Raw genomic sequence first — 57,671 nt, forward strand, 5'->3', positions numbered from 1 at the left:
TTTGCAGCATGTTGTAGAAGTCGGTCAAACCGCCACGCACACCAGCGGCATCCTGGATGCCTTCCAGATAACGCAGGTTCAGACCAGCGCCCGCAACCTTCAGGCCTTCGAGGTCAGCCGTTGTGTTCACTTCGCTCGAGCAGAACATCTGGTAGCTGTCGAGCACAACACCGGTCGCCAGATAGACCTGGTTTTGCGCCTCAAATTCGTTCTGCATTGCAGGGAATTCGCGGGCGATTTCGTCAACCGCCTGCGCAACCGCGCGCGCATCAGAGGATACAAATGGCGTTGCGCCAGCCAGGCCCTGGCTGGGCAGTTTCGAGGAATGGAAGATCGTGGTGACAATCCCGATATCACCAAGGCCCAGCTGCACACCTTCCAGCACACCCCGCGGCTTGACGATAGAGCCACCGTAGTTTTCCTGCCAGTTCATTTCGTAATTACCGGTCTCGGCCAACCGGCGATCAACTTCTGGAATAAAAAAGTCGGTAAATTCGCGGACCCACAAAGCGCGGTCAGGATAGCCATCAATCACGACGGCCGAGATGCTTTCTTGCGCAGCTACCGGCACAGCCGTCAACGTGGCAAGTGTCGCCCCCATCAGGGTGCGTTTTGTCCAATTTTTCATGTTTTCTCCTCCCAAAGAATGAGGCCTCCCGCCTCTTTGATGTCGTTTATTCGGTCTTGACCCAATCCACTGTCAGCTCGGTTCCAGCAGCCTCGAACAATTTTGCGATGGCGCAATATTTGGCCGTCTCGCGTCCCACTTCATCCAGTTCCTCTTGGCTGGCTGCGGTGGCACATTTGACGGTTAGGGTGATTGCCGGGAACGGCACGTCGATCTCTTCCTCCATGAGAACGCCGCGACGATCGAATTTGGCATTTGCGTCAATGGTGACCTCGCCCAGATCAACACCCAAGCGCTTTGCGTTCTTATGCCCAATCACATTGGTGCAGGCGATCAGGGCGGTCATCGCTGTTTCGGTCGGGGTTGGGCCTAAATTGGTGCCGCCCCGCTCCAGCGGTTCGTCGATGACCACATTCAGATCCCGCACAGGGATTTCGGTACGTGCGTGGGTTGGGCATGTGGCCGTCGTCCGATAAGTGACAACGGTTTTCATCTTAACAGCCATACCGTTACTCCTTACGCAAAACTGCATACCTTTTCGAAGGGAAAACGCGGCAGTTTCTGGAACAATGCTGTTTCGTCAGCATATCCAATATTGCACAGAAAGTTTGACTTGAGGCTAGTGCCTGCAAAAAACTCTTCATCGACAATCGCGTTCGAAAAGCCCGACATTGCACCCACATCAAGGCCAAGGGCCCGTGCGGCGATCATGAAATAGGCCCCTTGCAGGGTTCCATTTCTGTAGGCGGTGTCTTCGCAATAGGCGGGGTTGCCATCAAAAAGATGCCTGCGGTCATCATGCGGAAACAAAAACGGCAATTCATGCCAGAAATTCATATCATGCGCGATGATCGCAGTGACCGGAGCGCCCATCATCTTGCCCACATTTTGCGGTTTCAGCGATTTTGCCAGCCGTTCTTTGCCCTCAGGTGTTTTGACGAACACAAACCGGGCTGGCAGCGTATTCATGCTAGTCGGGCCGTTGATCGTGATCTCATACAGCTCTTCCAGCAAACCATCTGGGATCGGTTTGTCTGTCCAAGCATAATGAGACCGCGCATCACGCAGGATCAGATCAATCGCGTCGTCGGACAAACGTCCGATCCGGCTGCGCAAATCACGGTGATCCTGCTGCGCCTTGGCGCGAAGGGCATCCAGCTCTTCTCCGGTGGGCGCGTTCATTCGGCCGCCACCGCTGCAGGCATGTCCTTTTCATCAACAATCGGATTGGCACAAATGCCGATACCTTCGATTTCAATCTCGACGACTTCCCCCGGCACCAGCCAGCGTGGGTTGGGTTTTTTGGCGTGACCTACGCCGGGGGGGTGCCCATCGCGATCAAATCGCCGGGTTCGAGTGTGGTATATTCCGAAATCGTGGCAATCGTCTGGGCCACAGACCAAATCATATTGCCGGTGTTCGATGATTGCAGAATTTCGTCGCCAACGCGGCTTTCAATTTTCAACCCGCTGGCACCTGCTGGCACCTCATCAGGCGTTACGACAACCGGGCCAATGGCACCTGTGTTGTCAAAGTTCTTGCCGGGGGTCCATTGATGCGTCTTACGCTGGTAGTCGCGGACCGATCCATCGTTGAATACGGTATAACCAAAGACATGATCCAAAGCGTCCGCTTCGGAAATATGCCGGCCGCCTTTTCCGACGATGAACATCAACTCGGCTTCATAATCCAGCTTTTCAGAACAAGATGGGCGCACCAAAGGGGCGTCAGCTGCCATGATTGAGTTCTTCCCGCGCATGAATAGCGCCGGATAATCAGGAATATCGTAACCGCCCTCTTTGATGTGGTCTGTATAATTCAGACCAAGACAGATGATCGTGCCCGGGTTGGCCACAGGCAAAGCCGGCCTGATCGATGCAAGGTCAACGCGCGGCGCATCCTTCATCTGGGCCGCAGTCGATTCGAGCAACTCAGGCGCGTTGATAAGCCCCATAAGATCATCGCCAATCGCCGGGTTTAACTGCGTCAAATTACACGCCTTTTCACCCTCAATCGCGAAGACTGCTGTGCCGCTTTCTGTTTTGCCTACCAAATATTTCACGTTGGTCATCCTTGTCAGTTCAATATTTTTCTGCCTAGAATAATGCTCAATGTCAATAAATATCGATATTTTATATGGGGCGGAAATATGGTTGCTTGGGCCGACTACAAATCAGATGCGAAATCGCGTGGTGCCTTGGCGCTCGAACTTTATGCAGTGCAAAGTACCCCAGCCGGCGCCCCTGAAGATGTCAAAGCAGCTTTGCCTGATCACCTGGCCTATCAAGCCCAGATTGAAGCATCGGGCCATCTGGCTTTTGCTGGCCCCATGTCCGACGAGACGGGTGATCACATGCAAGGGATGGGATTGATCATTTACCGCGCCGACAGCCTTGCGGCCGCCCGCGCCCTTGCTGAAAATGACCCAATGCACAAAAGCGGCGCCCGTAGTTTCACACTGCGCCGTTGGATGATAAACGAAGGATCATTGAACTTATCGGTCGGCTTGTCGACAAAATCTGTAAATCTCAGCTAACCCATGCAAAGGTAGGCGCCATGAATATGATTGACGATACCGCCGTTAAGGAAACGTCCGCCACGCGGTCGGCCTATCTTTCCCTGCGTGATATGATCCTGACCGGGGCATTGCCTGCCGGTCAGAAGCTGAAAATCGAGCAATTGCGCAGCCTGCTCAACACGGGCGCATCGCCGGTACGCGAAGCGCTGAGCCTTCTGACATCCGATATGCTGGTCGAACGCATTGACCAACGTGGCTTTCGCGCCGCCCCCGCCAATCGTGCCAATTTCGATGAAATCCTGGCCTTGCGCTGCAATCTGGAAGGTCTGGCCCTGCGCCAATCTATCGAAAACGCGGATGCCGCTTGGGAAGAACGTTTAGTTGTCACCCATCACCACATGAAAAAGGCCGTCGGTCAGGATGTGGCCGTGTTCGAAGAGGCCCACAAGACCTTCCATATGGCTCTTCTGGCCAATAGCGGCTCGCCGATGCTCGAAAAGTTTTGCGCTCAGCTATATGATCTGAACATCCGCTACCGCTATCTGGCGGCACGCAGCAGTAACTATCCTGGGCGCGACGTGTCCGCCGAACATGAGGATATCCTGGACGCTGCTGTACAACGCGATGCGGACCGGGCCTGTGATAGCTTGCTGCGTCACTACCGGTTAACGGGTGAATATCTATCGCGCGAGCTGGCTATTTAGCACCCTATTTGCCGATTTAAATAGACTCTTTTAAAAAATATCGATATTTATTGAATCGCAGACCGATACGAAGGTGATTTTGATGCGACGCAATCGCTTCCTCGGAGATATCTTATCCCAGCTGTTTGACCGGCGCGGCTTGATGCGCGGCAAAGACGACACGCGCGACATTTTCGCCTTATGCGGCGCGCTTTTGTCATCGGAAGGCGAAGTATCGGGGCTGCGGCTGGCCTCAACGGTACTGGCCCGCTATGCCACGCTGGATGAAGAAGAAAAAACCGCGTTTTTCCGCTATCTGAACACAGAGCTGGAAATCGACGCAGCGCATATTGCCGATCTGGCAAACAATTACGCCGAAACCCCGACGCCAGAGCTGTTCAAATCACTTTGCCAAGCCGCCGAGCCGAAACGGCAAGAGCTGCTGCGCCGTCTTAATCAACCGGTTGGCGCCACGGCCGAACTGGTTGCGATGCGGGTCGATCTGTTGAAACGCCTGAAGGCGAACCCGGATTTGGCACGGACAAATATTGATTTCGTGCATCTTCTGCGCAGCTGGTTCAATCGCGGCTTTTTGGTGCTGCAACAGATCAGCTGGGACACCCCTGCGCGTATCCTCGACAAAATCGTTGCCTATGAGGCGGTACATGAAATTAACGATTGGGATGATCTGCGCCGCAGGCTTTATCCGCCTGATCGCCGCTGTTTTGCGTTTTTTCACCCCGCTATGCCTGATGAGCCATTGATTTTTGTCGAGGTCGCGCTGACCGAAACAATCCCCGGATCAATCGATCATGTTTTATCGGAAGAACGTGAACCATTGGATGCCGATCAGGCGAAGGTTGCGGTATTCTATTCGATCTCAAATTGTCAAAAAGGGCTTACCGGGATCAGCTTTGGTAATCTGTTGATCAAGCAAGTTGTGAGCGAACTTTCCCTCGAATGCCCCGAATTGGAAAGCTTCGTGACGCTGTCGCCTATTCCCGGGCTGAGGCGTTGGCTGGAAACACAAGTGGACGATCCAGACTTAGGTGGCGCAGCGCAAGCGGCGCTCGATGGCGCGCTGCCCCCAGAAGATTTACGCGCGATCACTGCCCGCTATTTGGTGCAAGCCAAGCGTGGGGACGGGTTGCCGAAAGACCCGGTTGCCCGTTTCCATCTGGGCAACGGCGCGGAAATACACGATCTGCATGCAGGGGCGGACACATCGCCCAAGGGCATCGCGCAATCGGCTGGCGCGATGGTAAATTACCTTTACAATCTGGGGCAGACGGAACGTAATCACGAAGCCTTTGCAACAGAGGCAACCGTGACAGCCTCGCGGGCCGTGCAGGCCCTTTCGACGGCCCAAATACAAACAAAGACCAAGGAACCGACGGCGTGACCAATACACTTTATGATGCGCTCATTGCACCGCATGCCGATAATGAACAAACCTTTCTTGATTGTGATGATGGAAGCACGCTGAGCTATGGCGGCTTTGTCCGCCGCGTCGCGCAGCTTGCACATGTTGTGACAAATGCAGGGGTTCAGCCCGGTGATCGGATCCTGGTTCAGGCCCCAAAGGTCGCGGATGTTATCGCCCTGTATGGCGCTGCCATTCAAACCGGCGCGGTCTATTTGCCTCTGAATACGGCTTATACCGAAGCCGAGCTAAGCTATTTCGCCGGTGATGCCGCACCCCGCCTGATTGTTTGCGATGCCAAAGACGCGGACCAGTTCAAAGACAAATTTGATGCCGCGATTCTGACCATCGGTAGCGACGGCACCGGCAGCCTGGCCACGCAAGCCGATGACGCCCCCGATCGCTTTGACACAGCTGACCGCGACCCCAACGATCTTGCGGCACTCCTTTATACATCTGGGACAACGGGCCGCTCAAAGGGGGCGATGCTGTCGCATAAGAACCTGCTTTCTAATGCGCGGTCGCTGACCGATCTATGGGCGATTACAGACCAAGACCGGCTGGTCCACGCCCTACCGATCTTTCATACGCATGGACTTTTCGTCGCGATGAATACCAGCCTACTCGCAGGTGCCAGCGTTCGGTTCATGGCTGCATTTTCAGTCGATGAGGTGATCGCCCAGCTGCCGAAATCAACCACGCTGATGGGTGTGCCTACCTTCTACACACGCCTGCTGAACGATGAGCGCCTGACAAAGACACTTTGCGCCAATATGCGTTTGTTTGTGTCCGGCTCTGCGCCGCTTTTGGCCGAAACGCATACAGCATTCGAAGGCAAAACAGGGCACCGTATTCTTGAGCGTTACGGGATGACCGAAACCAACATGATCACCTCCAACCCCTACGACGGGGACAGGCTTGCCGGTACTGTCGGCTACCCCTTGCCGGGCACAGAAGTGATTATCACGGACCCCGATACTGGCAAGTCGCAGCCAGCCGGTGAAGTTGGAATGATCGAAGTGCGCGGGGACAATGTATTTCAGGGCTATCTGAATATGCCCGAAAAGACCCGCGAAGAGCTGCGCGAAAACGGGTTCTTTATCACTGGCGATCTGGGTGTTGCGGCAGAAGACGGACGGATCAGCATTGTCGGCCGCCAAAAAGACCTGATCATCTCCGGTGGATACAACATCTATCCCAAGGAAATCGAAGACGCGATCAACGATGTTGCGGGTGTGCTGGAAAGCGCCGTGTTCGGTGTCAAACATGATGATTTCGGCGAAAGCGTCTGTGCAGCGATCATTCCCGAAGCTGGGGCAACGCTTGATGACCAAGCGATTGCCGGACAGATTGAACCACTTCTGGCGCGGTTCAAACATCCCCGCCGCTACATCTTTCGCGAAGCGCTTCCCAGAAACACCATGGGTAAGGTCCAGAAAAACATCCTGCGCGAAGAATATGGAAGCTGACGCTAGGTAAGCTCAGCCCAAAATTGAAAATAGCCCCAAACAGTTATTTTTTATGCAAAATATGGCATGCAGCAAGCAACTGTTTCCAAAATGTTGCTTGCATCACGGGTTTGTGTTACTCAGACCCTAAGAAGACATTTTAGGATTCCGTTCGGTTTTTCGAGCAGGGGGCATTTTCAACCCCGTCATATTTAAACTACAGGCCACGTTTTTTTTCCGGTCGCCTAAGAAATGTCCGCAATAAATATTCTTCGCTGACTTTCGTCGGCATGTGTCATTGACCTGTTCGATCTGTCAGCCCGCATTTTCCGTGGCCAAACGCCCATCTCGTTTGGTCCGCCTGACAGATGGAAGGTCAAAATTATGTTCGATACCCCCGGTGTTTTCATCCGCGAAATCCCCAGCGGCTCAAGGCCCATTGCCGGTGTGGCCACATCCAATACCGCCTTTGTCGGAACTTTTGCCCGCGGGCCTGTGAACCGCGCCACCCGCATCACCTCATTTGGAGAGTTTGAGCGCATTTTCGGAGGGTTGCACCCGTTATCCGAAACATCCTATGCCATCCGCGCCTATTTCCTGAACGGCGGTTCTGTCGCTTTCGTCGTCCGGGTGACAGCAGGGGCGGCAGCGCTCGCGACCTGCGCCATCGGCGTCGATATCGACTTTAACGCCACCTCGGAGGGGGCATGGGCGAACAATGTCCGTATTGGGGTCGCCCATGGCGGGGCGGGAACAAGTTACACAATTCTGGTGCGTGAATATGATGATGCGGGCACCGCTATTCTGCGCGAAGAGGCCCATATCGACGTCTCGATCACACCGGGGTCGCCCCGCTTTGTCGAGGATGTCCTGACCGAGAACAGCGAATTGCTGACAGCCACCCAGAACAATGAGGCGCTTCCTGCGCCCACGCAAATAAACGGGGCTGATGCGGCAACGCTGGACGATCTTCTAGAGGGTGTCGCAACCGATTTTACAGCCATGGGCAGCGACATATCAGGCGCAGATGGCACCATGGAAGGCGATGGTGCGTGGGCTGCTGCGGCATCCGCCGCCCTTCGCGGAAACGAGGGCGCCACACCGCCCACCGGCATCTACGCATTGAACCAGATTGTCCCCCAGGTGTTTAACCTGCTCTGCCTGCCAGGGGCCGCCAATTTCAACGATCCGGGCCATGCCGCAACGGTTGCCATCTACCAAGAGGCTTACACATACTGCCGCAACAACTTTGCCTTTCTGCTGGTTGATCCTGCGCCCGACGTGAATCGCGGTAATATCCAAACATACCTGACCGAACTTGGCGCAGCCGCTGGCCCAAATGCGGCGCTTTATTATCCACGTGTCACGGGTGCCGATCCATTAAATGCCCTGGTGCCTCGGGTCACGGGGCCGTCGGGCATAGCCGCCGGACTGATCGCCCGTACTGATGGTGCGCGCGGTGTCTGGAAAGCCCCCGCTGGGACCGAGGCCCGTGTCTCTGGCGCGACCCCAACCGATGTGATGACCGACCGCCAGCAAGGTCCGCTGAATACCTCTGGTGTCAATGTGATCCGCACATTCCCGGTTTACAATTCAGTCGTTTGGGGCGCCCGCACGCTGGACGGGGCGGATGCCCGCGCGAGCGAATGGCGTTATGTCAACGTGCGGCGCCTTGCACTGTTTATCGAAAATTCGCTGCAACGCGGCCTGCAATGGGTCGTGTTTGAGCCCAATGACGAACCGCTCTGGGCCAATGTGCGCATGAATGTAAATGGATTCATGAACCAGCTGCACAGGCAAGGCGCGTTTCAAGGGGCCTCGGCCCGCGATGCCTATCTGGTGAAATGCGACAGCGAGACGACGACCCAGGCAGATATCAATTTAGGTATCTTGAACGTCTATGTGGGCTTTGCGCCCGTCCGTCCGGCCGAATTCGTCGTAATCCGCATTCAACAGCGTTTCCCGAACGCTGCTTAAGAACGAAGGAATTTTCTGATGGCACAATTTACAGTCAACGCCAGCCGCTTTGATCCGTACAAGAACTTTAAGTTTCGCCTTAAATGGGATGGTCGCTATGTCGCTGGGGTATCCAAGGTCAGCCCACTGAAACGGACCACCGAAATCGTCGAGCATCGCGAAGGCGGCGACCCATCCACCCCCCGCAAAAGTCCCGGCCGCACCATGTTTGAAGGTATTACCCTTGAACGTGGCGTCACCCATGATGCGGAATTTGAACAATGGGCCAACAAGATATGGAATTTTGGGGCCGGATTAGGCGCTGAAGTATCTTTGGCCGATTTCCGCAAAGATGTTATCCTGGATTTCTACAATGAGGCCGGTCAGTTGGCGATTTCCTACCGGATCTTCCGCTGTTGGGTATCTGAATATCAGGCAATGCCCGAACTGGATGCCAATGCCAACGCGGTCGCAATACAGTCCATCAAACTGGAATGCGAAGGATGGGAGCGCGACTATGACGTAGTCGAACCCGCCGAAGTCCAATTCCTCGAACCGGCAAGCTGATGGCGACCGGACCTATCGGGTCCGTCATTCTGGGCCTTTATGAACAGGGGATGACGGCAAGCCCGGCGCAGCGTGCGGCGTTGCTCGCACAGGCTGGCGGGGAAAAGGCGAATGCCACCCTTGGTGATGCTGACCGGGCGGCATGGCGGATACTGACGCGCTATTTTGGCCCCGCCCAGGATGCCGTGCTGACCTGCCCGTCTTGCGGCGCAGAGGTTGAGTTCACCCTGCCAGCTAATTTCTCCCCACCAGAGGCCGAAACCGAAGCGGACCTTACTATTCAGTACAAGGGGGCGGCTATCACACTCCGGTTGCCCCGCCTGTCAGATTTGCAAAACGGCCCCTTTGATCCGCGCAAACTGGCACCCGATGCGCATTGGACCGATCCAGATTTTCGCAAAGCCGCCGAGGCTGCCCTGATGGCCGCTGATCCAGCCTTGAAATGCGATTTGGCCCTGTCCTGCGCGGCTTGCGATACGGATCAAACCCAGGTTCTTGACGTGACCGGTTTTGTCTGGGCCCGCATTGAACAAGCTGCCCGTGCGCTGGTGCGCGATGTCGCAAAACTCGCCCGCTTTTATGGCTGGTCCGAGGCCGAGATCACCGCCATGACGCCTGTCCGCCGTGCCATTTACCTGCGGGAGATGGATGAATGAGCGATCTGTTTGAAAATCTGTCCAACCGGTTTTCCCCCGGGAGGCAACCCATAATCCGTCCGCGTCCACAATCCCGGTTTGAAGGGGATGAAGGTCAGGACGGTCTGCAAGAACAAAATGGTTTTGAGACCGCGAGGGCCCGCAACACGCCACATCCACAGCGCGCCGAGCGGCCAGATGACGCGGTACCAGCGCCTGCTACGCGCAACAGACCCGATCCCAAACAAAGCCCCGCGCCTACGATCTCAAAGCCTGAAGAAACAAGAACCTCGAATGACACCACTCAGGAAACGCCTCCCGAAGGGTCCGAACTCCCGATGGAGGCGCCAAAGAACAAATCCGCGCCAAAGCCACGCAAGCTGGAACAGCCTGACAATCCGCGACAAGATATCCCTGATGCCCGCGAAATCGTCCGCGACGTCAGCACAGATCGCGAAACAATCTCAGAAATTCATCGTGAGGTTATCCATACCGGCGATAAGCCTGAACCCAAAGGGCTGCCAACGATCCAGACGAAGCAGGCAGCGCTACCGTCAACTGAAGTTCCTCTGCAGGTTACGAACGCAGCGCAGACCGAGCCCAGCACCATCGTCCGCATCGGCAAAGTTGAGATCCGCCAACCCGCGCCGCCGGCACTGCCCCCGTCGCCCCCAACGCCGCCCCGCGCAGCAGAACACGCCAACATGCGGCGTGCTTCCGGAGGCGGGGCACGACAATCCAGCAGCAGTGGATTGACGGATTACCTTGGCTGGAAAAGGCGGTAACGGATGTCAAACGCGCTTGCTCTTGCCGCCGTTTCTGCAGTCATCATGGACCTGCTGAATGATGGTTTGGCCAATGCGAACCTTAGTGCAATGGCACCGATTACCGTCACAGCACAGCCACCCGATCAGCTGTCGGGCGACGGGATCGCCGATATCAATCGGCTGAACCTCTATCTGTGGAATGTGACGCGCAATATGGGCTGGGCCAATGAACGGCTTCCGGCGCGCAACAGCGAAGGGGCCCGACTTGATAGCCCGTTCCTGGCCCTTGATCTTCAATTTGTTCTCACCGCGACCGGCGATGCTGACCTGAATGCCGAAGTGCTGCTGGGCTATGGGATGCAAATCCTGCACGAAACACCTGTTCTGACACGCGCTGCGATCCGCACCGCTTTGGGCGGCACCACGCCCCCGGTTGATGCAACGCTTCTTCCCCCTGCGTTTCAAGCAATCCTTGGCTCTGATCTGGCCGATCAATTTGAACAAATCCGGATCACACCGGCCCAGCCTGATCACGAACACCCGATGCAGCTTGAAGGGTTGTCGAACCTATGGTCAGCCTTCTCGGCACCGTTACGCACCTCGGCAATGTACACGGCGTCTTGCGTCCTGATCGAAAGCCGCACGCCGGTCCGTTCTGCCCTGCCCGTGTTAACGCTTGGGGGCAGAACAGCCCAATTGCGCAGCCCAACAATCACGGCCGCGTCCCGTCTGACCGGTGCTGCGGGCAGTATGCGGGATTTGACCGGCGCAATTGATCCTGGCGCATGGATCGCCATCGAAGGCAGCGCATTGGCCGCCGAATTGATGCGGGTGCGGTTGGGCGACCGTATTCTCGCAATCCTGCCCACCAACGCGGCCAATTCCCGTGTGGACCTTCAATTGCCCAATGACATACGCGCCGGTTTGACCCTGCTGCAAATCGAACATCTGTTCACGCCCGAAGGCGGCGGCGCGAACAGGCTTTGGGAGATGTCAAACGCCTGGCCTCTTGTCATCAGCCCTCAATTGGCGGGGCATGGCGTCAATGGCGCGCAAAACGGTGGCCTTTTTGATGGCAGCGTGACCGCAACGCTATCCCACCCTGTTGGTCCAGATCAGATTGCCGCGCTACTTTTCAACCCGCTTGCAGGCAGCATCAATGATGCTTTCTCGGTCAAATGCCGCCCCCGCGACGCGGAAGGCACAGAAGTCACTGCGGATTTGTCAGCTATCCCGGCAGACAACTACCTGATCCGCGTCGAAATAGGCGGCGCAGCATCCGCCTTAACCATGGGCCCTACCGGATTTGATGGACCAGTCGTGGATCTGGCCCCATGACACAAGAGGCCCGCATCCCGCCCGCTGCCCTGCAAGCCCGCGCATTGGATATCGCGGGTGAACGGGTGCGCTGGTTGCTGTCGGGCCAAACCGGAACACCGCCAGATCTTGATGCTGGGCTGGCAACTTTGGCGGCGATTGGCCCGGTTGGGCTGCATGAACTGTGCACGCGTTTCGGGCTATCGGGCATCGCCCGAGACGTCTTTCTGCTTGCCGCCGCACCCGAGCTTGGCGCGGAAACCGCCCATGCCATTGCCAGCCATCCGCTTTCGTTGAAATCATGTGCAACACCGGCGATGGCGACCCAATTGCTGGGGCCGGAAAGCATCGCCGCCTTGGCGCCAAATGCACTGCTTTCGCAAGCGGCGCTGATCACCCTTTCGACAGGCACTGGGCTTGCGCATCGTAGTCTGTCGATCGACCCGGGACTTGTGCAATTCTTGCATGGCGTACCGGCGCTGGGTGCAGTTTTGGCACATGCACTGACCCCAAAGTCAATTGATTTCCCACTCGGCAACGACGAGGCTGCACGCCTTGCCACAGCGCTAAGCACCGCACATGGCGACCCAGAGCGTCCCATCATTCACCTCAATTTACCCGATAGGCTAAGCGCCGAAAATCTTGGCGCGGCAGCGATAGCGCATCTGGGACTGACCCCATTCGTTTTTGATCACGACGCAACAGACTTGCCCGCCGCACGGGTGGCCGCAGAGCTGAACCGGGACCTTGTCCTGCTCAATGGCGGACTGATCCTGACGGCATCAGATGCTTCCCCCTTGGCCGACCTGATCACAGCCCCCTGCCTGATTTGGGGAAACCCTGCGCCCATGACCCGCCGCCCATTGGCCGAGTTTGCGACCAAACCGAGCGCCACAGAATTAGCCCCGGGGCTGTCGCTTAGCCCGACACAGACGCGTAACGCCCAAGTCACCTATCGCTTGGGGCTTGCTCCCAGCTTGACAGCGACCGCGCGGGAACGGGCGGCACGGGCGCTTGATGGACTGGCACAACCCATTGCCCCGCAAGCACGCTGGGATGACCTGATTTTACCAGAGGCGCAAATGGAGCAATTGCGCCAACTTGCCGCATATCAGACCCATCAAAAACAAGTGCTGAGTGATTGGGGTTTTCGTGCCCAATCCGCACGGGGTCTCGGGCTTGCCGCACTTTTTGCAGGCCCATCCGGCACGGGGAAAACCATGGCGGCTGAACTGGTTGCGGCCGCTCTTGGTCAAAATGGTGAGGACGCCGCGCTTTACCGGGTCGATCTGTCGGCTATCGTGTCCAAATATATTGGCGAGACCGAAAAGAACATTGCGCGCATCTTTGATGCGGCCGAAAATTCGGGGGCCGTTCTGCTGTTTGACGAGGGCGAGGCGCTTTTTGGCAAACGTACGACAGATGTCAAAGACAGTATGGACAGGCACGCCAACACCGAAACGGCCTATCTGTTGCAGCGGCTGGAATGCTACACTGGCTGCGCCATCGTCACGACCAATCTGCGACAAACCGTGGATGAGGCGTTCTTGCGCCGCTTCCGGGTTGTCATGGACTTTCCCTTTCCAGACGCAGCCCATCGCGAACAGATTTGGCGGGTCATCTTTCCGGCTGAAACCCCGCTTGAGGGGATCAACTACGCGGCCCTATCAAAACTCGCCATCTCGGGCGGTTTTATCAGATCCATCGCGTTATCGGCAGCCTTCATGGCAGCGGGTGACAGGACGGCCATCACCATGGCTCACCTGTCGCGCGCCGCCCGGTCAGAGCTTGGCAAACTCGGCAAACCGCTTCCCGAAAATCAGTTGCGGGGGTGGGCATGAGCGCAGTGATCGAAATCGACACACTGGTCCTGGAGGGTATGGCCGACGATGAGGCCCGCCGTGCCGCAGCCGCGTTTGAGCGGCAATTGCAAGACCTCTTGAACACACACGGCCTGCCCTTGGGAAAAACGGCTGCCGACATCAACAAGATTGATCTGGGCGCCCTGCCCGTCACCATGACGGCCCCCGAAGCACGCGGCGCCGAGCTTGCCCGCGCCCTATTCGCGGAGCTGCATAAATGACTGCGCGCCTCCGTAAAACCACCCTGCCGCCCAAAGCCGAAGGCAAATCGCCCAAGAAGCGCTGGAAAGTGCATGTCAACGAACCCATTGGCGATTTAAGCAGCGCCAATGATGCGGAGCGTGCCAATGCGCAACCGCATATCGGTGTTGCCGATTTGGAATTGGCAGCTTTGGATCGCAGCCCGCTTCCGTGGCGCACCGAATTGGAACGGCATTTCCAGCGCCCGCTCCCCTATCTGACCGCTTATCAGGGGCCCGAAATCGACGCCGCCCTCGCCCATGATAACGCGGCAGCTGCGGTCAAGGGGGATGCGGTACTGTTACCGCAGGACGCCAGTAAGCCGCTGGTCGCCCACGAAGTTGCGCATATTCTGCAGCAGGACGGCACAAGCGCGCAAAGTGATCCCGGACAGGCCGAAATCGAAGCCTACCGCGCCGAAACCCGGGTGGCCCAGGGCGAAGATGTCCCTAGCTGCCATGCATCACTACCAAGTGGCGCGGTGGCGCTGCGCAGCACGGACGCGCTGCAAGAACAAGACCTTGTGCAAGGCAGCGACCGCGAAGCGGCAGCGCAATTTGCCGAAGGGACAAATGAACAATCGGCAGACACACAGCCCGCAGCAGAAGACACCGGCGAACAAACCGGTGGCGACAGCGCCGAAAGCGTGCTTGGCGATGTAGCTGCCGGTGAACCGCTACCCGAAGAACCCGTGCCGACCTTTGAACCACCGCCAATGCCCGCGCTTGAGATCGATGAAGAAGGGGCGGAGGCCGCGCAAGCCGAGGCGGAAGAGGCGCTGGCAGGTGCACAAGAGGCGGACGGGCTTGTCGGTGCCTTCAAGGACGCGCCGCCCTCGGTCAAAGCACTGCATCACGATCAGCTGGATGGCGAAATCGGCGAGATGGCCGCGCAAGACCAATCCGATTTCGAAGCTGAGATGCCCGAATTTCCTGCCGAGATGTCCGGCACCGACGACCTCGCTGAACCTGAGGCTGTACAACCCCCCGACGCCGCAGAGGTACAGCTGGAAGAGGGCACTCCGGCGCCTGCCCCCGACCCTGAACTCGACCCAACCCCCGACCCCGGCACACCGGATTTAAATGCCGCGATCGATGATTTCTTGGCCAATTTCTTTTCCTTTGGGGATGCGGGCAGTCTGGGGCAGACATTTAACCGGGTCTCGACATCGGACGAGGATGTCGAGACAAGCGCAGGCGCACGCCCCGACGTGCCGCTGGAAGGTGAAACCGATCCACAACGGGTTGACGACCAAGACACCGCGGCGCGCGATGACGCCAGAGCCCGCAGGGTCGAAGCGACCCAAGCGGTCACTGAGGGACCGGGCCCTGAGCAGGTTGAACTGCAGGAATTGCGCGAAGACTTCGCGATGGAGGCGCACGAACAGCCCAGCATTGATCAAGCCGAAGGGCCGGTCGAAGGGGCCGCCGGATTTCGCGACAAGGGGCTTGATGGCGAGGTTACCGCGCTTTTTGACGCCCATCACAACGATGACATGGCCGCATCTTTGGAAGAGGCCGAAACCGAAGTCTCAGGCGCGGTCGAAACACGCGATACAGACCGTGACACCGCGCTGGCGGATGCCGAAGCTGAACGCACCAGATTAAATGAAGAAGCGGATGCAGACCAACGCGACGAAGTCATCAGCCGGCGGCAGGAGGTTCAAAATGCGCGCCAACAAGCGGTAGATGACCAACAAACCCGCGTGGACGAGATGGAAACGCAGGCCGATCTGGATCGGCGAGAGGCAGAAGATACGATTGAAACAGAAGTCTCCGATGCCGAAGCGCAGGTCGAAACTGATTTCAGTGAAGCCGAAGAAGACGCTCAGGCAGAGGTGGATGAGGGCGAGCGTGACGCCGAGGCGGAGCGCGAACGCCAAGAACGTGAAAGCGAAAACCAAAGTTGGTGGGACCGGGCATCAAGTTGGGTCGCCGATCAGTTCGACAAGCTGACCAAGTTCATCAATGACGTCTTTGATGCGGTCCGCTCGGCTGTGAAAGATATCATCGATGCCGTCAAAGAAGCCGCCATCGCACTGATTGATGCGGCTGTCTCGGCGATCACCGCGGCGATTGAGGCGTTGGGCGAAGCATTGCAAGCGGCAGTGAACGCCTTGCTGGCCGAACATTTCCCAGAACTCGCCGAGGCCTTGAACGAAGCGATCGACAGCGCAGTCGATGCCGCAACCGAATTTGTCGAAGCTGTCGGCGAAGGGCTGAAAACGGCCGTATCGGCACTGCTCGATGCGCTGGCGGCCGGGATAGACGCCATTCTTGCCGCGTATCAGGCCGCAATCAATGCCGCCCTTGCCATCGCCCGCGCTGCACTGACCGGTGACTGGGGCGAGCTGGCGAAGCTGATCCTCGAGCCGATTTTATACGCGCTTGGGATCGAGCCTGCTGCCTTTTATCAAATGATTGAACGGGCGATGGAAGCGCTCGACATCATTATCGACGATCCGATCGGGTTCCTGTCCAATCTGATCGATACGGTGGTTGGCGGCATTCGGCAATTTGGCGGCAATATTGTTACCCATCTGCAAGCCGGGATCATCGGCTGGCTGACCGGCGCATTAGGCGGCGATATCCAAATCCCCGAACGGTTTGATCTGATGGGCGTGCTGGATTTGGCCAGGCAAATCCTCGGGCTGACGGTCGACATGATCCGGCGCGTCGCGGTTCGGGTGCTGGGCGAAGAGGCGGTCGAACGGATCGAATTCGTAATGGGCTATGTGGTTGAACTGGTCACGGGCGGTTTCTCGGCCCTTTGGGAACGGATCATGGCGGATCTATCTGCGCTGAAAGACCTGGTGCTTGACGGGATCAAATCCTTCCTGATGGAACGGATTGTCATGGCCGCAATCACCTGGCTAGCTAGTATGTTCTCGCCCGTGGGTGCATTGGTCAAACTGGTGATGACAATCTGGAACTTTATGATGTTCCTCAAAGACCAATTGGCCCGGATCATTCAGGTGGTCCAGACCGTGGTCAACACGATGTGGGAAATCGCAACAGGCGTTCTGCAACCGGCCATCGACGGGGTCGAAGGTGTGTTGGGGCGGCTCTTGCCGATTGTAATAGACCTTCTGGCCCGGCTGTTGGGCCTTGGCAATGTGGCCGGGCGGGTCCGAGAGATCATAGGCGATGTAAGGCAACGAATCGAAGACGCGTTAGTGAACTTGATCAACCGCGTGCTGTCGGCATTCACCGGCGGACGTATGGGTGGCGGCGGGGCGACAGATAGCGACGAACAAGCCACCGGCGATGGTGATCTAATGACACCAATTCCAGTGCGCGGCGGCGGCGAAAACCACACGCTGCATATCGAAGACCAGGGCGAAACGGTGGTTCCCATGATCCATTCGACACCGCAGACACTGGAAAGTTGGCTGGACAGTCGGACAGGTGCCCCGTTTGAGGAACTCGCCACGGCGCGAAACTGGCGCGGCGCGGTCAAGACAAACAAGAAAACCGCGTTGGAAGGTTTGGTTGCCCGCGCGCAAGAGGAAGAGGCCCAATTGGACCGTGCGGCCGAGGCGGCGGAAGACGCCCAAAACGCCGATCCGGCCACCGCAAATGACGAAATTCAGGCCACTCAAACCGAAGGTGAGCAAACCAAACGTGCGTTAGAGGAGGTCTTGGAATTCTTTGGCATTGATACTGATCAAAGCCTGGCTGACTTCTTTGATGAGGCGATCACCGCCGATTACGGGGCGGGCTCAGACATTCGCAGCCGTTTGCGCAGTACCGTTCTAAACCAACTGGACAAGCCCCGTTACATGACCATGGACTGGGCCGCCGCAAAAGCGCAACTGCCCTCGGATGGGGCACTGCCGGGGACCTGGACCCGCCCGGCCTCGTCAAGCGCTATCCTGATGGCCCTGCATCAAGAAACCTTCGAGACGCGGGTAAAAGAGATCGTCGTCGCCCATGTCGAAAGCGTTGATAGCGACACATACGACCAGCAAAAGGATAACTTCTTTTCGCGCTATCTGGCAGCAGACCTGAACCAGAGCGCAGCGGCCCAGGCAATCATCCGCGCCATTTTGAACAAGGAGGATGGCACCGCAATCGCAAATGGGCAGCAGACAATCATTCAGGAAGCCGCTGATCGCAAGTTTTCCAACTTGCTCGAATGGGATTACAAATTCAATGACGTGACTGGCCAATTCTACAAAAATACGCTGGTCCCAAAGGCGGCTTCGATGCTGTCCGATCCATTTGGTGACTATTTCGAAAGCGACGAAGAAAACGCAGCAGGCAGCGGCGCCGGCCAATCCAAGCGACTTGATTTCTTTCTCAGCGATAGCAAACGCGCATCAAAAAACAGATCGCGCCTGGCAGATTCAGTGCGCGGTGCGGCGCCAGGAAACCATGAGTGGATCCCTTCCAGCAAAGCGGCATCCATCATTTCCGCAACCGCCAGCCAATTGGGCACGTCAGGCGAGGCGGATGCTTTGCAAGGTTTGGCGAAACTGCTCAAATTCCAGCATGAGGTCCGCACACCAACGTCGCATCTGATCTTCAAGCCAAACGCGCCACTCAGCCAGTTGGGTAGAACAGTCAAATTCTACTCAAAGGCCCACGCAGAAAGCGGCATCGCGCTTGCGGATATGTCGCCCGACCAGCGCCGCGAATATTATCCGGCCAATGGCCCCCAGCCTGAAGATGATATCATTGTATTACAGGCACATGCCGGGGGGCTTGATGCTGGGAAAGTCGAAAACGGAACCCGCTCGCGCGGAGAAAGGCTGCAATGGGCCAGTCCGGAATGGCACACCAAATTGGCAGATGCAGTCTCCCAGCCAATCGATGACAATATCGCCTCAAACGCGGATGGTGGCACGATCAAGACAGCGATCATGGGCTACTACCGCGATACGATCTGGCAAGGTGCGACCCAGCTTGGCGGCAGCCATCGGTTCAATCTTTATTACACTTCCTCGGACAGTCAGTGGCGCGATTATGAGGCGCTGAAAACCTACGCCTCAGGCAAATACACCGAGGCGGAAAGCGCGCTGGAAACCGATATGAACAAGGTGTTTTGATGACAGGTTATTCCCGCTCTCCCAAACTTCTCAAAGGTGCGATTGTGGCGTTCCGCCCGCCGGTGCCCTTGCCTGTCGTGATCCCGTTTCAGTTCAATCCCGAAAGCATGTCACGCAGCGTGGAAATGCGCGCTGCCGAGGGGGAAGGCGGCACCCAAAGCGCCCGTCTGTCCGGCCCACCATCGGAAACCTACAAGGTCGAAACTGTGTTGGATGCCGCTGATGATCTGGAAACTGCCGATAGCATTGTCGCGGAAACCGGGCTGCATCCCCGTCTGGCCGCGCTAGAGACCCTGCTTTACCCGCAATCGGCCACCGTGATTGCAAATGCGATCATGATGAATATCGGCACTATCGAAATCCTGCCGGTGAAAAGCCCTTTCTGCATCTTCATCTGGGGCAAAACTCGTATTCTTCCGGTCAAGCTATCGGCCTTATCGATCACCGAAGAGGCTTATGACCCCAACCTCAACCCAATCCGCGCAAAGGTCGGCATGGATCTGAACGTGCTGTCCTATGCGGATCTGCGCGTCTCGCATCCGGGCTATGCGATGTTCATGGCCCATCAGGTGGTCAAGGAATCCATGGCGCTTATCGGGCAAGCCAATTCGCTTGGCGCTGTCTTGGGCGGCGATGTGAGCATTTTATAAGGAAACCCGCATGTTTGATAAAGATAGCCGTTACGCGAACCTTCCACTTAAGACGTTCACCGACGCCGCAGGCCGGGATATCGCCTATGTTGCGCGCCGGATCATTCCGCAAGGCAAGACCCCAATTGCGCAGGTCAAAACACAGCCCGGGGACAGGCTTGATCTGATTGCCCATCGGGCGATCGGGGCCGCACCGCAATTCTGGCGGATTGCCGATGCCAATCCCACACCAGATGAGCTGAGCACATTGACCGAACCAGCGGGTCGCAAGCTGAACCTCACCTTGATTGACCCGGAGTAAGCAAGATGCTCGACCAGCTGCTTGGCGCACATTTCAATCTGATGATCGGTCAGGGTCTACCCCGGCCCGCGCCGGCTGCTGTGATGGAACAATTCGCCTCGGCTGAAATTGCAGCATCAGATCGCGAACGTTCAGGCTTTGAGCTGGTCTTCGAAGCCGGGCGATCGGGCACAGTTGCAGGCGTCTTCCCCATCATGACCGAGCCTGGCCTGCAGGCTGGATCACGGGTCGTGATAACCGCCACCATCGGCATTCGTCCTCATGTCTTGATGGATGGGATCATCGAGCAGGCCGAATTCACCCCGGCCGAAGCAGACAGCCCCGCCACATTGAAAGTGCGCGGCAAGGATATGGGCTTTGTGATGGACCGAGAAGAGGTCGAAGCCCAGCACCCCGCCCAGGGCCCCGGTGAAATCGCGATGCTGGTCCTCGCAAAATATGCCCAATATGGAATCCTGCCCACAGTTATCCCGCCCACCACAGCAGAAAGGCCAAACCCGATTGACCGGGTGCCAATGCAGCGCGCCACTGACTTTGCCTATCTGACAGAGCTCGCCGCCGCCCATGATGCGATCTTCACCTTGATCCCAGGGCCCGCGCCGCTGACCTCAACCGCATATTGGGGACCACAGCCGCGCATTGGGCTTCCGCAACCGGCGATCACGACGGATATGGGCCCTGAAACAAATGTCTCAGGCCTGAATATCGAAAACGCCGAGGCCGAAGCCGCCTCTGTGTCTGGTCAGGTGCAGGACCGGCAATCAGGCCAAACCATCCCCGTCCAATCCGTGGTACCGCTCAGGCCACCGCTCGCGGCACGCCCAGCGCTTGCCAATGCCAGTACCGCCCGCCGCAACCTATTCCAGACAAATGGCGCCCCAACCGCTGCCCAAGCGATGGGTGAGGCGCAGGCCCAATCGGATGCATCGCTCGATACGGTTACGGTCACCGGTGATCTTGATACCTCAGTCTACGGGGGCATTTTGAAGCCGCGCGGTCTGGTCGGGCTTAGGGGCGCCGGGTTCGCGCATGACGGGCTGTATTACGTGCAAAGCGTGATCCAGAAAATCTCGCGCGGCACATGGACCCAATCATTCACACTCAACAGAGAAGGGGTCGGCACAACAACGCCGGTCGTGCTGCCATGAACGATATGTCATCGCAAACAAAGGCTTACGGCAAATACCGTGGGACGGTCGTGAACAACATAGATCCCAATCAGATGGGACGGCTACAGGTGCAGGTCCCTGCGATCTACGGCACCAACACGCTGAACTGGGCCATGCCATCGGTCCCTTATGCGGGCGCAAGCGAAGGGTTCTATATGATCCCGCCCATTGGGGCGAATATCTGGGTCGAGTTTGAAGGCGGCGCGATTGACGTGCCCATCTGGTCTGGATGCTTTTGGGGACAAGGCGAATGCCCTTCGCAAGCGCCGATGACCAAGATGATCAAAACCCCAGTCGCCACCCTGACCCTGGACGAGCTGAATGCAGCCGCCCCCGTCGTGCTCGAGACGGTCACTGGAAACAAGATCACGATCACAGCCCAAGGGATCACGCTGGAAGGGGCAACAGGCGCAAAAATCGAAATGACCGGACCACAAGTCAGCGTCAATTCCGGCGCGTTAGAGGTGATCTGATGTCCTTTCTGCTGCATCAAGGGGCGCAGGTGCTCTGCACACATGGGGGTCAAGCCACACCAACGGTGGCGTCAACCCGGGTGATGCTTGGGGGGCAACCGGCCACCAGCCTGCCAAATACTTACATGATTGCAGGCTGCCCCTTTAGCACGCCCGACGGGCCGAAGCCCTGTACGCAAGTCCAATGGACAAGCCCCGCGACGCGGGTTCGGATTGAGGGCAGCCCGGCGCTCTTGTCCACATCGCAGGGGATCACGATCGGACCGCTGGGCACGCAAGGCACACCGATGGCGGTGATGCAGCAATCACGCGTGCGCGGACAATGAAAAGGGGGGCAAAATGGGATATCTGACGCATCCTTATGGACCAGACGGGTCAGGGCGCAGCGGGACGACCGAAGATCGTCACATCCGGGTCCGCAACCTTTTGATGGCCGTCTTGTTTACCGCGCCAGGCGAACGGCTGATGCGACCGGAATTCGGATCAGGCGTGCCGGACATGCTGTTTGACGGCAATTCCGAAGCGCTTGAGACGGCCGCCGATTTCCTCATCCGTTCGGCCGTGCAGCGGTATCTGTCGGATGTGCTGGTTCTGGATGACCTGCGGATCAACCGCGACGAGGGCGTGCTGGAAATCACGGTGACTTACGCGCTTGTCGGCGATGAAGAACGCACAACTGAGACCTTCGTCAGGGGGGCGGCATAACATGGCGCTTCGCACACGCAGTTTTCTGGACGAACGGCGCGAAATGCTGGCCGCGTCACCTGCCGCCGTAAACGGGATCGCCGGAATTGAGATCACAGGTGCTGCGGCCATTTTGCGTTTCGTCAAAGACACACCTGGCGCAGGCGGCGTTCCCAATGTCGCGCTTGGACCGTCCGATTTTCAGGTCATTGGGGGCGATCGCATTCGCGGTGTGGCCGTTGAAACGATCACGCCCAACGGCGATGATCTGTTGCTGACCTTCTCGCGCGAGGGGGATTTTTCGACCTATACTTTGGTGATCGATCCCGCCCTACCCGGCTATGATCCAATACTGCGCGAAATCCCATTCCGGTTCCGGGTGCATTGCGACACGGATCTTGATTGCGAAGCTGATCCAGACTTGCCGCCAGCTCCGCCCCCAGAACCACGGCTTGATTATCTCGCGCGTGATTATGAAAGCTACCGGGCGATGATGCTGGACCGGCTTGCGGTCACCACGCCCACGATGACCGAACGGCATCCGGCATCGCTTGAAATGACCATTGTCGAGTGGATGGCGGCCTTGGGCGATGAGCTTAGCTACAAGCTCGATAAAGTTGCGACCGAGTATTCCCTTGAAACCGCGCGGCTGCGCCAGTCTGCGGCCCGCCATGCCCAGCTGATCGGGTACGCGATGCATAACGGTGCGTCGGCCCGTGTGCTGGCGCAGGTCAATGTCAGTACCGCCTTTGCCCCCTCGGCCAGCGACCTGACATTCGTGACAAATATGCCCAGCCTTGGTGCGCCCGTCGTGGCCCAGACCCGGCTGGCAGAGGCACATGCCAATGGCGCGCTGATCTTTGAGCCCAAGCACGACATGACCCTAACCCCGGCCCATAACAGGATCGCGCTGCATCATTGGGGTGACCCCGATGCGATCCTCGCTGAAGGCGCGACCGAGGCATGGTTGCGCGACCCCGATCAGGTTCTCACTCTGTCTGCAGGCGATTTGCTGATCCTCGTCGAAGAACGTGATCCAGCAACAGGCCAGGCCGCGGATGCCGACCCGACCCACCGGCAAGCAGTGCGGCTTATCGCAGACCCTGAAACAGTTGAAGACCCGCTTGAGATCGTGGATGGCAGCCCGCTGCGCGTGCACCGGATTACGTGGGCGGCCAATGACGCGCTTGGGTTTTCACTCTGTGTGGGTGCACGCGCCGCAGGGCAAGAACTGGCCCATATATTGGGTAATATCGTCGTGGCCGATCATGGATACACCCTGGAAAACAACGAGCCATTGGGCATAGCACCCCTGCGCACGGATCCGGAACTGGTCGCCGATCCGGCGCTTCCCGGTCCACCCAAGTCACTGGCGGCATTGGATCGTGCCCGCCCCTTTGCACCTAGGCTGCAACATAAAGACCTGACATTCTCAGCCGGTCCTTTCACGCCCGGCGATCCCACACTGCCTGCGTCGCAAATCACAGCGATCGATCCAGGCCAGACCCGGGCCGATATTTACCTCAGTTCGACGCTTGAACCTGATCGTTGGGCGGCGCGGCGCGATCTATTGGAAGACGGACCAAACGCGCTGGTCTTCGTGCCCGAGGTGACTGCAGACGGGACGACAACGCTGCGCTTTGGACGCAGCCACGGTGATATATCGTCAACCCATGGAAAAACCCCGGTGGCCGGGGATGAATTTGCAGCGCATTACCGGATCGGGACCGGGCCCAGCGGTAACATTGGCGCCGGGGCTTTAGCACATATCGCCGCCTCGCCGCTGGCGATTGGCAACGTGATCTCAGTGACCAATCCACTGCCCGCCGCGGGTGGCACGGGGCGGGAAACGATTGCGGAAGTACGGCAGCGCGCACCGGTCAGTTTTCACAAACAGCAGCGGGCCGTCACGCTGGCAGATTATGAAAACCTGCTGAACGCGCACCCCGAAGTGCAACGCGCCCATGCGCGCAAACGTTGGCTGGGTGGCTGGTCCGCAATCTTCCTGTCCGTCGACCGCATTGGCAGCATGGATGTGGATGACGCGTTCAAGGAAATGCTGCTAAACTACATCGAGCCGCAACGCATGATGGGGCATGATGTGACCATCGACGCACCGATCTATGTGCCGCTCACGGTGGCGCTGAAGGCCTGCGTTGCAGATGATCACTTTGCCGAAGATGTCGAAGACGCGCTGCAAGAGGCATTTTCGACAGGATATCAACGCAACGGCGAAAAGGCCTTTTTTCACCCCGACAATGTCACCTTCTCATCGCGTATTTATCTGTCCCATATCTATCGGCAGGCAATGGCAATACCCGGCGTGCGGGACATTCATGTGCTGGATTTTCGGCGCGCGGCGGCAAATGCAACACAGGCCATCGACGAAGGCCTTCTGACATTCGGACCCCGAGAAATCCCTGTGTTGGCCAATGACCCCAACTACCCCGATCAGGGCAGACTGACGATCACGGCGGAGGGCGGCAGATGACAGATACAGCACGCAAACCAACCCCTACTGCAATTGAAAACAGGCCGGGGCTTGATCAAATCGCCGTGCGTATCGGCACGCAGTCACAGTTTTATACAGCAATGAAGCGCGGGCTGGCGGATGCCAACCGGCCAGGGCTGGCAGGGTTGGGCGCGCAGGCACATGGGGACATCACGCTTGGCTTTCTTGATGCTTGGGCCTCGGTTCTGGATACCATAACCTTTTATGGCGAGCGTAACGCGAATGAGGCCTATCTGCGCACAGCAACCGAACGTGAAAGCCTCCGGGCCCATGCGCGATTAATCGGTTACGAACTCGCCCCGGCCAAAGCGGCAGCTGCATATATGGCCTTTATCGCCGAAGACAAAGACGCGCCAGATGCGCCGCTCGAATATGATGCTGGTCTGCAGGTCCGTTCGATCCCCCGCGATGGCGAGCTGCCCCAAATCTTTGAAACGGTCGAACCACTGGTGGCCCATCACAGATGGAACGCGCTGCAGCCGCGCATGTTTGACGACCAGGAACTGGATGCAAACAGCACATCTGTCCGGCTGACGGCAGATGCCGCAATACTCAAGCCCGGCGATCCGATCATGTTCCTGGAAGATGAGGTGCCGCAGGCCTTCACCGACGGATCGCAGGACGGGTTCCTGCGCAATGTCATAGGGATCACAGTTTTGGATAATGGGGACCGGCTGGCTGCGCTATCGCAAAACCCAACCGCACCGGCCCCCGTGATGTTCGTGATGATGGCACCTATTCTATCTTGGAATACAAGCACGGCCCTCACCACCTCCACATTGACGCTTGCCTTGGGGGCCGGTGGATGGTCGACCTCGGCGCTGACCACAGCGACCACGTCCAACAATATCTCAATCGCGTCGCTGACGACGGCCATCGGCACAATCGCCAGCACCAGCGCACCGCAGCCGATCCTGCCAGCCCTGATGCAGGTACGCGCGGGCTGTTTCGGAAATATCGCTGTGACGCAACCCAGCCCCTTGGCACTTGAAGAAACACCGCCCGCCGATCAAACCGCTGAACCGCCCGGGGCGATTACTGAAACCCGTGGACATGTCGACGATGATTTGCCCCCCCAAAACCGGGTGTTTGTCTATCTGGATCGCGAATATCCAGAGATCGTACCTGGGTCCTACGCGCTGGTCCGAGATTCCGGTAAAGAAGGCATATCAGAGATTTATGCCGCGACCGCGATCTCGGTTGAGGCATACGGGATGTCCGCCAAGGTCACCCGATTGACGCTGGACGCAACACTGACCGGCCCTGATGGCGGTGTAGCTACATCCGTTTTCAAAACACGGAGGACCTCAGTCTTTGCCGCGCCAAAACGACTTGATCTGGCACCTTTGCCGGTGTCAGGAGATGTGGGCGCTGCCAATGACATCACCGATGCGGACCAATTGCTACTTGGCACTGCCGAGCCTGCGCTGCTTCCCGGCAAAACCATCGCACTGACTGGCGAACGGGCCGATCTGGCCGGGGTCATGCAATCAGAATTGCTGACAATCGCAGATAACACCGTGCAAAACGGCATTGCTCTTTTGACATTCACCCGGCAACCCGCATTCACTTATGCGCGCGAGACGGTCACGCTGAATGCCAATGTGGCCGAGGCCACGCATGGTGAAACGGTCACCGAAATTCTGGGGGATGGGGACGCCACCCAAGCCTTTGCCACCTATCCGCTGAAAGCCGCGCCGCTCACCCATGTGGCGGGCAAAACAAGCTCAGGCATGGTCCCGGCGCTTGAGGTGCGCGTGCATGGGGTGCTTTGGGATCTGGTTGACGACTTCCGCGCCAGTGGCAGCGAAGACCGGCATTACATCCTTCGGATCACCGAGGATGGAACAGCCCTGATCATCTTTGGCGACGGCATCAACGGGCAGCGCCCGGCAACCGGACAAGACAACATCGAAGCGGTTTACCGTAAGGGGGCGGGCATGAACGGGATGCTTGAAGCTGGGCAATTGTCATTGCTCGCCAGCAAACCGGCCGGGCTGAAATCGGTCTGGAACCCGCTGGCACCTGCGGGGGCCGCCGATGCCGAAGCGCTGGAAGATGCGCGGGTCAACGCGCCGCTCAAGGTACTGACGCTCGGGCGGGCCGTTTCATTGCGTGATTATGAGGATTTTGCGCGCGGCTTTGCAGCCATCGCCAAAGCCCGCGCCGATTGGACATTTGACGGCTTTGCCAAACCGATCTTTGTGACGGTCGCCGGACAAGCAGGGGCCATCTTGCCCGAAGACGGGGATGACATGACCAACCTGCGCGACGCGCTTGCCGCTGCAGGTGAGGCGGATCTGCGGGTCACCGTGCGCAACTATTCTCCCGCCGGTTTTGTGGTGAAAGCAGGGCTGTACATCAACGAAAGATATCTGGCCGAGGACGTCATCGCAGCGGGGCTTGCGGCACTTGAGGCGGCGTTTAGCTTTGCCGCGCGGAACCTTGGGCAGGGAACCAGCCGGGCGCAAGTCATCGCCGTTTTGCAAGATGTCGACGGGGTCGACGGCGTTGATCTTGATGCACTTTACCGCAGCGGCCAGCCAGAAACGCTTGAAGACATGCTTGGCTCGGCCCGCCCGCAACCGTCACTTGATGGCACAATCCCCGCCCCGGCAGAACTGCTGACGATTGATATAACCGCAACATGGCTGGAGCAAAAAGGATGACCCATCTATCCACCGACCGCCTGTTTGAACTTCTCCCTGCTTTCCTGCGTATCGCCGATGCCGAGGCGGGCAGACAACACAGACCCGCGGGCGATCCACGCGAGATCGAAGATTTCGGGCCACTGCGCACATTGGCCTCGCTCATCGCGCGCGAAGCACAGATCGTCGATGAAGGGCTTGATGATCATTATGACAACGCGTTTATCGAAACCTGCGCGCCTTGGGTAATCCCCTATCTGGGTGAACTTTTGGGCGTGCGGGGTCTGGCAGACATCCCGGAAGGCATCGACATGCGTGCGCGGGTGGCGAATACACTGGAGCTGCGGGCACGCAAAGGCACGCTTGGCGCATTGGAACAGGCAGCCTCGGACAGTTCAGGCTGGCCCGTGCACGCGGTTGCTTTCTGGAAATTGCTGGCCCATGCCCAGACCATGCGCCTGCCGCATCTGTCCATGGGGCGCAGTATCGACATGCGCGCCAAACCCGATCTGGCACGGCTGGGCACCGCTTTTGAACAAAGCGCCCGCAACATCGAGGTACGGCGTATCAATACGCATGGCGGGCGCTGGAACCTTGGCAATATTGGGCTTTACCTTTGGCGACTGCGCCCTGCACCAATCACTCAACACCGGGTTTTGCCGGTCACCGGGCGACGGGATTTCAGATTTCATCCGCTGGGATGTGACGCGCAGCTATTCACCCGCACAGACCCAAGCATCGGGCTTGACCACCCTGCCGCCATCTTGCGATCCGTCATGGCCGAGGATCCAACCCTTTACGTCGGTGACGGCAAATCAATGCGGATTTGGGTTGGGGGAACTGAAGTTGATCCAACGACGGTCAGGGCCGCAAATTTGGGCAGCCGCAGCGCACCAGGCGCACCAGAACCGGACTGGACCCGGACCGGCGGCATTGCCGGGCTGACTTTGATTGATCCAGAATTGGGCCGATTGGTGATTGATCCTGATTTGGCAGGACCAGTGGATGTGTCATGCCAGTTTGCCCAAGCGCTTGAGCTGGGGGGCGGCGAACATGACCGGGCAGCAACCATCGGCACGCTGGCGGCACCAACCACCATTGCCCCATCCAATGAAATAACCGCCGTGATCAATGGGGCTGACGGCGCCGGAGACTTCGCATTGGCGCGCTCAACCCATTACCGGGCCAACGGAACCGTAACGGTGCCGGCGGGCGAGACATTGCGACTTGTCGCGCAAAACGGTGCCTTCCCCACGGTCACCATCGGGGCGGGCGGGCTAGAATTTGCCTTGGGCGCAGGGGCCAGCGTACAGCTGAACGGGCTACGTTTCACCCGCGATGGAATCACCGTCACCGGCAGCGGTGCTGCGCTCAGCATCACGGATTGCACCTTTGTGCCCGGTCATGCGCTGGATACCAGCGGCGTCGCAACAGATCCTGGCGCCACATCGCTTGATTGCCAAATGGTCGGGGCTGCCTTGCGCATCGACCGGACGATCAGCGGGCCGATCATTGTCGCCGAAGACATGGATGTAAGGCTTGGCGAATGCATTCTCGATGCAGGTGATGCTGCGGCGATGGCGTTCTCAACCGCAACAGGGGCAGAGCGGGTAAATGTCAGCTTTGACCGATGCACCATTTATGGGCGCGTACAGACATCAGCCTTTGCCGATGGGGCGCGGGTACGGCCCACCGGCTTTGGCGTGGCAATCGGAACGGATGAACGGCTTGCGACCTCAGATACGCTTTTCGTTGGGCAAAATGCGCCAGCGGTTGCAGCCCTTTACAGGCAAGTCGGATGTATCCGCTTTTCCTATGTGCCGCCCGACGCTCAGGTGCCCCGGCTCTACCGATGCGTCCGCGATCCAGCACCGGTGCTGGAGGCAACGCGCTACAGCGATCCAGCCTATATGACGCTGGCCGCATGCAGTGACGAAGCGATCCTGCGGGGGGCCGAAAACAGCGACCAGATGGGCGCCTATAACCGCGCGGCGTGGGGTGCGCGCGCAGATAACATCCGGCGCTCGATCGACGATTTTCTGCGCTTTGGGCACGCCGCAGGCAGCTTCCATGAGACATAATGCAACATTGATTTGATAAGGAGGGGACAAAAATGAAAGGCGATTTTTCACGCTGGACCGCCCCGAACGGGGCACATCAGAATTACAAAGGCGTGCTCATGCAGCAGGGTCGGCCGCAAACGGATGCCGATTGGAACGAACAGGTGCTGCTCACTCTGGACCGGGCTGAAACGGCTTTGGCCGATGTCATTGGCCCAACCGGCACAGCCAAAGGGGGTGGTGGCTTTGCAATCACCAGCGGTCCGGGTGGTTTTGGGGTCGGCGCCGGGCGGTATTATTTAGATGGCGCCTTGGTCGAGAACCCAGAGGATACAACCTATGACGATCAAGGCGGCGATGTCGCAGTCCCGCCGCTGTCCGATGCGGGCGGCAGCGGCACGCAGGTGATCGTCTATCTTGAAGCAAACCACCAACACGTGACGGCACGCGATGACAGCAGATTGGCCGATCCGGCCCTTGGTGGGATTGATACGGCCACCAGGATCAAAGCGGGTTGGCGTGTCGGTGTCGATCCGGTTGATCTCACCGCTGCCCAGCGCGATGATTTGATTGCCGCGGTCAGTTGCGGCGCGCCGCCAGCGCTACCGGGATGGGCGGCATCGACAGGGGCAATGACGGCGCGGACCCTGCCCGCCGGAAATCTGCCCCCCAATAGCGATTGCGAAATCCCGCCAGAGGCAGGCTATCTATCGCAAGAAAACCAGCTTTACCGGGTGCAAATCATCCGGGGCGGCAACCGCGCCCAAGCGCGCTTTGTCTGGTCACGTGAAAACGGGTCGGTACTGGCCGGGCTGACGCGCAACATCGATGGCGATTTCATGCTGCAAGGCGATCGGGATGACGAAGCGCTTGGCTTTAAAACCGGTGACTGGGTCGAAATTTACGATGCGGCAGACAGCTACAATATGCGATCTGGCAATCTGCACCGGATCACCATTGCCGGGGACACGGTGACTTTTGCTCCCGCAATCGCCGATTTTAACGCCCTTGTCCGCCCGCGCGTGCGGCGCTGGGATCACGCGGGCAATACGAACCTTGGGCTGACATTGCTGACCACACCGACCGAGCTAGAGCGCGGGATTGAGGTGAGCTTTACAAACGGCACGTACCGCGAAGGCGATTTTTGGGTGTTTGAAGCGCGGGCCGCGACCGGCAATATTGTCTGGCCGCAATATCCCATGGCAGACCCTACGGCCCCGGTTCCACCAATGGGCTGGGGGCAAAGGCGCGCAGCCTTGGCGCTTGGCGTGATCCAAAATGGATCGCTGGACAACATCATTGATCTACGGGCGGAATTTCCATCGCTGACCTGCTTGCAGGCCGAAGATATCGGCTTTGACGACAGCCTCTGCCAAATGGGCGCTGAAACGGTGCAAGAGGCGATCGAAAACCTTTGCCAGCGCAGCTCATCGGGGCTTTGCACCATCGTGGTCAGCACTGCTGCCGAGTTGGTAGGCGCCGTTGAAAAACTGCCCGCCGGGCGTTCAGTGCGGATCTGCCTACGCGCAGGACAATTCCAGTTGCCGCAGACCTTGGTATTTGACCGACTAAGCCATGTGACGATCATGGGCACAGGGCCGCAAACCATTGTCAGCGTCGCAAGGGGCGAAGCGGCTTTCGCCTTTGTTGATTGCGCCTCGGTCCGCGTGGTGGATTTGTCTTTGAATGGCGGGCCAACCGGATTTTCGGAGCAATTGGTGACACAAAACCGGCTTGGGGCCATCAGTACAATCGATTGCGGGGATGCGAGTTTCGAACGGCTACGACTGCGCTGCAGATCAGGGCGCGACCGGCAGGCAGCTTGTATCTCAACACGCAATAGCGCGCCGCGCGCGCAGGTACTGGTGCGCGATTGCCGCATGCAAGTCGGGCAAAGCCAGATTGGGGTTCAGATTATTGGCGCGCGCCGGGCGCTGGTCCAGGACAATCTGATCGGACCAACGCCCGCCCCAGCTGCGGCTGTCCGGGCCCGGTTCGCCAATGATCCCGTGCTTGTGGCACGATTGCGCAAATCGTTGATCAGTTTCACACCGCGCCCTGGTCAGGGCAAAACTGTGCAGCTCTATAACCACTTCGGTGAGCCAATGACCCAGCTTTCACTTGCAGAGCTGCACGCGCCCAAACAACAGGTCACCATCAGTGGCGGGCGGCAATCGGCAAATATCGACGCCCAGGCCGATGCGCTTGTAACGCAAAGGTTGAACCGCGCATTGGCCGCAAACAGCCAGTCCCGTATGGGAACCGACCAAGAAGTACGACAGCATGTCATCAACGTGATGGAAGAGGCCATTCGCGGAACAAGCGGGCGGGCCCAGATTGGACCAAGCCAAACCCGGCTTGTAACACTCAATCTGGCAACAACCCCTTATCTTGCACAAGGCATCACGATCGCAGGGGCTTCTGTGGATGAGGCACAAGTCACCGGCAACCGGATTGATGGGGCGCTTGACGGTATCCGCATTGCTGCCAGCTCTGACGCTGATCCAGTGCCCGCAGACTGGGTGGTCGTTCAACCGCCGAACATTGTGCAGAACGCGCGGGTGTCAGGCAATGTCATCGGGGTACAGCCCTTGGCCGATACTGTAGATGCACATGGGATTTTTCTGGGGCATGTCGAAAGCGCTTCGGTCGGCGAAAACATCATTTCGGGGGCCGCGCAAAGCACGCCAAATGATAATCCCATGCCGCATTTCGGGCTTTATCAGCACGGGTATCGCGGAACACGGCTGACAATCAGCGAAAATTCGGCACGGCGGCTCTATCATGGGTTTGCTGTTGTACCGGCCATCGACCCGCAAGATGGCCTGGGTGTGTACAGGCTGCGTGACAACGGCGCACGCAGTTGCGTCAGGCCTTATGTTGTCGCCGTAAACGTGCAGGTGATTTGAGAAAATCGTGGCACCGCGGGGCAAAATATGCTATGAATAAGCTGACTCGACCCGGTTTGTGATCGTCTGTGGTATCCTCGCCTGAAAACGAGGAAATTGGGCCCTTCGACTGGCAGAGAGAGTTCGGATAAGGCGCGGTTAATCCCGCGCCTTTACCCATTTCAACCCCATATTTTCATATCTAAAACGATTACTTTGGTGCAAATTGGCGCTTCTTTTCATCATTTTTAACATTTGAATTTGCTTTTTGTCGCGCGTTAAGAAAGTGTTCGCGGAAACAAAATCCGTGCGACTCTGGGAAGCCGGTAAAGAGTGGAGAGCGGCCTTGAGCGAGACCAAAATCAAGAACATGGAAGAATTTGCGGCTGTCAGCGGCATCTCGCGCCCAACTGTGTCCAAATACTTCCATGACCCGCAAAGCGTTCGTGTTTCGACCCGGAACCGGATCGAAGCGGCGCTCGAACGGTATGATTATCGGCCTAACATCTACGCGATGAACCAAAACCGGAAACTGACCAAAAGCATTGGGATCGTGGTCCCGTTTTTGGGTGATCCGTTCTTCGCAGAAATCGCGCGGAACCTCGAGCAGCGCTGCATCACAGCCGGTTATCACCCCACATTGTTCAGCTCACATGGGCAGCCGGTGCTTGAAACACATATTCTGGACAACCTTCTTTCGCTGAAACCGGCCGGGGTGCTGATGGCACCGCTGGGGCGCAATTCGAACAAGGACGCGATCAAGAAATTCTGCGCCCAGGTGCCCACTGTTTTGTTCGACAGCGACATCCAGGATGTCGGGCTAGCCTTTATCGGGTCGGACAACCCGCAATTCTCGATGCATATCGTGGATTATCTTTGCCGGACCGGCAGCGCACCCTGCTTTTTCGAGATGAAGAACCCATCAAACCCCAACGCCAACAAACGGCGGCAGGGCTATCTGCGCGCAATGAAGCAACTTGGACATGAACCGCATGTGGTTTCGGTCGAAGGCAGCGGGTGGGATTTTGAGGAAATCGGGCGGCAAGGGGGACATGCGGCGCTGGTGACGAATCAGTTCATCACCGACACTGTCCTGTGCAGCAATGACCGGCTGGCCATTGGGCTCCTAACGGCCTGTTATGAGACAGGGATTCGGGTCGGTCGACAGAAGGGAAGTGCGATTCGAATCGCCGGACAGGACGACCATCCTTTCTCGCGTTTTACCTGCCCGCCACTGACGACGATCGCGCAGGACTATGATGCGATCTCCAGAAAGGCGGTTGATACCTTGTTTGCAGCCGTCGATGGGGCAGACGAGGCCCGCAAAACAACGCTATTTGATGGTAAGCTGATCATGCGCGATTCGGCCTAACCGACCCAATCTTTACGCGCGTAAAATAGTGGTTGACGGCGCATCTTTTTTTCCACTAGCGTTGTTCCACCACATCCAACCAGGGAGGATCCGGATGTCTTTCAAGCGCAATTTACGCGCAGCGACGGCTATGTCGCTGATTACTGCGACCTCAGCATTTGCTCAGGACACAACAATCACCATCGCTACTGTGAACAACGGCGACATGATCCGCATGCAGGGTTACACCGACCAGTTCACTGCCGAAACAGGCATTGGCGTTGAGTGGGTAACACTCGAAGAAAACGTTCTGCGTCAGCGTGTTACAACTGACATCACCACAAATGGTGGTCAGTTCGACATCATGACAATCGGCATGTACGAAACCCCAATCTGGGGCGCAAATGGCTGGCTCGTCCCACTGGACGATCTGTCCGCCGAGTATGACGTTGACGACATCCTGCCAGCAATGGCCGGTGGTCTGAGCCACGAAGGTACGCTCTATGCGGCACCATTCTACGGCGAATCGTCCATGATCATGTATCGCACAGACCTGATGGAAGCCGCTGGCATGGAAATGCCTGACGCGCCAACATGGGACTTTATCCGCGATGCCGCTGCTGCGATGACTGATCGCGACGCCGACATCAACGGTATCTGCCTGCGCGGTAAGGCCGGTTGGGGTGAAGGCGGTGCTTTCATCACAGCGATGTCCAACTCTTTCGGTGCACGCTGGTTCGACGAAGGCTGGAACGCCACCTTTGACGGCGAAGCATGGGCGAACACACTGACATTCTTCAAAGGCATGATGGACGAAAGCGGCCCTGCCGGTTACGCCACCAATGGCTTTAACGAGAACCTGTCTCTGTTCAACCAAGGCAAATGCGGCATGTGGATTGACGCGACTGTTGCGGCATCTTTCGTAACAGGCGACGATTCAACTGTTGCAGACAGCGTTGGCTTCGCACTGGCACCCGATAACGGTCTGGGCAAGCGTTCCAACTGGCTCTGGGCTTGGGCACTGGGTATCCCAGCGGGTACCGCTCAAGAAGCTGAAGCCAAGCAATTCATCGAGTGGGCCACATCGAAAGAGTACATCGAACTGGTTGCTGAAAACGAAGGTTGGGCAAACGTACCTCCGGGCGCACGTACATCGCTGTACGAAAACCCGAACTACCAATCTGTGCCTTTCGCTCAGATGACACTGGACTCGATCCTGTCAGCTGATCCGAACGACTCAACAGTTGAGCCAAGCCCATATGTTGGTGTTCAGTTCGCTGCGATCCCAGAATTCGCAGGTATCGCAACTGAAGTAAGCCAAGAGTTCTCAGCAGCTTACGCGGGTCAGCAGACTGTCGAAGAAGCACTGGAGAAAGCTCAGGCGATCACCAATGAAGCAATGGAAGCAGCTGGCTACCGTTAAGCCCTGCTCAAATCCCGAGAGGGCGGCCGAAGCGCCGCTCTCTCACCCCCTTCTATCAATTTTGTTCAAATGCTGTATCGTGGCAGAACTGCAATTACGCAGTCTGTGAGCGGAGGAGATGCATCCAATGGCTACCAAGGCTTCCAGATCTGCGGCCCGGTTGATGATGGCCCCGGCAGTTATACTGCTCTTGGGCTGGATGCTGGTCCCGCTGATCATGACATTGTGGTTCTCGTTCCGAACCTACCTTCCACTGCGTGGCGGTGACCAAGGCTGGACGGGTTTCGACAATTACGTTCGTTTTGTAACGTCCAGTTCATTTTGGCCCGCCGTCCAGACGACCTTGATTATCGTGCTCAGCGTTTTGATCATCACGGTAGTGATCGGTGTTCTTTTGGCGATGCTGCTTGACCAGCCCATGTGGGGGCAAGGCGTGGTGCGCATCCTTGTGATCGCCCCATTCTTCGTGATGCCAACCGTGTCGGCGCTGGTGTGGAAGAACATGTTCATGGACCCCGTAAACGGTCTGTTTGCACATCTTTGGCGTTTCTTCGGGGCCGAGCCGGTCAGTTGGCTGTCAGACGCAGCAATGCCGTCTGTCATTATGATCGTCAGCTGGCAATGGCTGCCCTTTGCAACGCTTATTCTACTGACCGCGATCCAATCGCTTGATAGCGAACAGCTGGAAGCGGCTGAAATGGATGGCGCGCCCAAGCTAAAGCAGTTTTTCTATATCATCCTGCCGCATCTGGGCCGGGCAATCACCATCGTGATCCTGATCCAGACGATCTTCCTTTTGGCCGTCTTCGCCGAGATTTTCGTCACCACTGGTGGTGCCTTCGGAACGCGGACCTTGTCCTATCTGATCTTCCAGCGTGTGTTGGAAAGCCAGAATATCGGCCTGGGCTCAGCCGGTGGTGTCTATGCCATCATCCTTGCAAACATTGTTGCGATCTTCCTGATGCGGATCGTCGGCAAAAATCTGGATAATTGATCATGGCCCGTGCTGTTACATCCCGCCGTAAACTGATCAACACCACTGCCGCTTGGGCAGTGGGGCTGCTGATCTTCTTTCCAATCCTCTGGACGATCCTGACCAGCTTCAAGACCGAGGGGCAGGCCATCGCCAGCCCACCGATCTTCCTTGGCTTTGACTGGACACTGGAGAACTATCAAACCGTGATGGAGCGGTCGAATTACGCCCGCTTTTTGTGGAATTCGGTCATCATCGCGGGTGGCTCTACCATTATCGGGTTGATCATCGCGGTGCCGGCGGCCTGGTCGATGGCCTTTGTGCCGTCGCGCCGGACCAAAGATATCCTGCTTTGGATGCTGTCGACCAAAATGCTGCCTGCCGTGGGCGTGCTCTATCCAATCTACCTATTGTTCATCAAAATGGGTTTGCTTGATAGCCGGGCCGGACTGGTCATCGTGATGATGCTGATCAACCTGCCGATCATCATCTGGATGCTGTACACCTATTTCCGGGAAATTCCGGGTGAAATCCTAGAGGCCGCCCGGATGGACGGTGCAACCCTCAAGGAAGAGGTGCTTTATATCCTCACACCTATGGCCATTCCTGGCATCGCATCCACCATGCTGCTGAACTTCATCTTGGCCTGGAACGAAGCCTTCTGGACGCTGAACCTGACGGCTGTGAATGCGGCCCCGCTGACGGCCTTCATCGCCAGCTACTCCAGTCCCGAAGGTCTGTTCTTTGCCAAGCTCAGCGCAGCTTCGACCATGGCGATTGCGCCGATCCTCATCCTTGGCTGGTTTAGCCAGAAACAACTTGTCCGCGGCCTAACATTTGGCGCGGTGAAATAAGGAACCTGACTGATGGGACAAATTCAACTGAAACAGGTCACCAAAAGCTTCGGCGACGTGCAGGTTATTCCACCGCTGGATCTGACAATTGGCGACGGGGAATTCACGGTATTCGTCGGGCCTTCTGGCTGCGGGAAATCAACGCTGTTACGCCTGATCGCCGGGCTTGAGGATATCACAAGCGGGCATATCGAAATCGATGGTCAGGATGCGACAACTCTGGTGCCCGCCAAACGCGGTCTAGCCATGGTGTTCCAATCCTATGCGCTCTACCCGCATATGACGGTACGCAAGAACATCGCCTTCCCGTTGAAAATGGCCAAGATGGACCAGGACGAGATTGACCGCCGGGTGAATGCCGCCGCTGAGGTGCTGAACCTTGCGGATTATATCGACCGGCGGCCCGGTCAGCTCTCGGGTGGTCAGCGGCAACGTGTGGCCATTGGGCGGGCAATCGTGCGCGAACCTTCCGCATTCTTGTTTGACGAACCATTGTCGAACCTTGATGCGGCGTTGCGTGTGGGCATGCGTTTGGAAATCTCCGAGCTGCATGAACGCCTGAAAACGACAATGATCTACGTGACACACGATCAGGTCGAAGCCATGACCATGGCCGACAAGATCGTTGTGCTGCGTGCCGGTAATATCGAACAGGTCGGCTCTCCGCTCGAGCTTTATCACAAGCCGCGCAACCTGTTTGTGGCGGGCTTTATCGGATCGCCAAAGATGAACCTGATCGACGGTCAGGAAGCTGCGAAACATGACGCGCATACAATCGGCATCCGGCCAGAACATATCGATGTGGTCGAAAGCGACGGTCAGTGGCAAGGCACAGTCGGCGTCGCCGAGCATCTGGGCTCTGATACGTTCCTGCACGTGCATAACACAGGCTTTGGCGAGATGATGACAGTCCGGGCAACAGGTGATGTTGCACTGCGCCATGGGGATACAATCCACCTGAACCCACGCACCGATCAGATGCACCGTTTTGACGCGCAGGGTTTGCGGATTGAATGACGCGGCTTGCCGGGAAAACCGCGCTGATTACAGGCGCGGCGCGCGGGATTGGCCTGGCATTTGCTGAGGCCTACGCGCGCGAGGGGGCGATGGTCGCCCTCGCCGATATTGATATTGATCAGGCCCAGCAAGCAGCACGCCAGATCAATGAAACGATCGGGGACCAGGCCATTGCAATCGCGATGGATGTCACAGATCAAGACAGTATCGACACCGGCTTTGCACACGCGATCAAGTCCTTTGGGCAGATCGACATTCTGATCAACAACGCCGCGATATTCAATGCAGCCCCGATCACCGAGATCAGCCGCAATGACTATGTTCAGGTCTTCGACATCAACGTGGCAGGCACGCTTTTCACGTTGCAGGCCGCCGTGAAACACATGATCGGACAAGGGATAAAAGGGCGGATCATCAATATGGCATCGCAAGCCGGCCGGCGGGGCGAGCCTCTGGTGGCTGTCTATTGTGCCAGCAAGGCAGCCGTCATTTCGCTGACGCAATCGGCAGCGCTGAACCTGATCGAACATGGGATCAACGTGAATGCCATCGCACCGGGTGTGGTTGATGGCGAACATTGGGATGGGGTCGATGCCTTCTTCGCGAAATACGAAGGCAAAGCTCCCGGCCAAAAGAAGAAAGAAGTTGGCGATGCTGTCCCTTACGGGCGCATGGGCACCGCCGAGGATTTAACAGGCATGGCCGTTTTTCTAGCCAGCGATGACGCAAGCTACGTGGTGGGACAAACCTATAACGTCGATGGCGGCAATTGGCTGAGCTGACAATGATAAAGTACAGGACCGCAGTACAATGAAACTCTCAAATGCGACCTTGTCGGACCTGCCTAAGGGCGTTTCGGTGCCGACCTATGACCGGTCCGCGCTGACGCCGGGCATCGTGCATATTGGGCTGGGAAATTTCCACAGGGCCCATCAGGCGTGGTATCTACACAGGCTGATGCAAGACGGCAAAGCCCATGATTGGGCAATCATTGGCGCAGGGGTGCGCGCGGGCGATGGCGTCATGCGCGAAAAGCTCTTGGCGCAAGACTGCCTGACCACATTGATTGAGCTTGATCCAAATGGATCCAGCACCGAAATCGTTGGCTCTATGATCGACTTTCTGCCAGTGGCCGACGACAACGCCCCCCTGATCGCGGCAATGTCAGATCCGCAAATCCGGATCGTGGCCCTGACAGTAACCGAAGGGGGCTATTTCAAAGACGCAGCCGGGAACCTGAATACCGACGACCCCGATATTCAACATGACGCGGCCAATCCCGACAAACCACGCACCGCATTCGGGGCGATAGTGGCAGCGCTCAAGGCGCGGCGGGATGCGGGCCATGCGCCTTTTACCGGGCAGTGCTGTGACAACCTGCAACATAATGGCGATATCCTGCGGCAAACGGTGGTCGGACTGGCCCGACTCAGCGATCCGGCATTGGCCGATTGGATTGACGCAAACGGTGCCTTCCCCAATGCAATGGTTGATTGCATCGTACCTGCGACAGGCCCGAATGAGCTTCAGCTGGCGCAAGATATTGGCATTGATGACAGCGCGCCTGTCACACACGAAAACTTTCGGCAATGGGTCATCGAAGACACGTTTTGCGCCGGACGCCCCCCTGGGAAGATGCCGGTGCGACGCTGACCCAATCGGTTGAGACCTACGAGGCGATGAAGATCAAGATGCTCAACGCTGGGCATCAATTGCTGGCCAATGCGGGCGAATTGCTGAACGTACCAACCATTGCGGCCTGTATGTCGAACACGCAAATCGCCGGGTTCTTTCGCAAGGTGCAACTGGAAGAGATCGTGCCTTATGTCGATGCTGTCCCCGAACGGACGCCGACTGAATACCTTGATCTGATCACAGGGCGCTTTGCCAACCCTGAAATTCACGACACCACGCGGCGTGTGGCCTTTGACGGGGCATCCCGGCATCCCGGCTTTGTATTGCCGATCCTGCGCAATGCGCTTGCGGCTGGCGGCTCAATCGAAGGGCTGGCCCTGACCGAGGCGCTTTGGGCACGGATGTGCGCAGGCACCCGCGAAGATGGATCAGTGATTGAGGCAAATGACCCCTATTGGGATGATCTGGTAGCCGTGGCGACCAAGGCCAAATCCGATCCGAAACACTGGTTAGAGCAGCGACAAATCTATGACACGCTGGCAGATGAACCTCGTTTTGCCGCAGCTTTTGATAAATGGCTTCGGCATCTGTGGGACAATGGCACGCAAAGCACGCTCGAACATTACGCCGCCAGTTAGGGTATAGGCCATATTCACGGGCAATTCACCGCATCATCCAACCGTGCAATGCCTAAAACCGCTTGACCTTTGAGGCCATGGAAGGTTGAACAGCCAACAGATTTTCAAAAGCATGTGGGCGGTTTCAGATGGACGACCAGAATAAGAACCTCATCCTTGCAGCGGTGCTCAGCTTCGCCGTGCTGATGGTATGGTCAATAATCGCGCCGCCCCCAGAGCCGATTGATCCGGTCTCAGACCTGACCGAGGCAGAACTGGTCCCATCGGCCGATGCCCCCGTGGCCACCACAGAGACCCCGACACAAAGCGCAGAGCCCGCAGCAGAAGCCCCGCGGATTGCAATCGAAAGCGAGACGCTCAGCGGGTCGCTGTCACTGGCAGGCGGGCGGATTGATGATCTGTCACTGAACAACTACCGCGAAACGCTGGATGAAAGCGCCGAAACCGTCCGGCTCATGCGGCCCGCTGGCGAAATTGATGCCTATATCGCGCTATTTGGCTGGACAGGCGATGTGGGCGTCGCGCCAAACGACACGACCATCTGGACATTGGCCGAAGGCGACGTGCTGACCCCGGACACGCCCGTGACGTTGGAATGGGACAACGAGCAAGGGCAGATTTTCCAAACGAAAATCTCGATGGATGAAGAGTTTATGTTCAGCTTTGAACAAACGCTCATCAATAACGGGACCGAAGCGATCGCATCCCGGCCCTACGGGATTATTCGGCGCTATACCGAACCAAATGACCTTAGAAACTTCTTCATCCTGCACGAAGGTCTTGTGCGGATGACAGACGGAGAGCTGGCCGAGATCGGCTATGACGAGGTTGTGGAACTTGGCCCGAACAATGACGAAGCCAAGATCGACGCAACCGAAGGCGGCTGGATTGGCTGGACGGATCACTATTGGATGACCACCTTGATCCCGGATCAATCGGCACCATTCCAAACCAATATCCGCTATGTGGAAAACCGGGACATCTATCAGGCCGAGGCCGTGATGCCGGCGCAAACCGTCGAGGCCAACGCGACCGCAACGGTAACAACCCGGTTCTTTGCCGGTGCCAAGGAATGGGAAGCGATCCGGCACTACGAACAAGAAGAGGGCGTTGGCGGGTTCCTCGATAGTATCGACTGGGGTTGGTTCTTCTTCCTGACAAAACCAATTTTTGGATTGCTGCACTACTTGAACCTGGCAATCGGCAATATGGGTTGGTCCATCTTGGCTCTGACCGTAATCCTGAAAATCATCGTGCTGCCGCTGGCATATAAATCCTACGTGTCCATGGCACGGATGAAAGAGCTGCAGCCCGAGATGGAAAAACTCAAAGAGCGGACGGGCGATGACCGTCAGGCTATGCAGCAAGGGATGATGAAGCTATACAAGGATAACAAGGTAAACCCGGCCGCAGGCTGTTTGCCAATCCTGTTGCAAATCCCGATCTTCTTCTCGCTGTATAAAGTGATCTTCGTGACCATCGAATTGCGGCATGCGCCGTGGATCGGGTGGATCAAAGATCTCAGCGCGCCAGATCCATCATCTATCATCAACCTCTTTGGCTTGCTTCCCTGGGGCTCACCCGAACCGGGATCGATCCTGGCGATTTTGATGATCGGCATTCTGCCCATCCTGCTCGGTGTGTCGATGTGGTTGCAACAAAAGCTGAACCCAGCCCCAACTGATCCAACACAGCAAATGATCTTTGCCTGGATGCCATGGGTGTTCATGTTCATGCTCGGCTCATTCGCGTCAGGGCTGGTGCTCTACTGGATCGCGAACAACGTGATCACGTTTACACAGCAATATTTGATCATGCGCAGCCACGGGTCCAAGCCCGATGTATTTGGCAACATCAAAAGCAGCTTCCGCCGGAAAAAGGCAGAAGAGGCCGACCAGAAAGAGGGCAAGTAGATGTGCACTGTCGCCGCTTTGTGGCGGCACCCCATCAAAAGCCATGGGCGCGAGGCGCTGGACACGGTCACACTGATCGCAGGGCAGACAATGCCCTGGGATCGACATTGGGCCGTAACCCACGACCGGTCCAAATTCGACGCGCAAAACCCCGCTTGGGTCACCTGCCGGAACTTCATGATCGGGGTCAGTACACCCGGGCTGGCAGGGCTCTGGGCCACGCTGGACACCGACAGCAAAACGGTCACATTGCAGCATCAAAGCTTGGGTTCGCTGACCTTCCAGCCTGATAATCCTGCGGGTGCGGCACGGTTTGTGGAATGGGTGCAGCCGCTTTGCCCGCCAGACAAATTCCAGCCAACCGGGATAGTCTCGGTTCAGGACCGGGGGATGACGGACAGCAAATATCCAACCGTCTCAATCATGAACCTTGCCAGCCACGCAGCCGTCGCTGAACAGCTAGGCAAACCGCTAGAATACGAACGGTGGCGTGGCAACATCTGGCTGGACGGGCTGGACGCTTGGGAAGAAAACAACTGGATCGGCAAAGACATCCGCATCGGCGACGCACTGCTTCGGATTCATGAGCCGATTGAACGCTGCATGCACACTGCTGCAAACCCCCATACCGGCGAGCGGGACACCGACACGCTGGGCGCATTGCGGGGCGGTTGGGGACACCAGAATTTCGGGGTCAATGCTGAAGTCATCGAAGGCGGACAAGTCACGCTGCAGAACAAGGGACAGGTGCTGTAAATGGAACTGCGTTTTCCCGAAGTTGAAACACCCGATGATGCGGCGCTTGAAAAGGGTCGGCTACTCTTTGCGGGCGAAACCGAGTTTCTTAAGGGCGTTGTTGCCATGGATGGTCTGCCACCTGCAGACCGAACCGAGATTTGTTTTGCCGGGCGTTCAAATGTCGGAAAATCCTCACTGATCAACGCACTGACAGGGCGCAAGGGGCTGGCGCGGGCGTCAAACACGCCCGGACGGACGCAAGAAATCAACTTCTTTACTGCTGGCGATATCTACGTGGTCGACCTGCCCGGCTATGGGTTTGCCAATGCGCCTGTCGCTGTGGTCGAAAAATGGCAACGGCTGCTCAAGCAATATTTGCAAGGGCGGCCGAACCTCAGACGGGTCTTTGTGCTGATCGACGCGCGGCACGGGGCCAAGGCCGTCGACGAAGAAATCATGTCCCTGTTGGACAGCGCGGCTGTGACTTTTCAGGTTGTAATGACCAAGGTGGACAAGCTCAAAGGCGGGGCACTGGAAGACGCGCTGCAAAAGACCCGGACCGCACTTGCCAAACATCCTGCAGCCTTCCCCGAATTGATCCTGACCTCTTCGGAAAAAGGGAATGGGATCGCGACATTACGGGCCGTCATCGCGGGCATCTCATGAAAACAAGGACCAAAGACATGAATAGCGATTGGGTTGCAACCGCCGCCACGCTTTCACAGGCCCTGCCCTATATGCAGCGCTATGCCGGGGCGACCATCGTCATCAAGCTTGGCGGGCACGCCATGGGCAGCGATGAGGCCATGCGCAGCTTTGCCCGGGATGTGGTGTTGATGCGGCAGGTCGGGCTGAACCCGGTGATCGTGCATGGGGGTGGGCCCATGATCAACGACATGCTGGCCAAGCTGGATATCCAATCGGAATTTGTGAACGGCAAACGGGTCACAGATCAGGCCACGATGGATGTTGTGGAAATGGTTCTGTCCGGCACGGTCAATAACCGGCTGGTCCAGGCGATTTGTGATGAAGGCGGCAAGGCGGTCGGGTTGTCTGGCAAAGATGCAAACCTGATCATATGCGATCAAACGGATGCGGCGCTTGGGTTCGTGGGCACCCCCGCCGAGGTGGACCCGACGATCCTCAAGGACCTGCATAGCGCTCATGCGATCCCGGTCATTGCGCCGCTGGGGATGGGCCGAAAGGGCGAGACATTTAACATCAACGGCGATACAGCCGCCGGGGCGATTGCGGGGGCGCTGAAGGCAGACCGGCTGCTATTGCTGACGGATGTGGCCGGGGTGAAGGACAAGGATGGCAATGTGCTGACCGAAATCGCACCTGCGCGGATCGGGGATCTGATCACTGATGGCACCATCGCAGGCGGCATGATCCCCAAGACGGAAACGGCGCTTACTGCGCTGAATGCCGGTGTGCGGGCGGTCGTGATCCTTGATGGACGGGCACCTAACGCGTGCCTGCTCGAACTCTTTACCGATCACGGCGCAGGTTCGCTGATCCGCGAACCACGGGGCTGATCCGAAGGCCTGCAATATGCTATCAAACGCCTATTCTAGAATAGGAGTTTGTCATGAAAGCACTTTTGGTAGGCGTGTTTGGTCTTGGGCTCTGTGCCACATCTGCACACGCGATTGACCCTTGCATGGTCGGCGTTTGGGAGGCCGATGGCCACGACATCGCACATGTTATGGCCGAACAAATGGGCGGTACCGCGACCTATCTTAGCGGTACGACATCGCTTGAGATTGACCAATTCGGGAATATGACGCTGCTGGTGGATGATCTGGTGATCGAGACAAAGATGCCTGACATACCGGCGATCCAGGTCACGATTTCCGGATATTCCGAAGGGGCGATGAATGCCGATGATGGGCGCAGCTATGTCGCGAATGCGCCGCATTATGATTTGGTTGGATCAGCTGATGTGCTGGGCACGCGGATGGAAATCCCTGTTACCTCTGCTTCGGGGCCTTGGGGGCAATCAACGGGCATCTATGGCTGCACAGAAGATGGGCTAGCATTTGAGGCCGATAAGCTTGGGACAATCCCCCGTTCTTGGACGCGCGTGCGTTAGCAGATTGCACGTTCGGTGAAAGCAGCTAGGCTGGTTGTCATGGCGCTGCGGGAACTTCTTTGTGCATATGGGTTGCAGTCGTTGGGGGAATGCCCTGACGGGGACACCAAGATCGTGCTGATCGGGCCGTTGGAACCCGCGTTCTGGCAGATCTTCACAGATAGCGACGAATACAATGATGGCGCTGGCGACCCTATGGATCGGTGGTCGCAAAGGGTGTTGGCGCAGATCGGGGCCACCTTGGGGGCTGAACCGCTTTTCCCGTTTACCGGCCCGCCCTTCGCGCCATTCTTCACTTGGGCGCTCAAATCGGGGCGTTTCTGGACCTCACCAATTGGATTTTTGGTGCATGACCAGGCCGGTCTTTTCGCCAGTTTCCGGGGGGCGCTACGGATGCCGGGCAAAGCCCAGCTTCAGGCCCCGGTAAATCCCTGTGACAGTTGTCCCCGCCCCTGCACTACAGCCTGCCCGGTAGGGGCTTTTGCGGGTGGCTACAACGTTGCGGCCTGCAAAACGCATGTGCAGTCGCAAGATGGTCAGGATTGCCGGACAGGCGGCTGCCTTGCCAGACGCGCCTGTCCTATTGGCCAGGGCGACCGCCTGCCTGCACAATCCGCATTCCATATGGAGGCCTTTCTTTGACAAAACGCCTAATCCTGATCCGCCATGCCAAGTCGAGCTGGAACGACCCTTCTGAGGATGATCATGCTCGGGTTTTGAATAAGCGGGGGCGCGCTTCGGCCATTGCCATCAGCGATTGGTTGGCCGCTAAAGGATATATACCGGGCCACGTGCTGTGCTCAGACGCCGCGCGGACGCAAGAGACAGCAGCGTTGATCCTGGACAGGCTCAGCCCGAAACCGGAGCTGCATCTGTCGGGCATGCTATATCATGCGGCGCCCGGCACCTTGCTTGAGATGATACAGCGGGAAACAGCAGATCATCTTGCGCTGATCGGGCACAACCCCGGGATTGGCCTCTTGGCCAAGGGGCTGGCGCAAGACGGCCCCGATCACCACCGGTTCAACGACTATCCAACCTGCGCGACGACCGTGCTGGAGTGCGATATCGGAACATGGGCCGAACTTGATGCAGGTATGTGCAGTTGCCGGGATTTCGTGGTGCCGCGCGATCTGATTGGGACGACCGGGCAGGACATCGATTAGGGCGACCGGCTCAAGCACCTGCAATGCAAAAGCCCCAGCATCAAGCCGGGGCTTTCTTGTTTCAAAGGAAGTTGGTCCTAGTGACCCAAAATCTGGCTCAGGAACAATTGGGTCCGGTCAGATTGCGGGTTGTTAAAGAACTCTTCAGGCTCATTCTGCTCAACGATCTGACCCTGATCCATAAAGATCACACGGTTGGCCACCTGACGGGCAAAGCCCATCTCATGGGTGACGCAAAGCATGGTCATGCCTTCCTCGGCCAGCTCAATCATGGTGTCGAGCACCTCTTTGATCATTTCAGGGTCAAGGGCGGATGTGGGTTCGTCAAACAACATGATGCGAGGCTTCATGCAAAGCGAACGGGCGATAGCCACACGCTGTTGCTGACCACCTGAAAGCTGCCCAGGATACTTGTTGGCCTGGTCAGGGATTTTCACCTTTTCCAGGAAATGCATCGCAGTTTCTTCTGCTTCCTTCTTGGGGGTCTTGCGGACCCAGATCGGGGCCAAGGTGCAGTTCTCAAGAATGGTCAGATGCGGGAACAGGTTGAAGTGCTGAAAGCACATGCCAACCTCAGACCGAATCTTGTCGATATTCTTAAGATCCGAAGACAGGATTGTCCCGTCCACCTCGATCTTGCCCTGCTGATGCTCTTCCAATGCGTTGATGCAACGGATCAGCGTGGATTTACCAGAGCCCGAAGGGCCGCAAATCACGATGCGTTCGCCGCGATTGACGGTCAGGTTGACGTCACGCAGCACGTGGAAGGAACCATACCACTTGTTCATGCCTTCGATGGTGATGGCGATCTCATCCGAGACCGTCATGACCGGCGCGTCAGAGGCTGTTGCGAGTGTTGTATCGGCCATGATGTAGCCTCCTATCGGTGGTCGGTTGCGAGCCTACGCTCCAACCATTGTGAGTATTGTGAGATGCCATAGCAGGTGACGAAGAACAGCAAGGCTGCAAAGCCCAGGACTTCCCAATAGATGCCGTTCCACGCGGTGGTGGATGACAATGGGCCCCGGATAAAGCCAAGGATGTCAAACATCGAGATGACAGAAACCAGTGTCGTATCTTTGAACAGGCCAACGGCAATGTTCACGATACCCGGGATCGAAATCTTCAAGGCTTGGGGCAAGATAATCAGGCGCATCGCTTGCGCATAATCCAGACCCAGACTGTCTGCGGCTTCGTATTGTCCCTTTGGCAAAGCAGCCAAACCGCCGCGGATCACCTCGGCGATATAAGCGGCCGAGAACATGGTGATCATGATCACCACGCGCAGGAACAGATCAACCGTACTTTCCGGCGGAAAGAAATAGGCCAGCATCACCGATGCGACGAACAAAAGCGTAATCAAAGGCACACCGCGAATGAACTCGATGAAGACAACGCAAACCCATTTGATAAAGGGCATGGATGACTGACGGCCCAGCGCCAGCGCGATCCCGATGGGAACCGAGAGCGAAACGCAGGTCACGCCCAGCATCATGTTCAGCATAAAGCCACCCAAATCACGGCTGGCGACAGGGCTAAGCATCGCATTGTCACTGGCACCATCCGGCACCAGGAACCCTGCAATCCACCACACGATAAAGGCCACAACAACGCCGCCAAGGAAACCCGCAGCAAAGCTATTCGTGACCAGTTGCCGATAAACCAGATAACCCGCTGCGAACCCGGCGAAGGCAAGGATCGGCACAAAAATCGTACCACCCCAGATCAGCCAATAAGCGATGAATGGGTAGAACAATGTGATGATCAGCATCTTGCGTGGAAGGTCAAAGAACATGACCGGTGCCGCCGCAAAGAACAGCAGGAAAAAGGCCAGCGTTGGACGCCAGTATTCATCCGACGGATAAGCCAGACCAAAGACCAGTTGGGGCCAACGCTCTGTCAGGACCGCGAAACATGCACCGCGTGTACCGTCCAGGATCTCGCGACACTCAGACAGGCTCGACGCATTCCAGACCCCGTTCCAGATCCAAGGTATGACCGAAGATAGGGCCAGAAAGATCACATAGCCGGCAATGATGGTCAGAACGCCATTCGGCACCGTCGCAAACAGATTCTCGCGCAGCCATTTGATTGCACCTGTCTCTGCCGCAGGCGGCGGAGATGGCGGGATCGTTTCAGTGCGGACAAAAGCGGTATTGGAAGTATCAGTCATATCACCGCTCCTTCAGCTTAACAGAGTTGTTATAGACGTTCATGACCGCCGAAATCGTCAGCGAGATCGTCAGATAGAACAACATCAGCAAAAGAACGCATTCAATGGCACGGCCCGTCTGGTTCAGGGTGATCCCGCCCAATGTGGCTGTCACATCGGCATAGCCAACGGCAATCGCCAGGGACGAGTTTTTGGTGATGTTCAGATATTGCGAAATCAACGGCGGAATAATGACGCGCAGCGCCTGCGGCAGGACAACCAGCGACATGATCCGCCCAGGGCGCAAACCCAAGGCTCCCGCAGCTTCGGTCTGGCCCTTGGAAACGGCCTGAATACCGGCGCGGACGTTCTCGGCGATAAAGGCACCGGTGTAGATCGACAATGCAAACCACAGCGCGATCAAAGGCGCACCGATCTGCAAACCACCTGAAAAGTTAAAGCCGCCCAGAACCGGGTAGTCCAATCCAACAGGACGGCCCAGGATCAACTGCATCAAGATAACAGGGATGAACAGCAAAGCAACGCTTGGCCAGAAGGTGGGCAGCAAACGACCTGTCTCATACAGGGTCTTGGTGGCGTGACGGCGATAGACAAAGATGCCGACAATCGAGGCAATGAAGGTCAGGACAACCACGATTGATCCAGGGCCCCAGACCGGCGCGGGTATATAGATGCCGCGATTGGTAAAGGCGAAGGCACCAAACAGCATCGTGGCTTCCGGCTCATCTCCGCGGAAGGCACGGGGGGCCGGCATCACTGCGGTCATGATCGTGAAAATGATGATGATCCAGATCAGCACGGGGATGTTGCGGAAGATCTCAACGTAAAAGGCCATCAACTTGCTGACGAGCCAGTTATTAGACAGACGCAAAACACCAGCCAGCACACCAAATATTGTGGCGGTCAGACACGCAAGAAAGGCGACCAACAGCGTGTTCAAAATACCAACAATCGCGGCGCGCGAATGGGTCGAGCGACTGTCATACTCGATCAGCGTTTGGTTGATATCATAACCGGACGGCGCGCCCAGGAAGTCGTAGCTGATGTTCAGCCCGGCCTGCCGCAGGTTTTGGATCAGGTTGTTGCCCAAATAGGCAAAGGATAATGCCAGAATGACCGCCGCAATCGCCTGAAATGTCAGTGAACGATAGCGGGTGTCATTGATTAGCATCGATAGACGGAATGACCCCGTATCAGGGTCTGTAATCGACGACATAGAATTTCCCCGTTTTTACGGCGCTATTTTTATTGTGACAGCTTGTGCCGCCTACGCGCGCCGATTTTTTTGGTCTTGTTAGTGAAAGGGCGCGGTGTTGACCGCGCCCTTTTTTCTCAGATCCGATCCTAGCGGAAAGGAGGAGAGTAGATCAGACCACCCTCGGTCCACTGCGCGTTCAGACCGCGCGCCAGACCAATTGGAGTGCTCTCGCCGATATTTGTCTCAAACAGCTCGCCATAGTTACCGCCAGCGGCGATGACGTTCTTGGCCCAGTCTGCTTCCAGACCCAGCATTGCGCCCAGCTCACCTTCAGTGCCCAGCAGACGGTTCACTTCTGGGTTGTCGGTCGCAGCAGCAGCCAGCTCTTCAACATTGGCAGATGTCACGCCCAGCTCTTCAGCCGTCACCAGCGCGTTCAATGTCCAGCGAACGATATCGCCCCACTCGTTGTCGCCATGGCGTACCAGCGGGCCCAGAGGCTCTTTGGAAACGATTTCTGGTAGCAGGATGTGATCAGCTGGGGTTTCGAAAGACGCACGTGTCGCAGCCAACGCAGATGCGTCAGTTGTGTAAACGTCACATGCACCAGCAAGGTACTGCTGTTGTGCTTCAGCATTGGTTTCGATTGGAACCGGCTCATAGCTGATGTTGTTGGTGCGGAAGAAGTCAGCCAGGTTCAGCTCGGTTGTTGTACCGGTCTGAATGCAGACAGTCGCGCCATCAAGCTCTTTGGCCGAGGAAACGCCAAGATCGCGTGGGACCATAAAGCCTTGGCCGTCATAGTAGTTGACGCCAACAAATTCCAATTTCAGGTCAACATCACGGCTGAATGTCCATGTTGTGTTCCGGGCCAGCATGTCAACTTCGCCAGCAGACAGCGCGGTAAAGCGTGTCTTTGTTGTCAGCGGAACGAACTCAACCGCAGTTGGATCGCCGAAGACAGCAGCAGCGACGGCACGACATACAGCAACGTCAAAACCTTCCCAGACACCGTTCGAATCAGGCGCAGCAAAACCGACAAGGCCGGTTGATACGCCGCAGTTCAGCTGACCGCGCGCCTTTACGTCATCAAGCGTCGCTGCAGAAGCCATGCCAGCAGCCATGCCAGCAACAGTCAGCGCGCCGAAGAATACGGATGTTTTCATTTTTACCTCTTCCTGAGTACCCACCCCGAGGGGTGTTCAATTTTTATCCCGTCCCGTCAGACAGTCTGTGTATTCTGAATTGGGTCGTCCCAACTCAATGGACGTAGAGTTTGGGGATTCTGGCAATGAGGTCAAGGGCAGGTGACGCAAAAGACTGTGCATATGCCAGAGAATCAGGCACTTTTTTCTCAAACCGTTTGAAACGCGCTGTTTCTAAGGCTGTCGGGACATGTCGTAAAAACGGGCAGCGTCCAAAAAAGCAGCACGCTTGATCAATTCTGCAGCAGCCGCTTCTTCGTCCTCGCCCCATTGCGCGATCTGCCAATGCTCATCAACGCGTGAAACATCCCATGCTTTTTCAGGCGTGATGGCCTCTTTCATCACGGCCAGTGCCAAAACCAATGAACCCGACAGGCTAACAAGATCATGCGCCGCAGCGATCTCAAATGCGCTCAGCTTGTCCAATTCTGCGCGCAGCCGCTCCAGCGCCTCGGGTTTTTGCGCGACATGCATCACGCCTTCCCCGACAAAAAGGCGGGCATTCAGGGTTTCTGCGGCCCAATCCAACAGTGGATCCCAAGCCGCGGCTTGCTGGGCGATCAGCCCCTCAGGGCCCGCCGCGCGATAACACAGCAAATCGCTATCGCCATATTCGGCCAACATGGCGATCACTTCAGCGCGTTGCACGCTGACCTTGTCGACAGCGGCATTAGCACCGCGCGTTACGGGCATGGTGCCGGGATCCAGAACCTCTTCTTGGGCATCCCATTCACGGGCAATGGCCTCGGCCAAAGCCAATGTCGGGACCACCAACGCCGCCTTGGCCGGTGTTTTCACCGGACGGTCATCCAGGGTCACCGTATAGCCGCCTTCACAAGGACCTGCGCTTGCATTTTTCCAGAATCTTTTGGGCTTCCAATCACTCATGTGGCAGGTCCAATCAGTTGATCAACAGTGTCAGGCAAGGCCGCAAAATCATCGATCAGGCGATCGCAAACCAGCGTGTCCGCCGCATGATAGCCCCAGCTGACGCCAATGCTGCAAATACCGGCGGCACGGGCCATATCCATGTCAAAACTTGTGTCACCGATCATGACGGCACGGGCAGCTGGCACGCCGGTTTCAGCCAGAATGGCGTGGATCATTGACGGGCTAGGTTTTGATGGGTGGTCATCGGCGGTCTGACGACTGATAAAATACCCCTCAAGGCCATAACCCGCGATCAACTTATCCAGGCCCCGGGTGGATTTCCCCGTCGCGACCCCAAGCAAAGTCCAATCCTGCGCATGAAACAGGTCCAAGGCCGCACGGGCACCAGGGAAGAAGGGGGAACTGGCGCGACTGCCCCGCTCTTGGCGGATATGGAAATAGGCATCACGATAGCCTTGCACCAAAGCGGCATGGGTCGGCGAATCCAGTTCTGGCGATAGGGCAGGAAAAATCTTTTCCAGCGACATGCCCACATAGCTCAGCGCCTCAGCGCGGTCGGGCGCAGGCAATCCGGCACGGGTGTAGGCAAAGGAAAACGCATCATAGATCATCACCTGGCTGTCCACCAAAGTGCCATCGACATCAAAGATGATCAGGCGCAGATCACTCATCAGGCATATTGAACGGATCAACCGGGGCATGATCGACGACCCAGCCCACAAAATCCCATGTATGCTGCATATGATCCGGCAGCGGGGCTGTGATATGTAAGGTTGCCTTGGTCACCGGATGTTCGATGGTCAGGCTGCGCGCATGCAGATGCATCTTGCGGCCAATCTCTGATCCCATGCCAGCGCCCCAACCATCGCCCAGATTTTCCTGGCTCGAACCGCCGTATTTGCCGTCTCCGATAATCGGATGACCAATCTCGGCCATATGGGCACGCAACTGATGGGTGCGGCCTGTGATCGGCACCAGCGCGCACCATGACGCGCGGCTGGCCAGGGTGTCCATCACCGCATAATCGCTGGTGGCGCGCTTGGCGCCCTCGGTCGCGTCCACATCGCGTGGATGCACGCAGCGCATCTTTTCATTCTCACCGCCGCGGCCATGGCCGGGGGCCTTGACCAACCCGTATTTGATGGTGCCCGCCCGTGGGTGGGGCACGCCAGCAATCGCCGCCCAATAAATTTTGCGGGTCTCGCGATGCTTCAGGTTCTCAGTCAGCTGTTTGGCCATCAATCGCGTACGGGCCAGCAGCAAAACACCCGATGTGTCCTTGTCCAAACGATGCACCAAACGCGGCTTTTCCTCATAGCCAAAGGTCAAGGCCTCAGCCATGCCATCTACATGGCGAGTCGTCTTTGATCCACCTTGCGTCGCCAGACCGGCAGGCTTGTTGATAGCGATGATATGATCATCTTTGTAAATGACGCAGGATTGGATCAGCTTGGCATCGGCCTTGGTCACGCCCGTCCGGGCAAGGGCACGCTGGGCGTTTGCCTCTTCCTCCGAAGGAAGCGGCGGAATGCGAACTTTCTGGCCCTCTTCCAGGCGCGTATTCGGCTTCACCCGACCACCATCAACCCGCAATTCACCCTTGCGGCACATCTTTTCAATGCGGCCTTGGGTCAGATGGGGAAACAAACGGCGCAGATAACGATCAACGCGCTGATCGCCATCATCGGGGCCAATCATCCGGGTCTGTACACCACTCATGAGGTAACCCCCTTGGCAAGCCATAGACCCATAGCGCAAGCCAGCAGCGACAACCCGACCGAGGCCACCACATAGCCGCCCGCCGCGCCCAAGCGGCCGCCTTCAACCAGACGCATCGTATCCAGCGAAAAGGCCGAAAATGTCGTGAACCCGCCCAAAAACCCGGTCATCACGAAAGGCAGCCAGTGCTGCAAGCCGCGGGCGGCCAGCAGAACCCAGACCAAGCCAATCACGAATGAGCCAATCACATTCACCGTCAGCGTGCCCAAGGGAAACGCCACGGCCAGTCCGACCAGATAGCGCCCTACAGCGCCCAACGCCCCGCCTAGGGCCACAGAAATCAACGGTGTCATCATTCGGCTGCTTTGGCGCTTTCCCGGCGGGATGTCAATTCTTGGCCCGTTTGGCGCGCAGCCCGGCAAAGTAATCGACGCGCTTTTTCAACTCGCGTTCAAATCCGCGATCAACCGGGGTGTAATAGACCCCGCGTTTCATCCCGTCAGGAAAGTAATTCTGGCCTGAAAATCCGTCTTCGGCATCATGATCATAGGCATAGCCCGCGCCAAACCCCTGCTCCTTCATCAGGCTGGTGGGGGCGTTCAGGATATGGGCCGGTGGCGGTTCTGATCCGGTTTTCTTGGCCGCCGCGATGGCAGCTTTATAGCCCACATAAGCCCCATTCGATTTCGGAGCGAGCGCAAGGTAGACAAGCGCCTGCGCCAGAGCCAACTCGCCCTCGGGGCTGCCAAGCCGCTCATAAGTCTCCCATGATTGCAGACAGACCGCCTGCGCCTGCGGGTCGGCAAGGCCGATATCCTCAACCGCCATGCGGGTAATGCGGCGGGCCAGATAGCGCGGGTCCTCGCCACCGGTCAGCATGCGGGCAAACCAATAAAGGGCGGCATCCGGGTCCGAGCCGCGCACCGATTTATGCAACGCACTGATCAGATTGTAATGCTCATCGCCAGATTTGTCGTATTTCGCCGCGCGCTTCATCAGACGCTTGGTCAAATCATCAGTGCTTAGCTTGGTGGGCGCATCCCACGCAGCCACCTGCTCAATCAGATTGAGCAAGGCACGGCCATCACCATCAGCCATCTCCAACAACGCGTCGCGGGCCGGTCCATCCAGGGGCAAGGCGCGGCCCAATTCCTGTTCCGCACGCTGGGCCAAAAGCGCAAGGTCTTTCAGATCGAGACGCTTCAACATCAAAACCTGCGCCCGGCTCAGCACAGCAGCGTTCAGCTCGAAACTGGGGTTCTCAGTGGTGGCACCGACAAGCAGGATGGTGCCATCCTCCATATGCGGCAGAAACCCGTCTTGCTGGGCTTTGTTAAAGCGGTGGATCTCATCGACAAATAAAAGGGTGCCCTTGCCATTTTGGCGGCGGATCTTGGCGGCTTCAAAGACTTTGCGCAGCTCGGGAACGCCTGTGAAAATCGCGCTGATCTGGACAAAATGCAAATCGGTTTCATCGGCCAAAAGGCGGGCAATTGTGGTCTTGCCCACACCGGGCGGGCCCCAGAAAATCAGCGAAGAAAGTGAACCAGAGGCCAGCATGATCCCAAGCGGGGACTCGGGCCCCAAAACCTGGTCTTGCCCAATGACATCAGCCAGCTTGTCAGGACGCAGCCGGTCCGCCAAAGGGCGCGAGGCAGCAGGGCTTTCGGCAGCGCCAGCGTCAAAAAGGTCGGCCATGGGTATCAGCTCTTCCGTTTCAAGAATTTCAGCGCAGACCAATCGGTATCAACGGCACAGACCTTCACATCAACCCAACCCAGCGGCAAAACAGCGGTTCGCAAATCGTCCTCGGTCACGCCGGCATGCAGTTTTGAAGATTTCTTCGCCCAGCTGATCCACAACATACCGCCCGGGTTCAGCTTAGCGATGGCATCTTTTGACTGCGCCGCAATATCGGCAGGCGCAGGCAGAAAAAGATGGACAGCATCAAAAGGCCCATCCCCGGCCTTGAATGAAAATGAAACCTCTTCAGCGTCCGCCAGCAGCACGCAGTAGTGCTCAGGGGCTGCGATGACACCAACCGTCATGCCAGGCTTAAAGCCCAGCTTTTTGTGCAACGGGGTGCCAGAATATCCTGCTGTCTTTGACATGGGTCCAGTCTACTTCAGTTGATCCAAGGCATCTATCTTCAATTCACCTGCCATGAATAACCCCACGGACCACTTGCAAGATCGGCATTTCTGCGCAATCTGAAAGTTATTCACGCAGAAGGATGATGACCTTGGCCGATATCGCGATTGATGCGCCCACACTCAAAACGATCCGCAAGGCGCGCAAATTAGGGCGGCCCCGTTTGGCACGACTGGCCGGGCTGAGCGAACGGCAGCTTTCACGCCTCGAACAAGCGGCGGCGGGTGCAGGCATGCAGACCGATACGCTCTCTCGGCTCGCCTTGGCGCTTGATGTCCCCGAGGGTGTTCTGACCGGCGCTATTCCGGTGACCGAGGCTGATCTGACGCCGCTGGCGGCAAGCAAATGCACGTCTGGGTGCTGCGGATAAATAGTGGCATCGCGCGGCAGGATGCCAAAAATGCAAAAGGCCCCTTCGAAAAGGGGCCTGCGTTACGACGGTTCAGTCGTTTGTATTAGTCTTCGGCAGCTTCTTCAGCTTCCAAACGGGCCTTGTCAGCAGCGCCTTTGGCGTCAACATCACGGTCAACGAATTCGATGATCGCCATTGGGGCCATATCGCCATAGCGGAAGCCCGCTTTCATGATGCGGATGTAGCCACCCTGACGCTCGGCATAGCGTGGACCAAGAACCTCGAACAGTTTTGCAACGTCCTTGTCTTCTTTCAGCTGGGCTGCGGCCTGGCGGCGGGCGTGCAAATCGCCGCGCTTGCCAAGGGTGACCAACTTTTCCACCACACGGCGCAGTTCTTTGGCCTTGGGCAGAGTTGTTTTGATTTGCTCATGTTCAATGAGCGAGCCAGCCATATTCGACAGCAGCGCTTTGCGGTGCTCATGGGTGCGGTTCAGGCGGCGGTAGCCTCTTGCGTGACGCATTTTCTTTCTCCTAAGTCTTTATGCTTTGTCTGGCGGGGGATGCGTGTCCCCCACTCTCCTTGGGGCCATTCTGGCCCAGATCGTCCCCGCACAGGGCGGGCATTTTATTGGCTTCGCGCCCCGGACTTGATCCGGGGCCTCCTGGTCGAGATCCCGGATCAAGTCCGGGATTTGCGGATCAATTAAAACTGATCCTCAAACTTCTTGGCCAGATCTTCGATATTGTCTGGCGGCCAGTCCTCAACGTCCATGCCCAGATGCAGCCCCATACCTGACAGCACTTCCTTGATCTCGTTCAAGGACTTGCGGCCAAAGTTCGGGGTACGCAGCATTTCGGCTTCGGTTTTCTGGATCAGATCTCCAATATACACGATATTGTCGTTCTTCAGGCAGTTTGCAGACCGGACAGACAGCTCCAGCTCGTCCACTTTCTTCAGCAGAAGCGGGTTGAACTCAAGGCCATCATCATCGGCGCCAGCCTGCGCGCTTTCCGGCTCATCAAAGTTGACGAAGATCGACAGCTGATCCTGCAGAATGCGGGCAGCGTAGGCCACCGCATCATCAGGGGTCAGCGAGCCATCGGTTTCAACCTTCATGGTCAGCTTATCATAATCCAGCACCTGGCCCTCACGGGTGGGCTGAACGTCATAGCTGACTTTCTTGACGGGCGAATAGATGGCGTCGATAGCCATCATACCGATAGGGGCATCTTCGGGCTTGTTCTTGTCGGCCGAAACATAGCCCTTCCCGGTATTAACGGTCAGCTCCATGTAAAGATCAGCGCCATCGTCCAAGTGACAGATCACGTGATCCTTGTTCAGGATCTCGATGCCAGCGGTTTCGCTGATGTCAGCGGCTGTCACAACGCCAGGGCCTTTGGCCTGAACGGACAAACGCTTGGGGCCTTCGACTTCCATACGGATGGCGACGCCTTTGAGGTTCAGCACGATATCGGTGACGTCTTCACGCACACCAGAAACGCTGGAAAATTCGTGCAGCACGTTATCGATTTGCACGGCGGTGATTGCAGCCCCCTGCAAGGACGACATCAGGACACGGCGCAATGCGTTGCCCAGTGTCAGACCAAAACCACGCTCAAGCGGTTCGGCAATGACAGTGGCCTGGCGCATCGGGTCATTGCCCGGTTTGACATCCAATTGAGTTGGTTTGATCAACT

52 protein-coding genes and 1 pseudogene (2 of these 53 running past the window's edge) are annotated in these 57,671 nt (G+C 57.3%); 37 read left to right on the top strand and 16 right to left on the bottom strand.

The features are described from left to right. The 4 genes from AABB29_RS02655 to AABB29_RS02670 form a co-directional block, all read right to left on the bottom strand. Window positions 1–628: the 5' portion of a C4-dicarboxylate TRAP transporter substrate-binding protein gene (locus AABB29_RS02655; protein WP_341368420.1), read on the bottom strand. Its footprint begins 446 nt before the window's first position; only the first 628 of its 1,074 coding nucleotides appear in the window; its start codon is at window positions 626–628; its stop codon lies off the left edge, out of view. A 46-nt stretch (window positions 629–674) separates the two neighbouring features. Then, window positions 675–1,133 carry an OsmC family protein gene (locus tag AABB29_RS02660; protein WP_341368419.1) on the bottom strand — a complete coding sequence of 153 codons (459 nt, stop codon included), beginning with the start codon at window positions 1,131–1,133 and terminating at the stop codon, window positions 675–677. Window positions 1,134–1,144: 11 nt separating this feature from the next. Further along, entirely contained in the window at window positions 1,145–1,810 is a 666-nt protein-coding gene (locus tag AABB29_RS02665) for a malonic semialdehyde reductase (protein ID WP_341368418.1), read from the bottom strand. A 130-nt stretch (window positions 1,811–1,940) separates the two neighbouring features. Next, the gene (locus tag AABB29_RS02670; RefSeq protein ID WP_373636763.1) at window positions 1,941–2,690 is read right to left on the bottom strand and encodes a fumarylacetoacetate hydrolase family protein; all 750 of its coding nucleotides are present in this window, start codon (window positions 2,688–2,690) and stop codon (window positions 1,941–1,943) included. Window positions 2,691–2,777: 87 nt separating this feature from the next. Between AABB29_RS02670 and AABB29_RS02675 the strand changes: the two genes are divergently transcribed. The 36 genes and pseudogenes from AABB29_RS02675 to AABB29_RS02850 all read left to right on the top strand — a co-directional run bounded on the left by AABB29_RS02675 (window position 2,778) and on the right by AABB29_RS02850 (window position 46,282). Next, window positions 2,778–3,164: a YciI family protein gene (locus AABB29_RS02675; RefSeq protein ID WP_341368416.1), complete on the top strand. Its 387-nt coding sequence runs from the start codon at window positions 2,778–2,780 to the stop codon at window positions 3,162–3,164. A gap of 20 nt (window positions 3,165–3,184) precedes the next feature. After that, window positions 3,185–3,850 (top strand): GntR family transcriptional regulator, encoded by a 666-nt coding sequence (locus AABB29_RS02680; RefSeq protein ID WP_341368415.1) that lies wholly within the window; start codon window positions 3,185–3,187, stop codon window positions 3,848–3,850. Between the two features lie 82 nt (window positions 3,851–3,932). Beyond that, the gene (locus AABB29_RS02685) at window positions 3,933–5,231 is read left to right on the top strand and encodes a malonyl-CoA decarboxylase domain-containing protein (protein ID WP_341368414.1); all 1,299 of its coding nucleotides are present in this window, start codon (window positions 3,933–3,935) and stop codon (window positions 5,229–5,231) included. Further along, window positions 5,228–6,721, top strand: a complete 1,494-nt coding sequence (locus tag AABB29_RS02690; RefSeq protein ID WP_341368413.1) for a malonyl-CoA synthase — start codon at window positions 5,228–5,230, stop codon at window positions 6,719–6,721. The genes AABB29_RS02685 and AABB29_RS02690 overlap by 4 nt, the downstream gene beginning before the upstream one ends. 363 nt (window positions 6,722–7,084) lie before the next feature. Further along, entirely contained in the window at window positions 7,085–8,677 is a 1,593-nt protein-coding gene (locus tag AABB29_RS02695; protein ID WP_341368412.1) for a phage tail sheath C-terminal domain-containing protein, read from the top strand. A gap of 18 nt (window positions 8,678–8,695) precedes the next feature. Next, on the top strand, window positions 8,696–9,223 hold the full coding sequence (locus AABB29_RS02700; protein WP_373636764.1) for a phage tail protein: 528 nt from the start codon (window positions 8,696–8,698) through the stop codon (window positions 9,221–9,223). Next, complete coding sequence (locus AABB29_RS02705) at window positions 9,223–9,879, top strand: hypothetical protein (protein ID WP_341368410.1); 657 nt, start codon at window positions 9,223–9,225, stop codon at window positions 9,877–9,879. The genes AABB29_RS02700 and AABB29_RS02705 overlap by 1 nt, the downstream gene beginning before the upstream one ends. Then, a complete protein-coding gene (locus AABB29_RS02710; protein ID WP_341368409.1) occupies window positions 9,876–10,643 on the top strand; it encodes a hypothetical protein in 768 nt (255 codons plus the stop codon). Before AABB29_RS02705 ends, AABB29_RS02710 begins: the two co-directional genes overlap by 4 nt. Window positions 10,644–10,646: 3 nt before the next feature. Further along, complete coding sequence (locus AABB29_RS02715; protein ID WP_341368408.1) at window positions 10,647–11,963, top strand: DUF4255 domain-containing protein; 1,317 nt, start codon at window positions 10,647–10,649, stop codon at window positions 11,961–11,963. Then, window positions 11,960–13,783: an ATP-binding protein gene (locus AABB29_RS02720; RefSeq protein ID WP_341368407.1), complete on the top strand. Its 1,824-nt coding sequence runs from the start codon at window positions 11,960–11,962 to the stop codon at window positions 13,781–13,783. The genes AABB29_RS02715 and AABB29_RS02720 overlap by 4 nt, the downstream gene beginning before the upstream one ends. After that, window positions 13,780–14,025, top strand: a complete 246-nt coding sequence (locus AABB29_RS02725) for a hypothetical protein (protein ID WP_341368406.1) — start codon at window positions 13,780–13,782, stop codon at window positions 14,023–14,025. Before AABB29_RS02720 ends, AABB29_RS02725 begins: the two co-directional genes overlap by 4 nt. After that, complete coding sequence (locus tag AABB29_RS02730) at window positions 14,022–19,094, top strand: DUF4157 domain-containing protein (RefSeq protein ID WP_341368405.1); 5,073 nt, start codon at window positions 14,022–14,024, stop codon at window positions 19,092–19,094. The genes AABB29_RS02725 and AABB29_RS02730 overlap by 4 nt, the downstream gene beginning before the upstream one ends. Continuing rightward, window positions 19,094–19,744: a hypothetical protein gene (locus AABB29_RS02735; protein WP_341368404.1), complete on the top strand. Its 651-nt coding sequence runs from the start codon at window positions 19,094–19,096 to the stop codon at window positions 19,742–19,744. Before AABB29_RS02730 ends, AABB29_RS02735 begins: the two co-directional genes overlap by 1 nt. A gap of 10 nt (window positions 19,745–19,754) precedes the next feature. After that, window positions 19,755–20,045: a hypothetical protein gene (locus AABB29_RS02740; protein ID WP_341368403.1), complete on the top strand. Its 291-nt coding sequence runs from the start codon at window positions 19,755–19,757 to the stop codon at window positions 20,043–20,045. Between the two features lie 5 nt (window positions 20,046–20,050). Next, window positions 20,051–21,193, top strand: a complete 1,143-nt coding sequence (locus AABB29_RS02745) for a hypothetical protein (RefSeq protein WP_341368402.1) — start codon at window positions 20,051–20,053, stop codon at window positions 21,191–21,193. A 5-nt stretch (window positions 21,194–21,198) separates the two neighbouring features. Then, a complete protein-coding gene (locus AABB29_RS02750; protein ID WP_341368401.1) occupies window positions 21,199–21,687 on the top strand; it encodes a phage baseplate assembly protein V in 489 nt (162 codons plus the stop codon). Beyond that, entirely contained in the window at window positions 21,687–22,013 is a 327-nt protein-coding gene (locus tag AABB29_RS02755; protein WP_341368400.1) for a hypothetical protein, read from the top strand. Before AABB29_RS02750 ends, AABB29_RS02755 begins: the two co-directional genes overlap by 1 nt. A gap of 13 nt (window positions 22,014–22,026) precedes the next feature. Beyond that, a complete protein-coding gene (locus AABB29_RS02760) occupies window positions 22,027–22,392 on the top strand; it encodes a GPW/gp25 family protein (RefSeq protein ID WP_373636765.1) in 366 nt (121 codons plus the stop codon). A 1-nt stretch (window position 22,393) separates the two neighbouring features. After that, window positions 22,394–24,862 carry a putative baseplate assembly protein gene (locus AABB29_RS02765; protein ID WP_373636766.1) on the top strand — a complete coding sequence of 823 codons (2,469 nt, stop codon included), beginning with the start codon at window positions 22,394–22,396 and terminating at the stop codon, window positions 24,860–24,862. Next, window positions 24,859–27,552: a putative baseplate assembly protein gene (locus tag AABB29_RS02770; RefSeq protein ID WP_373636767.1), complete on the top strand. Its 2,694-nt coding sequence runs from the start codon at window positions 24,859–24,861 to the stop codon at window positions 27,550–27,552. The genes AABB29_RS02765 and AABB29_RS02770 overlap by 4 nt, the downstream gene beginning before the upstream one ends. Then, window positions 27,549–29,612 (top strand): hypothetical protein, encoded by a 2,064-nt coding sequence (locus AABB29_RS02775; RefSeq protein WP_341368396.1) that lies wholly within the window; start codon window positions 27,549–27,551, stop codon window positions 29,610–29,612. Before AABB29_RS02770 ends, AABB29_RS02775 begins: the two co-directional genes overlap by 4 nt. Window positions 29,613–29,644: 32 nt before the next feature. Further along, a complete protein-coding gene (locus AABB29_RS02780) occupies window positions 29,645–32,500 on the top strand; it encodes a DUF6519 domain-containing protein (RefSeq protein ID WP_341368395.1) in 2,856 nt (951 codons plus the stop codon). Window positions 32,501–32,825: 325 nt separating this feature from the next. Further along, window positions 32,826–33,851 carry a LacI family DNA-binding transcriptional regulator gene (locus AABB29_RS02785; RefSeq protein WP_373636768.1) on the top strand — a complete coding sequence of 342 codons (1,026 nt, stop codon included), beginning with the start codon at window positions 32,826–32,828 and terminating at the stop codon, window positions 33,849–33,851. Between the two features lie 94 nt (window positions 33,852–33,945). After that, the gene (locus tag AABB29_RS02790) at window positions 33,946–35,253 is read left to right on the top strand and encodes a sugar ABC transporter substrate-binding protein (protein WP_341368394.1); all 1,308 of its coding nucleotides are present in this window, start codon (window positions 33,946–33,948) and stop codon (window positions 35,251–35,253) included. Window positions 35,254–35,380: 127 nt separating this feature from the next. Further along, entirely contained in the window at window positions 35,381–36,247 is an 867-nt protein-coding gene (locus AABB29_RS02795; protein WP_341368393.1) for a sugar ABC transporter permease, read from the top strand. A gap of 2 nt (window positions 36,248–36,249) precedes the next feature. Continuing rightward, complete coding sequence (locus tag AABB29_RS02800) at window positions 36,250–37,080, top strand: carbohydrate ABC transporter permease (protein ID WP_341368392.1); 831 nt, start codon at window positions 36,250–36,252, stop codon at window positions 37,078–37,080. Between the two features lie 12 nt (window positions 37,081–37,092). After that, a complete protein-coding gene (locus AABB29_RS02805) occupies window positions 37,093–38,097 on the top strand; it encodes an ABC transporter ATP-binding protein (protein ID WP_341368391.1) in 1,005 nt (334 codons plus the stop codon). After that, a complete protein-coding gene (locus AABB29_RS02810; RefSeq protein ID WP_341368390.1) occupies window positions 38,094–38,879 on the top strand; it encodes an L-iditol 2-dehydrogenase in 786 nt (261 codons plus the stop codon). Before AABB29_RS02805 ends, AABB29_RS02810 begins: the two co-directional genes overlap by 4 nt. 28 nt (window positions 38,880–38,907) lie before the next feature. Further along, window positions 38,908–40,370: pseudogene (locus AABB29_RS02815) on the top strand (mannitol dehydrogenase family protein). Between the two features lie 128 nt (window positions 40,371–40,498). Then, window positions 40,499–42,283 (top strand): membrane protein insertase YidC, encoded by a 1,785-nt coding sequence (gene yidC / locus AABB29_RS02820; RefSeq protein ID WP_341368389.1) that lies wholly within the window; start codon window positions 40,499–40,501, stop codon window positions 42,281–42,283. Further along, window positions 42,284–43,039, top strand: coding sequence for an MOSC domain-containing protein (locus AABB29_RS02825; protein WP_341368388.1), 756 nt, complete (start codon window positions 42,284–42,286; stop codon window positions 43,037–43,039). Continuing rightward, complete coding sequence (gene yihA / locus AABB29_RS02830; protein WP_341368387.1) at window positions 43,040–43,687, top strand: ribosome biogenesis GTP-binding protein YihA/YsxC; 648 nt, start codon at window positions 43,040–43,042, stop codon at window positions 43,685–43,687. A 17-nt stretch (window positions 43,688–43,704) separates the two neighbouring features. Continuing rightward, complete coding sequence (gene argB, locus AABB29_RS02835; protein WP_341368386.1) at window positions 43,705–44,559, top strand: acetylglutamate kinase; 855 nt, start codon at window positions 43,705–43,707, stop codon at window positions 44,557–44,559. Between the two features lie 53 nt (window positions 44,560–44,612). Next, window positions 44,613–45,116, top strand: coding sequence for a hypothetical protein (locus AABB29_RS02840; RefSeq protein WP_341368385.1), 504 nt, complete (start codon window positions 44,613–44,615; stop codon window positions 45,114–45,116). Between the two features lie 39 nt (window positions 45,117–45,155). Further along, window positions 45,156–45,758, top strand: coding sequence for a ferredoxin (locus tag AABB29_RS02845; RefSeq protein ID WP_341368384.1), 603 nt, complete (start codon window positions 45,156–45,158; stop codon window positions 45,756–45,758). Further along, complete coding sequence (locus tag AABB29_RS02850) at window positions 45,755–46,282, top strand: histidine phosphatase family protein (protein ID WP_341368383.1); 528 nt, start codon at window positions 45,755–45,757, stop codon at window positions 46,280–46,282. The genes AABB29_RS02845 and AABB29_RS02850 overlap by 4 nt, the downstream gene beginning before the upstream one ends. A 77-nt stretch (window positions 46,283–46,359) precedes the next feature. Here AABB29_RS02850 and AABB29_RS02855 read toward each other — a convergent pair whose 3' ends face one another. The 10 genes from AABB29_RS02855 to AABB29_RS02900 all read right to left on the bottom strand — a co-directional run bounded on the left by AABB29_RS02855 (window position 46,360) and on the right by AABB29_RS02900 (window position 55,579). Then, a complete protein-coding gene (locus AABB29_RS02855; protein ID WP_341369010.1) occupies window positions 46,360–47,109 on the bottom strand; it encodes an amino acid ABC transporter ATP-binding protein in 750 nt (249 codons plus the stop codon). A 53-nt stretch (window positions 47,110–47,162) separates the two neighbouring features. Next, entirely contained in the window at window positions 47,163–48,455 is a 1,293-nt protein-coding gene (locus AABB29_RS02860) for an amino acid ABC transporter permease (RefSeq protein WP_341368382.1), read from the bottom strand. 1 nt (window position 48,456) lies between these two features. Beyond that, complete coding sequence (locus tag AABB29_RS02865; protein ID WP_341368381.1) at window positions 48,457–49,671, bottom strand: ABC transporter permease subunit; 1,215 nt, start codon at window positions 49,669–49,671, stop codon at window positions 48,457–48,459. A 128-nt stretch (window positions 49,672–49,799) separates the two neighbouring features. Further along, a complete protein-coding gene (locus AABB29_RS02870; protein ID WP_341368380.1) occupies window positions 49,800–50,819 on the bottom strand; it encodes an amino acid ABC transporter substrate-binding protein in 1,020 nt (339 codons plus the stop codon). A 213-nt stretch (window positions 50,820–51,032) separates the two neighbouring features. Beyond that, entirely contained in the window at window positions 51,033–51,746 is a 714-nt protein-coding gene (locus AABB29_RS02875; RefSeq protein WP_341368379.1) for an ATP12 family protein, read from the bottom strand. Next, window positions 51,743–52,420 (bottom strand): HAD-IA family hydrolase, encoded by a 678-nt coding sequence (locus tag AABB29_RS02880; RefSeq protein WP_341368378.1) that lies wholly within the window; start codon window positions 52,418–52,420, stop codon window positions 51,743–51,745. Before AABB29_RS02880 ends, AABB29_RS02875 begins: the two co-directional genes overlap by 4 nt. After that, window positions 52,413–53,468: an RluA family pseudouridine synthase gene (locus AABB29_RS02885; protein WP_341368377.1), complete on the bottom strand. Its 1,056-nt coding sequence runs from the start codon at window positions 53,466–53,468 to the stop codon at window positions 52,413–52,415. Before AABB29_RS02885 ends, AABB29_RS02880 begins: the two co-directional genes overlap by 8 nt. After that, window positions 53,465–53,824, bottom strand: a complete 360-nt coding sequence (gene crcB / locus AABB29_RS02890; protein ID WP_341368376.1) for a fluoride efflux transporter CrcB — start codon at window positions 53,822–53,824, stop codon at window positions 53,465–53,467. The genes AABB29_RS02885 and crcB overlap by 4 nt, the downstream gene beginning before the upstream one ends. A gap of 31 nt (window positions 53,825–53,855) precedes the next feature. Further along, on the bottom strand, window positions 53,856–55,166 hold the full coding sequence (locus AABB29_RS02895) for a replication-associated recombination protein A (RefSeq protein WP_341368375.1): 1,311 nt from the start codon (window positions 55,164–55,166) through the stop codon (window positions 53,856–53,858). Window positions 55,167–55,171: 5 nt separating this feature from the next. Further along, window positions 55,172–55,579: a hypothetical protein gene (locus AABB29_RS02900; RefSeq protein WP_341368374.1), complete on the bottom strand. Its 408-nt coding sequence runs from the start codon at window positions 55,577–55,579 to the stop codon at window positions 55,172–55,174. Between the two features lie 131 nt (window positions 55,580–55,710). Between AABB29_RS02900 and AABB29_RS02905 the strand changes: the two genes are divergently transcribed. Next, window positions 55,711–55,989 (top strand): helix-turn-helix transcriptional regulator, encoded by a 279-nt coding sequence (locus AABB29_RS02905; protein ID WP_341368373.1) that lies wholly within the window; start codon window positions 55,711–55,713, stop codon window positions 55,987–55,989. Window positions 55,990–56,074: 85 nt separating this feature from the next. Here AABB29_RS02905 and rplQ read toward each other — a convergent pair whose 3' ends face one another. Both rplQ and AABB29_RS02915 read right to left on the bottom strand, forming a co-directional pair. Then, window positions 56,075–56,494 (bottom strand): 50S ribosomal protein L17, encoded by a 420-nt coding sequence (gene rplQ, locus AABB29_RS02910; RefSeq protein ID WP_341368372.1) that lies wholly within the window; start codon window positions 56,492–56,494, stop codon window positions 56,075–56,077. A gap of 182 nt (window positions 56,495–56,676) precedes the next feature. Further along, window positions 56,677–57,671 carry the 3' portion of a DNA-directed RNA polymerase subunit alpha gene (locus AABB29_RS02915; protein WP_341368371.1) on the bottom strand. 22 nt of this gene lie beyond the right edge of the window, so the window shows 995 of its 1,017 coding nt (coding positions 23–1,017); its start codon lies off the right edge, out of view; it ends in the stop codon at window positions 56,677–56,679.

Origin of the sequence: Yoonia sp. BS5-3 (assembly GCF_038069655.2) — a bacterium.
Lineage (GTDB): Bacteria > Pseudomonadota > Alphaproteobacteria > Rhodobacterales > Rhodobacteraceae > Yoonia > Yoonia phaeophyticola.

What these genes read in the sequence shown, in the direction of transcription:
- AABB29_RS02660 (WP_341368419.1), bottom strand. Translation starts at nt 1,133, where the DNA reads ATGGCTGTTAAGATGAAAACCGTTGTCACTTATCGGACGACGGCCACA.
- AABB29_RS02665 (WP_341368418.1), bottom strand. Translation starts at nt 1,810, where the DNA reads ATGAACGCGCCCACCGGAGAAGAGCTGGATGCCCTTCGCGCCAAGGCG.
- AABB29_RS02675 (WP_341368416.1), top strand. Translation starts at nt 2,778, where the DNA reads ATGGTTGCTTGGGCCGACTACAAATCAGATGCGAAATCGCGTGGTGCC.
- AABB29_RS02680 (WP_341368415.1), top strand. Translation starts at nt 3,185, where the DNA reads ATGAATATGATTGACGATACCGCCGTTAAGGAAACGTCCGCCACGCGG.
- AABB29_RS02685 (WP_341368414.1), top strand. Translation starts at nt 3,933, where the DNA reads ATGCGACGCAATCGCTTCCTCGGAGATATCTTATCCCAGCTGTTTGAC.
- AABB29_RS02695 (WP_341368412.1), top strand. Translation starts at nt 7,085, where the DNA reads ATGTTCGATACCCCCGGTGTTTTCATCCGCGAAATCCCCAGCGGCTCA.
- AABB29_RS02700 (WP_373636764.1), top strand. Translation starts at nt 8,696, where the DNA reads ATGGCACAATTTACAGTCAACGCCAGCCGCTTTGATCCGTACAAGAAC.
- AABB29_RS02705 (WP_341368410.1), top strand. Translation starts at nt 9,223, where the DNA reads ATGGCGACCGGACCTATCGGGTCCGTCATTCTGGGCCTTTATGAACAG.
- AABB29_RS02710 (WP_341368409.1), top strand. Translation starts at nt 9,876, where the DNA reads ATGAGCGATCTGTTTGAAAATCTGTCCAACCGGTTTTCCCCCGGGAGG.
- AABB29_RS02715 (WP_341368408.1), top strand. Translation starts at nt 10,647, where the DNA reads ATGTCAAACGCGCTTGCTCTTGCCGCCGTTTCTGCAGTCATCATGGAC.
- AABB29_RS02720 (WP_341368407.1), top strand. Translation starts at nt 11,960, where the DNA reads ATGACACAAGAGGCCCGCATCCCGCCCGCTGCCCTGCAAGCCCGCGCA.
- AABB29_RS02725 (WP_341368406.1), top strand. Translation starts at nt 13,780, where the DNA reads ATGAGCGCAGTGATCGAAATCGACACACTGGTCCTGGAGGGTATGGCC.
- AABB29_RS02730 (WP_341368405.1), top strand. Translation starts at nt 14,022, where the DNA reads ATGACTGCGCGCCTCCGTAAAACCACCCTGCCGCCCAAAGCCGAAGGC.
- AABB29_RS02735 (WP_341368404.1), top strand. Translation starts at nt 19,094, where the DNA reads ATGACAGGTTATTCCCGCTCTCCCAAACTTCTCAAAGGTGCGATTGTG.
- AABB29_RS02740 (WP_341368403.1), top strand. Translation starts at nt 19,755, where the DNA reads ATGTTTGATAAAGATAGCCGTTACGCGAACCTTCCACTTAAGACGTTC.
- AABB29_RS02745 (WP_341368402.1), top strand. Translation starts at nt 20,051, where the DNA reads ATGCTCGACCAGCTGCTTGGCGCACATTTCAATCTGATGATCGGTCAG.
- AABB29_RS02750 (WP_341368401.1), top strand. Translation starts at nt 21,199, where the DNA reads ATGTCATCGCAAACAAAGGCTTACGGCAAATACCGTGGGACGGTCGTG.
- AABB29_RS02755 (WP_341368400.1), top strand. Translation starts at nt 21,687, where the DNA reads ATGTCCTTTCTGCTGCATCAAGGGGCGCAGGTGCTCTGCACACATGGG.
- AABB29_RS02760 (WP_373636765.1), top strand. Translation starts at nt 22,027, where the DNA reads ATGGGATATCTGACGCATCCTTATGGACCAGACGGGTCAGGGCGCAGC.
- AABB29_RS02765 (WP_373636766.1), top strand. Translation starts at nt 22,394, where the DNA reads ATGGCGCTTCGCACACGCAGTTTTCTGGACGAACGGCGCGAAATGCTG.
- AABB29_RS02770 (WP_373636767.1), top strand. Translation starts at nt 24,859, where the DNA reads ATGACAGATACAGCACGCAAACCAACCCCTACTGCAATTGAAAACAGG.
- AABB29_RS02775 (WP_341368396.1), top strand. Translation starts at nt 27,549, where the DNA reads ATGACCCATCTATCCACCGACCGCCTGTTTGAACTTCTCCCTGCTTTC.
- AABB29_RS02780 (WP_341368395.1), top strand. Translation starts at nt 29,645, where the DNA reads ATGAAAGGCGATTTTTCACGCTGGACCGCCCCGAACGGGGCACATCAG.
- AABB29_RS02790 (WP_341368394.1), top strand. Translation starts at nt 33,946, where the DNA reads ATGTCTTTCAAGCGCAATTTACGCGCAGCGACGGCTATGTCGCTGATT.
- AABB29_RS02795 (WP_341368393.1), top strand. Translation starts at nt 35,381, where the DNA reads ATGGCTACCAAGGCTTCCAGATCTGCGGCCCGGTTGATGATGGCCCCG.
- AABB29_RS02800 (WP_341368392.1), top strand. Translation starts at nt 36,250, where the DNA reads ATGGCCCGTGCTGTTACATCCCGCCGTAAACTGATCAACACCACTGCC.
- AABB29_RS02805 (WP_341368391.1), top strand. Translation starts at nt 37,093, where the DNA reads ATGGGACAAATTCAACTGAAACAGGTCACCAAAAGCTTCGGCGACGTG.
- AABB29_RS02810 (WP_341368390.1), top strand. Translation starts at nt 38,094, where the DNA reads ATGACGCGGCTTGCCGGGAAAACCGCGCTGATTACAGGCGCGGCGCGC.
- yidC (WP_341368389.1), top strand. Translation starts at nt 40,499, where the DNA reads ATGGACGACCAGAATAAGAACCTCATCCTTGCAGCGGTGCTCAGCTTC.
- AABB29_RS02825 (WP_341368388.1), top strand. Translation starts at nt 42,284, where the DNA reads ATGTGCACTGTCGCCGCTTTGTGGCGGCACCCCATCAAAAGCCATGGG.
- yihA (WP_341368387.1), top strand. Translation starts at nt 43,040, where the DNA reads ATGGAACTGCGTTTTCCCGAAGTTGAAACACCCGATGATGCGGCGCTT.
- argB (WP_341368386.1), top strand. Translation starts at nt 43,705, where the DNA reads ATGAATAGCGATTGGGTTGCAACCGCCGCCACGCTTTCACAGGCCCTG.
- AABB29_RS02840 (WP_341368385.1), top strand. Translation starts at nt 44,613, where the DNA reads ATGAAAGCACTTTTGGTAGGCGTGTTTGGTCTTGGGCTCTGTGCCACA.
- AABB29_RS02845 (WP_341368384.1), top strand. Translation starts at nt 45,156, where the DNA reads ATGGCGCTGCGGGAACTTCTTTGTGCATATGGGTTGCAGTCGTTGGGG.
- AABB29_RS02855 (WP_341369010.1), bottom strand. Translation starts at nt 47,109, where the DNA reads ATGACGGTCTCGGATGAGATCGCCATCACCATCGAAGGCATGAACAAG.
- AABB29_RS02860 (WP_341368382.1), bottom strand. Translation starts at nt 48,455, where the DNA reads ATGACTGATACTTCCAATACCGCTTTTGTCCGCACTGAAACGATCCCG.
- AABB29_RS02865 (WP_341368381.1), bottom strand. Translation starts at nt 49,671, where the DNA reads ATGTCGTCGATTACAGACCCTGATACGGGGTCATTCCGTCTATCGATG.
- AABB29_RS02870 (WP_341368380.1), bottom strand. Translation starts at nt 50,819, where the DNA reads ATGAAAACATCCGTATTCTTCGGCGCGCTGACTGTTGCTGGCATGGCT.
- AABB29_RS02875 (WP_341368379.1), bottom strand. Translation starts at nt 51,746, where the DNA reads ATGAGTGATTGGAAGCCCAAAAGATTCTGGAAAAATGCAAGCGCAGGT.
- AABB29_RS02880 (WP_341368378.1), bottom strand. Translation starts at nt 52,420, where the DNA reads ATGAGTGATCTGCGCCTGATCATCTTTGATGTCGATGGCACTTTGGTG.
- AABB29_RS02885 (WP_341368377.1), bottom strand. Translation starts at nt 53,468, where the DNA reads ATGAGTGGTGTACAGACCCGGATGATTGGCCCCGATGATGGCGATCAG.
- crcB (WP_341368376.1), bottom strand. Translation starts at nt 53,824, where the DNA reads ATGATGACACCGTTGATTTCTGTGGCCCTAGGCGGGGCGTTGGGCGCT.
- AABB29_RS02895 (WP_341368375.1), bottom strand. Translation starts at nt 55,166, where the DNA reads ATGGCCGACCTTTTTGACGCTGGCGCTGCCGAAAGCCCTGCTGCCTCG.
- AABB29_RS02900 (WP_341368374.1), bottom strand. Translation starts at nt 55,579, where the DNA reads ATGTCAAAGACAGCAGGATATTCTGGCACCCCGTTGCACAAAAAGCTG.
- rplQ (WP_341368372.1), bottom strand. Translation starts at nt 56,494, where the DNA reads ATGCGTCACGCAAGAGGCTACCGCCGCCTGAACCGCACCCATGAGCAC.